Source organism: Aquirufa aurantiipilula (genome assembly GCF_019923745.1).
GTDB lineage: Bacteria > Bacteroidota > Bacteroidia > Cytophagales > Spirosomataceae > Aquirufa > Aquirufa aurantiipilula.
Genome location: NZ_JAANOG010000007.1, coordinates 57,672 through 115,342, shown reverse-complemented (window position 1 = coordinate 115,342; position 57,671 = coordinate 57,672). Strand labels below are relative to the sequence as shown.

Below are 57,671 nucleotides of genomic sequence, written 5' to 3'. Positions count from 1 at the left end.
AATTAAATAAACCAGAAGATACTCAAACTAAAAGCTTCACAGAAGATGTCAGAAAATTAATGAGCATTGATTTGCTTTCAGAAAAGGAACAAATAGGAGGTTTTCAAGATGATTGGAAATCTGGCCGTTTAGAAGCTGTTCTACATCCGTTTGATATTGACAAGAAGGCTGCAATGGATCAATTTCTTAATCTTATAAAATCAGTTGGAGTAGACTTAGATCAAGTTCGATATAAGCAGTATGATGAAGGCATAACTTTTATAAGTTTAATGGGGAATCGAGATGTGTTAAATATACTTGCTGGATTTAACCCATTGAGAACTATTCACCCTCTAAATATCAGAGATTTATCAAAAATTAATAGAGGTTATTTACAGAATGGAGCCCCAACACCTCCAGTATTTACAATTAAACCATTAGTTACTGTTGGAGTAATTGATGGTGGCTATACAGCAGGAAATCCAGCTTTAGATCCTTATGTAGATTATGAAGAGTGTGTAAGTGGTAATGAAGTTGATTATTTATGTGATCATGGAACTCAAGTAGCCAGTGCAGTATTATACGGCGCACTCAATAAATATAAGAATTCTGATCAACTACCAGAACCATCCGTTTCTGTAAAAGTATTTCGAGTACTATCAGTTGATTCAAAAGATGCAGACCTATATGATGTTATAGATGCTATTGAAAAAATTGTACCTTCAAATGACCATATAAAAGTTTATAATTTAAGCTTAGGACCTGAAGGTCAAATATTAGATGATCATATATCTCGATTTACATTTGCCTGCGATATTTTAATTCAAAAACATAATATTTTATTTTGTACAGCTGTCGGTAATGATGGCGAAATAATTGGATATAATAGAATTCAAGCACCTTCCGATATGATAAATGGATTGGCAATTGGAGCATATTCCAAATTTGATGATACTATATTTAGGGCCCCATATAGTTGTATTGGTCCAGGAAGAGAAGGGAATAAACTTAAACCAGACTTATCCGCATTCGGAGGATGCGATCAAAATCCAATTCAATTAATGAATAATATAGGTGGCTCTCGTGTTTTGACTCAGGGAACTAGTTTTTCTAGCCCGATTGCGAGTGCGACAACCAGCCAATTAATGGGATATAGTGATAATGTAATCAATGCTTTAATAGCACGAGCATTAATAATTCATGGTGTTTCGGAAAAATGTGTTGGTTACACAAATGAAATTGGACATGGAATTTTACTAGACGATATTCAACAATTTGCGACTTGTCCTGAAAAATCATATACTTTAATATATAATGGAGAAATAGAGTCTGGTAAATATATTGAATTACCAATTCCATGGTCTGAAGATATTCTTACCGGAAATATAATTTTTAGATGGACAGCTGCAGTTCTTACGAATGTTGATCCACAAAGCCCTGATGATTATTCAACTTCTTCCATTGTTACCTCGTTTTACCCTAACTCATCAAAATTTGCATTTAAAAAGGGAAATAAAATCAAACAAGTAGATATTAGCGTAGACCCAGCAAAAGTGCAGCAATTGGAAGCAGAAGGATGGGCAAAGCTATCTACATTCCCTGTAAGTGAGTCTGGGAAAACTCCTTTTCAAACTGAAAATGACCTACGATCTGATTTTAAATGGGATAGTTTAGAGTCAAAAAGAAAGAATAAAAGGGCTGAAAATATTAAAAAACCAATGTTTCATATACATGCACTTCAAAGAGGTAGAAGAAAAAATTCCAAAAAAGTAAAGTATGCATTAATATTAACAGTTATATCGCCAAAATCAAGCGTTGATTTGTACAGTAAAATTATCAATCAATATAATGCACTTGTTCCTGTAAAATTAGAAATAACTGCTAGAGCATCAGCATCAGCATCAGCATAATTCACGTCAAGGTGTATAAATCTTGGGAGTGAATTACTTTTATTTGCTAGATAACGACTTGATTTTCGACTAAGTCTTAATTGCTTAGAAGCGTAAGAACTCGCTTTAAAACCTAGTTTCACACCATTAAATATAATAATATACACTGGAAGCAAGATCGACCAGGAAACAAGCATCAGAGTGGGAGCCTGCTGACTGTATCGCCAAACGATCAACTTTCTTTCCTTAGTAATCACAGGTCTTTTTTTTAGAAGCTCTGATTTAAACTCTATTTCTAAAGCTTGTCTGGCGATGATTCTTTATAAACGTTAATTTTGTCCTTTTTGTCCAAAGAATAATGTTATTCTGATTAGATAAAACTTATTGCTTCAGTCAATCCGAATTACTTAAAATCTTTTAAATCTGCCTTTTAGGCAGTTTTGCCTATGTTTAAGTATTCAAAAAGTCCATAATAAGATTCTTTTTGAGAGCTTTCTGATACTATGAATTCTTTGATTGTTTTTTTTTCCAAGTAGAATTTCATTCCACTTTCCCATGATTTCCAAACAGTAGGATCAATTCTGCCTTTTGTGTACCAAAGATATTCTTCAGCACAAATATTTAAATAATCAATTACAATTGATTGTTCCATTTCTGATAAACGATATTCTGGATTATTCTGGGATTGATAGACAATATGATTTAAATGATTATTAAACTTCTCATCATATTTATCATTGTACATTACGAAAAGCTCTTTAAATATTTTATCATTTTCAATTTTGTATTGTCGTAAACCTATCGAAACTGAAATTGCTAAAGCAATAATTGTGATAGAAATTTCCATTTTCTCTTTAAAAATAAAGTATATGAAGGATGCCAAAATTACACTCAGAATAATTAAGTATATATCTAAGAATTTTAATAGGTGTTTTGTCATGGGGATTTTTAAAATTAAAGCAATTTATTCTGAATATTCGATCATTTTGTCCTAAAGTAAGCGCTGAAATGATGTATAGTCAAGGGATTGTTAAACTGTTGAGTTATTAAGTTTAAGTATAGTGATTTTTATTTCAAGTAAAGGAAGTGAATTTTACTAATTCCATTTTTCAAGTTGGAATGAGAATAAATCATTTACCAACTTATAGATTTTCGATTTGCTACATATTGTTATTAAATATGCTTATGATATTGGATAGCTAAAAATCTCTTTCAATTTGTTTCGATGTTATTATTTTTGAAAGCAAAACTTCAAACCTTACATTTTCATTGCTAAGCGTTTTTAAAATAGGGGTTATTTTATCAAATTCATTTTCCTTGTTGATGATTATGTATTCAATAGCACTTAAGTTTAACTTCATTCTATGCTTTTCATCTTTATTTTGCGGAATTGATTTTCTATTCGTGCTAAAGAGTGGCTCAACTAGCGAATTGTTCGGGATGTAGCGCCATTCTCTTTCATCATAGAATTTCTTTCGCTTCTCTTTTCCGTCTTTGTATTCTTGATTACCTATGAATTGCTTTAAATAAGGAAGTAAATGTTTCCTTTCGTATTCATTAAGTTCTTTGTTTTTAATAAGGGATTTTACCAGTTGGCTTTCACTGGTTACATACCAAACTGGTTTTACACCGAGTTCTCTTGCATATGTTCTTTTTATTCCAATACCATATCTACCATACCAATCAAAATGTTCTTTGATTAAACTCAACGGAATATCACAAAAGCAAGCCATCGCAACACGATAACCATTGTTTCTTAATGGCAATTTTTCAAAGGTATTACTACAATAAAAACCCTCTCTTAAATTATTGATTAGATAATCTAAACTCTCTGTAAAGTTGAATAAAGTGGTTGAACTGATCCTTGCCATTTTTAATTCGTTTGATTAAGTGAGGTAGTTGACCTGATTACAATTCTATATGCTGGTTTTCTTTCGGCAGAGACTGAAAAATCATTTATCGCATTTACTGAAAAGTCATTAAGTTTTGTATCTACACTTGGTAGATCAAGAGTTGCTTTGTTTCCAATGCTATACGGATAAAGTCCTACAGCTTCACGAATTTGTGCTGATGAATAATAAGTTGCCTCTTCTTTATTAGGATTAAATAAACAACAAGTAATTATCCGCCACGGTTGTGCAAGCTTTGGATGAAAGCTATGAAAACTAACGGGGCCTGCCAATGCTAACCTTTCTATATCATTTGTTTTTACTAATGAACAACCAAATTGGTCTTCATCAAATTTCCTTGAACAAATGTCTTTACCATTGAAAAGGTAATCAGCTAAGCCATTGTAAAGCAGATAGCGAACAACACACCCTGAAGCAGCTGAAAGACGATTCAATTTAGTCCATTGATACTCACGACCACTTCTTAAAGTAGCAATGTCATGATATGTGCCGTCAAGATTTAAAACCTTAGCTTGTAAAGCCCACCAAAGAAACTGACCAGTTGCGGTTTCGACAAAAATGTCCATGTCGTTTCCATGAGTTCTTTCATTTCTTGCCTCTAATGCCCAAACACCAATGTTAGGAAAGGATAAGCGATTGTCTTCGATTTCAGAAACAATATCAGATGTAAGACCAATTTCCCTTGCTTGATTGCCAGTTCGATGGTTCCTGATTATTTTGTTCCAAGTATCAGTTGAAATTGATTCGAACAGCTTACATCTATTTGATAATTGTACTAATAGCATCTTTTTAAATTTTAATTCACCTTCACCTGCCCATTCATCAGCATTGGCAAAAGCCAATCACGCAGTTCGATGAGTTTTTGGTTTTCGATTAAGTTATTACCAATTTTTTCATATAAAGGAGAAACTATTTCATTAAAAGATTCAATCATTCCATCTGGTGGAACTAAAATTTTAAAACCCTTTACAAGTCCACCATTGAGATTATTTATGTTAGTCCCTAAACATTCGTTTTTAATGGTCGTAAACATGAAATCTGATTGTGTGTATGAGTATAAATAAAATCTGAATTCCCCTTTTGCAACAATTTTTGCACAAAAGGCTCCGAATGATACTTCCTCTTCAAAATAGAAAAATCCATTCTTGCCAATATGTTCCTTGCTACCACTGGACATCGTAATTAATATATCGTACTTATTTAGAACCTGGCTAGAGGAAACATTCTCTTTAGGAACATATACCATATCATTTAAATCAATGACATTGCCAGAAACATTAGTTGCCCTTAATATTGGAATTACTCCAGTTTCGTTTTGACTCTTAATCTCACTTGAATCATAAGTTACACCACGAACAAGTTCTGCTATATCTCCAAGTTTTCCATCTTCCCATCCCTCAGGAATCTCTCTTTTCAACTCCTCATTCCAAAACATATTACCGCCACTCGTTTTGTATGGCTTTCCATTTTTATCAGGGAAATCAAACTGAACAAACCAATAATCGTAGATGGTTTTGGCCATGGATTCTAATTCACCATTGATGCGGTTGTTGAGTTCGATTTTGGAATAGTTATTCTTTACAAAAGCAACTATTGAGTCCTGTGTTTTTTTATCTGGAAGAGGTATTGGTATATCATACAAATCTCTTTGATATAAAGCAATTACAGTTGTTGTGCCGCTTTTACACCTATCAATGAATTTTCTCATTACTGGAATTTTAAGTAATGCATTAATGTAGGTGCTAGAAATTCCTTCATGATGTTTTATTCTAACCAACATGTGGTTAAACACCATGTTAAAGTTAAGATTGCCAATCACACAAGTCTTTCCAACTAATTCCTTACTATTTCTAACATTCAATAAAAAGTCGTCTTTGTGTAATCTGTACTTTTCTAATTCCTCTTTTGAAACAACTGTATATTCAATTCTATTCAAATGATAACCTCCATTATTATCGAGATTATTCATTTTTAAATAGGGGGTTCCTGATTCAGAAAGTTCTCGGTTAGATCTTATCAATCCTTGCTGATATTCTGTAATTAGGTCACCCCATTTATACCAAGACCAATTATCTGGAAGTATAAATGGAATATCATCTGATTTCAAAGTACTTTTTAAATTAAAACTCATACTTCAATCTATTTAATTGTTCATGAATTTCTATTTCCAATGTTCTAGATTCGGCAAAAAGGTTGTTTAAGTTGGCTTTAAAGCTATTCATTTTGGCTTCAAACTCGGCAGGTGTAATGTCTGTATATTCAATTTTCACCTCAAAATATTGCCCTGCACTAAAACTGTAGTTTTTTTCTTTTATCTGTTCGTAATTCACCACAATGGCAAAATCTTCCTTAGCTACATGCTTATTGAAGGTTTCTATAATTGTCAGCTCTTCAATATCAGATAGCACTGTTTTTTGACTCTTTCCTTCCTTTACTGTAGAACCTAATTTAGAAGCATCCATCAATACAATATCACCTTTTATATTGGCTTTGTCCAAAAACAAAATACTTACATTGGTGCCTGTGGTGGCAAAAATATTACTCGGCATACTAACCACACCACGTAACATTTTTTCCTCAACCAGACGTTCTCGTATTTTCTTTTCAATGCCGCTTTGTGCCGTAATAAAACCAGTAGGTACTACAATTGCAGCTTTTCCATTATCAGATAATGAAAACATGATATGCTGAATGAACAAAGGATAAATGGCCATTTTGTCTTTGTCCTTTTTCGGGATATTCGGAAAACCGGCAAAAAAGCGTTCGTTGTTTTGCTTGGTATCTAAATCGGCTACGTAATCACTAAAGTCTAACTTAAAGGGAGGATTTGATACTATATAATCAAATTTCATCAGCTTATCACCAACCTTGTGGTATGGGGTTTTAATGGTATTGCCCTGAATAATATTTTGAATGGAGTGAACCAAATTGTTCAATATCAAATTCAAACGCAACATACTTGATGACTTCTGAGAAATATCCTGTGAATAAATTGTACAGCGATCCTCGCCAATGGCATGAGCCAAATTCATTAATAAGGTTCCCGAACCTGCCGATGGGTCGTAACAAGTTACATTACTCACTGGCTTATCTACCAAGATAGAAGCCATGATTTTTGAAACCGCATGAGGAGTGTAATACTCCGCGTATTTACCTCCACCATCTTTGTTATAATCTTTAATGAGGTATTCAAAAATTGTAGAGAAGAAATCAAACTTTTGATTGAAGATTTTCTCGAAACTAAAATTCACTAATTGGTTGATAATAGCTTTGCAAAAATTATCACGCTGATTGCTGTCTGTAATGTAATTACTGATTTCATCAAACAATACAATTTTCGCACCTGAGCCTGTTTTTACCGAGAAAATATCGTTATTGAATATGGCGATATCACGTAGGGTATCATCAAAAAACTTAGCAAATTCTACAGTGTCTTGTCGGTTATAAAGGTTAGAGATAAAATGTTCCCGTTTTAGTTTGGCGCTGTCAGGGCTCATGCGTAGTAACAACATTTCATATTGGTTGTCGCTATATTGGGCAATTTCCTTTTCCCAGCTTTCGGCCAAAGCTAGTTTAGGTTCTAATTGTTTTACCTCATACCCAAATTTGTCGTTCATAAACTTATATAGAAACACCTGGGTTATAATTTTAAATTCATTACCATCGTTTCCTAATCCATATGAGGTACAAACACCCTTCAGGTTATCAATTAGTTCTTTTGTCTGTACTGTAAAATCTTGGGTTACCATGCTCTATTTCCTTGATATTCGTTCATATATTCTTTCACTAAACAAGTGTTGATGTGCTTGGCTGATTCGGGATCTAGGTCAATTTTGGTTTTTCCAAAACTGCCAATCACCATTTGTATGAGAAGTTTGTCAAAATAGCTTTCATTGTTCAACATTTGAGTATTGATCATAACCTTTTCATCAACTTGTTTTTTAATGTCCATTAGTGTTTCGCAAATTTCGCTTTCACGTTTTGAAATATTGCCATTTTCTAGAATCCGCTTGTGCATTCTTGCATACTTAGTATCGTTCTCATATTTTGCTTTAAGTAAATTATTTTTTCGGTTTAGCTCCGTTACTTTATCGTAAATCTTTTGTAGCGAAGCAATATTGTATTTCATTTCGTCTTGTGATATTTCATCAAGATTTTTCTTGTCAAATAATCGTTTTAACTCTTCATATAAATTTACAAACTGTGGGTCAACTTGGTCAAAATTGCCTCCTAATGCTTCACGGGTTTTGCGGAGCATATCTTTCAACTGGTCAGCTATGACCATTTCTTCTTCTGAAACCTTGTGGAACATGAAGAGCACATTTTCTAATGCCACATTAAGCAAATTTGTAGTATCTACATTGTTTTCAATGTTGGCTTTGAGGTTGAGCAAATCCAAATGGCGTGAAGCTTCATTGTATAGTTGGTTCAGTTTTTTAAAATCAACTTTTTCCAACAAATCGAAATGACCTTCTAAACGAATAAGGTTGTAAATGTTCTTGGCAATTTCTAATGCCTTCTTAATCGCTAATACTTGAGTTCGATCTTCAATTTGACTGATTTGCTGAGAGAATACTTCTGCATTTCGTAAGTCGTAATGAAACAACTTTTCTTTGATGCTCTTTATTTCTTCTTCAATCTCTTCTTTTGATTTAAAAAGGTTGGAATAGTTCTGAATTTCATCCCCCAACTCGGCTTGCAATTCGTCAAAATAAGCCTTATTGGTAGCATCAAACTCTTTGGTTATATCAGCAAAGTCAACCACATAACCATATCTGAATTTTTTATATGGACGGTTTACTCTTGTAAGCGTTTGTAATAAGTTGTGGTTCTTAATAATTCTGCCGATGTATAATTTTTTGAGACGTTTGGCATCAAATCCTGTGAGCAACATATTGTATACAAACAGGATATCAATTTTGCCATCCTTGAAACCCTCTACTTCATTTTTACGGTCGTCTTTTGAGCCAATGTCGTGAAGAATTAATGAAGCAACTAAGTTTTTATTTTGGTCAGCTAAATTCGTTCCATAATCTAAAACAGGTTCAGCAGTCATTAAGTAGGGTGGAACTTCTTCAACCGTTTTTTGTGTTGGATTGTACTTACTGATAAAAATTTCAAACAATTTTCGTGCTTGTTCGGCACTATCACAAACCACCATCGCACCAATAGATTCGTCTCCAAAGCGAACACGGCTTTTTAGAAAATCCTGAACAATATAATCCAACATAGGCTCTACAAACCTTGCATGAGCATAAATCACCCTTTTGTCTGCATCACCTTTTAAAATTTCCACTTCTTTCAGTGCTTCTTTCAACTGAAATTTGTAGGTAGTTTCAATGTCTTCACGGATGAGTTTTAAGGTATATCCATCAGCTATTGAGGCGTTGTAGTAATATTTGTGAATGTAATCACCAAATATTTGGCGTGACGTCCTGTCATTGCCAATTAATGGAGTTCCTGTTAAACCAATGATAATTGCATTTCTATCTGAATTTAAAAGGTTGGCTAAGAAACTACCGGTTGGGTTGTAACTGCGATGTACTTCATCTAAAAAGTAAACTCGCTGGGTGTTGATGTCATAATCATTCACTTTCAACACGTCCGTATCGTCTTTGAATTTTTGAATATTTACAACGGTTATTTCTCGCTTACCTGAAAGATTATGAATGGCTTGTCTTGCTTTGAAATTTCGAAGTAATTCGTCTTTTGAGTTTACCGTATGTACAATCAAACCACGACTTGTAAATTCCCTTTTGGCTTGATTCATCAAATCAATACGGTCAACAATAAAATAGAATTTTGGAACAACTCCCTTTTGCTGAAAATAGTCCGTCAGGTATTTTACATTGTAATACGAGAGCGCGGTTTTTCCGCTTCCTTGTGTATGCCAAATAATTCCTTTTTTAATTCCTTCATTTAGTTTCCGTTCAATGGCTTTAGTGGCAAACAACTGAGGATAACGCATTATGTGTTTTTCCAAGCCTTTTTCTTCGTTCACATACGCAATAGCGTATTTCAAAATAGTCGCAAAACGGTCTCGGCTAAAAAGTGAGGTCAGAATACGATTGGTAGGGGAATTTGGATCTTTGTTAGTAATAAACTCAGGCGAATGTTTGATAACAGAAAGGTTATTGTCTTTCAAAACCAAATTCTCTAAATCATCATCTTCCACTTTTAATAAAGTCGCTAAATCAAATTTATCCTCCTCTCTGAAACAATTAAAGTTGGCTGAATTATATGAGGTTGAAGCATAAAAAGCGCCTTGTATTGGTTCAATAGATTCAATATCGTACTCCATATTGTTTGAGAATACAAGTAGCTGGGAAATATTGATGAACTTTCGAAACTTCTTATTTTTAAACCGTACATTGATGCGGTCTCTTTCCTGCAAAACACCCTCTTGATTATTCGGTTTTTTAACCTCAATAAATGCCAGAGGCATTCCGTTGATCAATATGGTTATATCAGGTCTGAATTCATCGTCTCCGTTTTTATAGGTTAGCTCTGTTACAACATGATATGAGTTGATATTGAGATCTTTAAAGTCAATTAATTTCGTTCCTGAAGTTGATGTAAGCATATTGTAAAATGCTTCTCCCAAATCCTCATTGTCTAAAACTAGTGAAACGTCTTCAAGTAGTCTTTTTATATCAGCTTTATCAAGTTCAGGATTTATGCGATTAATGCTATCATGAAAAATATCGGTAAATATATTGGTCTCTAAATCCCATTTAGCTTTAGTTAGCGAAATGTATTTATAACCCAATCTGTTCAGATGCAGAATAGCAGGGATTTTTACCCTTGAATTTTCGTTAAAGGCCATATAGAACTATTTCAAATTTCTCATTACTCATTAAATTGATTCAGAAAATGGATCTATTTAAATAGTATCAACTTCTTAGAATTTGCTTGAAATTTGAGTTTTTCACTTTAAACTTTACAGTAGATATTTCGATTTAATCTAAATGCTAAATAAATTTTAAAAATGTTATTTTCATAAAGGATTTGAAATTATCGAATCCTTTTATTAAAAAACTAAAACTAAATATAATGAAAGTATATAAATTTCCTCTATCTAAAAGAGCCTTGTGTAATGTTTACTTATTAAAAGGTAAATATCAAAACAATCAAAATTCATTACAAATTATCAATAGGTCCAACGATGACCCATTGCTTACTGTATCTATTTGTGTACCTGGTTTAAATCTTAAAAATGATGAATTGGTAATTAAGAATTATTCTGAAAATGAAGGTATTCTTGAATTTCTTATTGAAAATGAAATAGCTGAACTCACAAATAGATATGTTCAAATTGGGTACATTGACGCTCCAATAGTTAAGCTTTTGGTCAGTGATAAGATATGAATTATTAGAATTTAAAAGGCAATAACTAAATTAAAAGGAATATTTAAGACACAAAACCTGTACCCATACCTGTACCATAAAAAGAAAAAAACCTGCAAATACTTGATTTACAGGTTTTTAATTTAACTAAAAGTGATCCCGCTGGGATTCGAACCCAGGACCCATACATTAAAAGTGTATTGCTCTACCAACTGAGCTACGGAATCATCAAGCTTACGCTTGTATATCAATTGACCCACTCTGGAGTCGAAAGGAAGTTTAGCCACTGGCCAACTTCAGTTTGCAAAAGCAGAACATTTTCCCCTTATTGCGGTGCAAAACTAGTACGGTTTTTCGAATTATGCAAGTCTACCATCTAAATAAAATTATATTTTTTGCACTTTTTTATTTCTGCTTTTGGCAACCTGCTTATAGCCAAATAGATAGAAATCAATTGACCCTAGCAGATTCTTTGTTTAAAAGCAATCGTTTACTAGAGGCAGAAAAAATTTATTTGCCATTCGTTGAATCCCAACGCAGCGAAAATGAAACAATCCGATTAAAATTAGGCTACATAGCTAAAGCCAAAAACGATTGGTTACAAGAATTATATTATTTATCTAGCTTACAAGCTGAGCAAGATCGACCGGCCATTGCCAAACGTCTCCAAGAAATAGGAGATAGGCAAGGACTTTCTGGTTTTCAAATCAATATCATGGACCAGTTTCTTTGGATTTATTTTACATATTTCCCATACCTAATGGGCTTTTTGTTTGCTTTGGCCTTTTATGTGGTGGGTATTTTAAGCTTCAAAAAAGTCAAAAAATTAAAAATCAAAGCCTACAGTTTGTATTATCTGGGATTCTATCTCTTATTTTTAACTTGGTTCGCCAATTTCCCAGCTTTACTACAATATGGCATTATCACCAAAGAAAAGGCCTATTTGAGAGATTATGCCTCATCTGCTGCACCCGTAAAACAAATGCTAAAAAAAGGAAATCGAATTATCCACTGGCAGAAAAAAGATATCTGGGTAAACTGCTATTTCGAAGGGCAATTGGGATATGTGAAAGCAGACGATTACTTACCCATCAACTAAAGATTAAAAATCTCGAAACTCAAATCGAGAATAATTTCTCGTTCTTTATCACTATTGCCCATTACACCTTTTACCCGTAAATCGGCATTTTTAATAGCTTCAATGATACGAACAACCTTTCCGATTGGGTAATTTCGCTTAGCCAAGGTATAATCCTTGACATAGTAAGGATTTACTCCAATAGCACTGGCCATCTCTCCATCCGAGATAGAACCTAAATCATGCACTTGTAACACCTTAGCAAAGAAATTAAACAACATGATCAACATGGGTGCCGCAGGGTTTTGCTTGGTATTCTCCGCAAAATAAAAGGCTATTTTCTGTCCTTTTTCTCCATTTCGTTGAATGATGGCTTTTTGAAATTCAAAATAATTGTACTCCCGACTTATACCAATGAATTTCTCTACCTCATCTAAGCCTATTTCCTTGCCTTGTGGGACGTTCACGATCAATTTATCAGCCTCGTGGGCCATTCTCTTTAAATCCGTCCCTACAAAGGAAACCATTAGTTCCTGAGCATTCGCTTGAATATGCAAAGCATGAGAACCTAAATAATCCTTTAACCAAACTCCTAAACGATCTTCACTGATTTTTTTAGAAGCTACCACAACACCTTTCTTATCCAAAGGTGCTAGAATTTTGGATTTATCCGTTAACAGCGTTTTTAGCGTAAAAACGAGAATGGTCGATTCCGTAGGTCTTTCACAATAATCTACCCATGCTTTCCAATCCGTATTCCCCTTATCTTTAGCATCTGTTTTGCCTTTAGCCATGGCTTCTAAAAAAACAGCTTCCTTCACAATAATCACTTGTTTGTCTGACATCATGGGAAACCTGCGGGAATAAGAAATCACTTCTCCCAAAGATTGATCTTTTCCGTACATGACAAACTGATTGAAACTTTGCTGATCCGGACTCAATACCTTATTTTCAAAAGCATCCACCAATTGGTCAATAAAAAATGGCTCATCCCCATGGATTAGGTAAATAGGTGCCAATTTTAGTTGTTTGATGTCTTTTAATACGTCTTGAGCACTTTTTTGCATGGAAATATTGGAATTTAAATCGAGATACAAAGCTAATCAAAAGCTCTTGATCCAAAAATATTAATCTTTGGCATCAAGCTTTACAAATTAATCCCGTAGGTTTGCTGCAAAATAGAACAATATGCAGATTAAACCGAACTCCGTTGTATTCATTTCTTACCAATTGTCTTTCCCCAATGAAGAAGGAGAGCCAGAGGTAGTTGAAATTGTCGACGAAAATGAACCCATGGTTTTTATCCATGGATTAAGTGGCTTACCGGAAGCTTTCGAAGCTAATTTAAATGGACTTTCCGTAAACGATACTTTCGATTTTACCATTCAAGCAGAAGATGCTTATGGCGTGGTGGATCCAAATGCTATCATAGATTTACCTAAATCCATCTTTCAAATTGAAGGACAAGACACGAGTGATATGTTAAAAGTGGGGAATTTTATTCCTATGACAGACGATCAAGGAAACCGTATGCAAGGTATGGTGGTTCAAGTGGGTCCAGAAACTGTCACCATGGATTTTAACCATCCTTTGGCTGAAAAAGACTTAATGTTTAGCGGAAAAGTTATTAAAGTACGTGAAGCAACTGCGGAAGAGATTGCTCATGGCCACGTGCATGGCGAGGGTGGGGTGCATCATCATTAATTGTCAACGAAGAATGTAGAATGAAGAATTAAGGATGTATATAGTTCCAAAAATTCATTCTACTTTCTACATTTTACATTCTTCATTCCTAAACCAACTCCAAATCAGCATAAGCCTTAACATCCACGCCAAATTTGCGTAAGAAGTCAACACCTTCATCGGAAGGAAGGCCTTTATAAGCTGCATAAGAGTTTAGGTATATTACTCGCTTAATTTTCATGCTATAAATGATTCTAGCGCAGGATATACAAGGGGAGAGGGTCACATAAATCGTGGAGCCTTCTACATCAGCGCCATTTTTAGAAGCATACAAAATCGCATTTTGTTCGGCATGTAATGCCAAAGAACAAGAACCCTTGGAATCTCTTGGGCAACCATCTTCTCCAAATTCATCATCGCAATTATGAGTACCTGCTGGTGGACCATTGTAACCGATGGAAATAATTCGTGTTTCTTTGGTAAGTACACATCCTACCTGCGCTCGGGTACAATGCGATCTCAAAGCTAAATTTTGAGCTAATTCCATGAAAATCGCATCGAATGGTGGTTTATTCATATAGGCTATCGAATCGGTGGGGTCAAATTTGATCACAAATATCCAATTTATTTTTCAATTGAATAGTGTAGGCTTTCTTTAAAATATTACCAGGTGACTTCGAGAACCTCAGTCACCTTTTAAAATTGATGAAGATTAGTTGCTAAAAGGTGACTGAGGCTCTCGAAACCAGCTGCAAAAAAAAAAGACAAATCTTTCGACTTGTCTTTCTAAAAGTAGCGGGGAGCAGAATCGAACTGCCGACCTTTGGGTTATGAATCCAACGCTCTAACCATCTGAGCTACCCCGCCAAATTGCGTTGCAAAGGTAGCAGAAAGCGTTTACAGTCACAAATAATTTCTTAATATTGATTAATTTTATGGCAGATTTGGGAATTAGCTTAGAAATAATACCTTTGCTAATAGCGGGTTAGAATCATGTGTGTAAAGCCTAATCCATTAATAGATAAATAATATGCCAGCAAACAATTTCGAGTTTGAATACGAGGTAAAAGCCTCACCAAAAGTACTTTACCCGTATTTAAGTACTGCTTCAGGACTTCAACAGTGGTTTGCAGATAAAGTCACAGTACCCAACGCCAGCACCTTTCACTTTTACTGGGATGATGAAAATCACCCTGCTGTTTTAGTGCAAAGTAAATTGAATAAATTTGTTCGTTTTGAATTTTTAAATCCTAAAGACGAGACTTCCAAAGGTTTTATCGAACTCAAATTGGAGGTTAGTGAACTTTCAAATACCACCTACCTAAAAGTAATAGATAGTGCATCAACTTTTAAATCAGACGATGATGCTGCCGAACTTTGGGATTATCTTTGCGATAAATTAAAAGAAATCGTCGGGAGCTAACATGCGTAAAATAGATAAACTAGTCCTCAATGCCTTTTGGGGGCCATTTGTTCTTACTTTCCTTATTGTCATTTTTATTTTCCTCTTACGATTGGTCCTTTTTTACTTTGCCGATCTATTTGGAAAAGACCTAGGAGCTACGGTTTACGTTGAACTATTCTTTTATTTTTCCCTAATTACTGTTCCTCTCGCCATGCCCTTATCCATTTTGTTATCATCCTTGATGACATTTGGCAAACTGGGAGAAAATTTTGAATTAACTGCCCTAAAAAGTGCTGGAATATCCATATTCCGCATCTTTAGACCCATATTTGTCACTACCATACTCATCAGTATTTTCATGTTTTGGTTTGTCAATGTGGCTTTACCCTGGGCCAATTTGAAAGGATGGAGTCTATTGTATGATATCAAAACCACCAAAACCACATTAAATATCAAGGAGGGTATATTTTACAATGACCTTCCGGGCTATTCCATTAAAGTGGCAAAAAAGTTCTCAGACAACAAAACACTGAAGTCGCTGATTATCTATGACCATACCGGTAATGACGGAAACCGACATGTCACCGTGGCTGATTCGGCCCAGATGTATACCATTTTAGATAGAAAATACTTAATTTTTGAACTCTTTAATGGCAAAGATTATATTGAAGATGCCGACCGTGGACCAGGAAATGATTTATCCGAGTTGGCAATTCATAGTTTCAAACGAAGTAAAATTGTGATGTCTTTGTCTGGATTTGATTTACAAAAAACAGAGGAAAATCAATTTGCTCATCACCAAATCATGCGAAACAACAATCAATTGGCCGACGATGCCGATTCCTTGTCCAGGAATATTCGCAATATGAGAAAAGGCTTTAGCTTAGCTTCCAGTGTTTATTACGTCTATTTTCGTAAACCTGTTGGTGCTTCCTTGCGAAGTATGAATCATCAAACGAAATGGATAGGGCCCAAAATTGCCGAAAAATTGAAAAGCGGTAAAGATTTCCGCCCCATGGAAGAACTGGCTAAACAAGAAGTCCAAAATTTAATTGCCTTCGGACAAACGAATGAAGTTAATTTAGGTGAGCGTGTTACCGAACTTAAAAAGACTGATTTGGAATGGCACCATAAATTCACCAATTCATTGGCCGTATTGGTTATGTTCCTCATCGGAGCACCCTTAGGAGCCATTATTAAAAAAGGAGGCTTTGGTATTCCCGTTGTCGTTGCAGTATCCTTCTTTATTTTGATGTATATTCTAACCCAACAAGGTGATAAAATGGCCAAAGAAGGGAAGGTGCTTGTCGAAATTGGTGCTTGGGTCTCCAATGGTATTCTCGCTTTGATAGGAGCCTATTTCCTCCGTATAGCCTTAAAAGACTCCCGACTTTTTGAATCAGATTTTTACAGAATTCTATGGGACCGTATAAAAACCTATTGGGAGAAACGGAAGAACAGGATTTCATCCAAGGCATAAGCTATATGATTTGGAATTTCTTATTAAAATTCCTACTTTTGCAAATTAATTTTTCACAATTTAAAAACTGGTAAAAGATGTATTTGTCACCCGAGAAAAAACAAGAAATTTTTGAATCTAAAGGGAAAGCAAAGTCAAAAATCGATACTGGTTCTGCTGAATCGCAAATTGCGTTATTTACATTCAGAATCAATCATTTGACGGAGCACCTTAAGAAAAACAAGAAAGATCACAGCACACGCTTAGGTCTTTTGAAATTAGTTGGTAAGCGTCGTCGTTTACTTGATTACTTAACTCGTACAGATATCACACGTTATCGTGCTATCATCGCTGAATTAGGTATTCGTAAATAAGATTAATTGCAGGGTTTCATGTCATGAAGCCCTGCTTTATTCATTGCGGTACAGTTTGAATCATCAAACAAACATCTTTATTCTACGCATAGGGCGTAGTAATTTATTCAAAAACGTATGTCATTTAACATTATTACGAAACATATTTCAATGCCTGACGGCAAGGAAATCCAAATCGAAACTGGCAAATTAGCCAAGCAAGCCGATGGAGCCGTGGTTGTCAAATCAGGAAATATGATGTTGTTAGCTACAGTAGTAGCCAACAAAGAGGCCAAAGAAGGAGTAGATTTCCTTCCATTATCTGTTGATTATCAAGAAAAATTTGCGTCCAATGGACGTATTCCTGGTTCTTTTCTTAAAAGAGAGGCTCGCCTTTCTGATTATGAAATTCTTATCTCTCGTTTGGTTGACCGCGCTTTGCGTCCAACTTTTCCAGATGACTATCATGCAGACGTACAAGTTTTAATCAACTTAATTTCTGCTGATTCAGAAGTACTACCAGATGCATTTGTTGGTTTAGCCGCAGCAGCTGCTTTAGCTGTTTCCGATATTCCATTCAATGGACCTATATCTGAAGTTCGCGTTGCTAAAATCAACGGTGAATATAAAGTGAACCCAAGCGTAAGCGAATTAGCTGGAGCTAGTTTAGAATTAATCGTTGCAGCAAACGCAAACGATATTTTAATGGTAGAAGGCGAAGGCGATGAAGTTTCTGAAATAGAAATGATCGAAGCTTTACGTATTGCACACGATGCCATTAAATTACAATGCCAAGCATTGAATGAATTAACTGTTGCTTGTGGCAAAACTGAAAAACGTACGTATTCTCATGAATCACACAACGAAGAGTTGCGTGCTGAATTGTGGAAAAACTATTACGAAAAATACTTAGAGGTAGCTAAACAAGCAAATCCAAAGAAAGACGAGCGTAAAGCTGCTTTCAAAGCGATTGTTGACGAATATATCGCCACATTGCCAGAGGATCATTTAGTGAACCTTTCTATGGCAAAAACCTATTTGCATGATATCGAGAAAGAAGCGGCACGTCAATTGGTATTGCAAGAGCGCTACCGTTTAGATGGTCGTAAATTGAACGAAATTCGTCAAATTACTTGTGAAGTAGATTATTTACCAACTCCCCACGGTTCTTCCGTATTTACTCGTGGAGAAACTCAATCGTTAACAACGGTTACTTTAGGAACAAAGATGGATGAGCAAATCATCGATCAACCTATGACTCAAGGTTACAATAAGTTCATGTTACATTACAACTTCCCAGGATTTTCTACCGGTGAAGTTAAGCCTAACCGCGGTGTAGGCCGTCGTGAGGTAGGACATGGAAATTTGGCCATGCGTGCTATCAAAAAGGTTCTTCCTAAAATGGAGGATTTCCCTTACACTTTACGTATTGTTTCAGATATTTTAGAATCCAATGGTTCTTCATCTATGGCAACCGTTTGTGCGGGTACTTTAGCCTTGATGGATGCTGGTGTTAAAATCAAAGCTCCCGTTTCTGGTATCGCTATGGGTTTAATCTCAGATCCTAAAACAGGTAAATATGCCGTGCTTTCTGACATCTTAGGTGATGAAGATCACTTAGGAGATATGGACTTTAAAGTTACAGGTACAGAAAATGGTATCACGGCTTGTCAAATGGACATTAAAGTTCAAGGACTTTCTTACGAAGTATTAGTTGAAGCTTTATCTCAAGCTAAAGAAGGTCGTTTACACATCTTAAATGAGATGAAAAAAGCGATTCCTCAAGTTAGAGAAGATTTCAAACCTCAAACTCCTCGTGCCACTGTTATCAAAATCATGAAAGACCAAATTGGTGCGGTAATCGGACCAGGTGGTAAAGTGGTTCAAGATATTCAAAAGCAATCAGGTGCTACAGTAACTATTGAAGAAAAAGAAGACGGTGGCTATGTTAGCGTATTCTCAGCCAATGGCGCTGCTATGGACCATGCCGTTCGAATGATCAAAGGTATCGTAACTATTCCTGAAGTAGGAGAGGTATATGAAGGTAAAGTGAAAAACATTCAAGCATTTGGTGCTTTTGTGGAATTTTTACCTGGTAAAGATGGTTTACTTCATATCTCTGAGATTTCTTGGGATCGCATCGAAACCATGGATGGCGTTTTCAAAGAAGGAGACAAAGTGAAAGTAAAATTGGTGGAAGTAGACAAGAAAACAGGAAAATTCCGTTTATCTGCTAAAGTGTTATTACCAAAACCAGAACGTAGCTCAGAAAATTCTGACAACTAATATGTTATTTCATGGGTTATATGTTTTGTATAACCCATTCATTCTTTTGTAAGCCCCTATGAGACAGCTAAAAATTAGCAAACAGATTACCAACAGGGAGAGTCAATCACTCGACAAATACCTACAAGAAATTGGCAAGGTGGATTTGTTGACCCCAGATGAGGAAGTAATCCTCGCTCAAAAAATTAGAGATGGGGACCAATTATCCTTAGAACGTCTCACGAAAGCCAATTTACGTTTCGTCGTTTCTGTAGCAAAACAATATCAAAATCAAGGTCTTAGCTTAGGTGATTTAATCAACGAAGGTAATTTAGGTTTGATCAAAGCAGCACAACGTTTCGATGAAACTCGTGGATTTAAATTTATTTCTTACGCTGTATGGTGGATTCGCCAATCGATCTTACAAGCTTTAGCCGAGCAATCAAGAATTGTACGTTTACCTTTGAACCGCGTTGGTTCATTGAATAAAATATCAAAAACTTTCTCTGAGTTAGAACAAAAATTCGAGCGTGAGCCTTCTCCGGAAGAACTAGCCGAAGTATTGGAAATATCTACCGGTGAAGTTGTTGATACCTTAAAGATTTCAGGTCGTCACGTATCCATGGATGCACCATTCGTACAAGGGGAAGAAAACTCTTTGCTGGACGTACTTGAAAATGATTCAGAAGATAAACCAGACTCTGGTTTGATCAATGATTCACTTCGTAGAGAAGTTCAACGTGCTCTTTCAACCTTAACTCAACGTGAAGCCGATGTGGTGACATTGTATTTTGGATTGAATGGAGAACATGCCATGACTTTAGAAGAAATTGGAGAAAAATTCAATTTAACGCGTGAACGTGTAAGACAAATCAAAGAAAAAGCAATTCGTCGCTTACGTCACACTTCGAGAAGTAAAGCACTGAAAACATATCTTGGATAATTTTAAAAAGCCTCTTACGAGGCTTTTTTTACCTATGGCCTTTCCCTCTGGACTTGTAGAACTGATTGATATACTAAGCCAACATGGTGTAGAACAGGCAGTTATATGCCCTGGATCTAGAAATGCGCCTATCATGCTGGCCATTAGTCGTAATACAGCTATTCAATCCTTTTCGATCAGCGACGAACGTTCCGCTGGATTTTTTGCCTTAGGTTTAGCGCTTCATTCCAAGAAACCGGTTATCCTCTGCTGCACTTCTGGATCTGCTGCTTTAAATATGGCTCCTGCCGTAGCAGAAGCCTATTTTCAAGAAGTTTCCCTAATTGTATTGACCGCAGACCGTCCTCAAGAATGGATTGGGCAATGGGATGGGCAAACCATTTATCAAGAGCGAATTTTTGGAGCTCATGCCAAACAATACTTTTCCTATTCTACGCAAGCTCATGAATCTTCAGATGAAATTTGGCACCGAAATAGAATAGCCAATGACGCGTTCTGGTCAGCTTTTTCTGCTCCTCAGGGTCCTGTGCAGATCAATATTCCAATAAAAGAACCATTTTACCCAGAAAAAGGAGCCGTTTTACCCGATTCAAAAGCAAGTAGAAAAATTCAGAAATGGATTACTCCAAAATCCTTAGATGTAGCCACAAAAACATTCATTCAACGACAAATTAGCGTTTCATCTAAAATAGTTATCACAGTCGGTCAGTTTCCCTTAAATACAGCTATACAAGCAGCTATAGCTACATTAATGAAAAAAGGAATACCTGTTTTGGCTGACTCCATAGCTAATTTATCTGGTCTTGCCTTTGATAGTCATGATTTGATACTAGCCAATACGCAATCTTGGGAAGCTCTCCAACCTGATCTTCACATACATTTGGGTAAAAGCTTTGTAACAAAAAGAATCAAGCAATTTTTACGTTCAAACGACAAGAAACAGGAGTGGCAAGTGAATCCTCATCCACAAGCGCTAATTTCTGATCCTTTCAAAGGGCTACAGCATGTGTTGGAAATAGATGAAGTTGACTTCTTGAATGAATTATCCCTGCTTAACTTTTCTGAAAAACAAGAAGCTTATTTTCAAACTTGGAAAATGGCAGATGAAATTGTGGCTACCAAAAGATCAACCAGTATAAACGATTGGAATGAATTGGGTATTTTCCAAAAAATAGCTCAAAAACTACCCTCATCCAATGCAGAAATACATGTAGCTAACTCACTATCTGTCAGATACTTAAATTGGATAAACTTTGTCTCAAAAGGTATTGAAGTATTTTCAAATCGAGGAACTTCAGGCATTGACGGTTGTTTAAGTACCGCCATTGGAGCCGCTCAAGACAATAGCAATCTAGTTATTTCCATCATTGGCGATGTGGCATTCCATTACGATAAAAATGCATTATGGAATTCCTATGTACCCAATAATGTTCGGATTATTGTCATGAATAATCACGGGGGAGGTATATTCAGAAACTTAGAAGGTGCCAAAGACTTGCCGGAATTGGAAGGATTCATGGAAACACAGCAAGTTTTTCATGCTGAAAACACCGCCAAAGATGCAGGAATCAATTACATTCTGGTAAAAAATAACCATGAACTGCTCCAATCTTTAGACCACTTTTTCCAAGAATCTGATAAAGCACAATTAATGGAAATAGAAACTAATTCTAACTTGAATGCAGCTGCACTTGCCGAATATATGGCTTTATTTAAGGGCTAATTCCTTATTAATTTTCTCTAAATTCTTTAAGAACAAGGCATTATTCGGTTCAATTTCCAAAGCTCGACGAACCCATTTCTCAGCTAATTTCCATTGCCTTCTTTCAATCTCCAAATAACCTAAGTTGTTGTAAATCAAATGCTTATATTTACCCTTAGTCAGGGCATGTTGAAATGCCTTTTCTGCTAAATCGAGTTCCCCCATGGTCTGTAGCACGACACCCTTATTGATTAATGCTTCTACCGAATTAGTATCCAATTGAATGGCCTTTTCATAAGATGCTAAAGCTTGATTATTGGATTCTTTTTCAAAAAATATATCGCCCTGCAAACGATGACAAGCTGATGAATCCGGAAAAAGCTTAACCAATTTTTGTGCTTCTATTTCTGCCTCATCCAAGCGTTTCATACTTTGAAGTAATTCCACCTTTTTAAATAGGGCAGGTCCAAATTTCGCATCCAATGTAACGGCTTCAGAAAAATCCGACAAAGCTTCCTCATTTTTTTCTAACTGCTCATAGATTAAACCCCGATTATAAAAGGCATCTGAAAAATCCTTTTTCTTTAAAATAGCCTCACTGTACCACTTTATTGCTTCAAAATATTCCTTTTCTTTGAATTTTTGATTTCCTCTCAAAAAGAACTGCGTCGCCTCCTTTTTCTCTTTTTCAGAATCGCAGGAAAAAAGCCCCATAAAAATTATCAGGCAAAAGAAAGAAACTAAGCGTTTTGTAGAATACATGAGGTGACTTTAGTTTAGGCAATTAAAAGAATTCAATTTAAATAATTCAAATTTCATTCGCATCTTTGTGCCTCAAAATTAAATGAAATTATGGCATACGCAGAAATGTTGACCGATAAAGGGTTAATGAAAATTAAATTTTATGATGAAGATGCTCCCATTCACGTGAAAAACTTCATTGATTTGTCCAATAAAGGATTTTATGATGGAGTAACATTTCACCGAGTTATTGCTGATTTTGTGATTCAAGGAGGAGATCCAACAGGTACAGGTGCTGGTGGGCCAGGTTATACCATTCCATGTGAGTTAACCGGAAACAACCAATTCCATGATCGTGGAGTATTATCTATGGCACACCGTGGTCCAAACACTGGTGGTTCTCAATTCTTCATTTGCCATTCGAGAAACAACACGGCTCATTTAGACCGTAAACATACTTGTTTTGGTAAAGTAGTGGAAGGTTTGGAAGTTATTGATTTAATCAGAGAAGGCGATAAAATCCAAAGTATCAAAATTGTAGAAGAGGCTTAGTATATGCATTTCATCAAAGAAATTCCCCACGATTCCATGCGAATTTCCTTGTTTGAATGGAATTCCAAATACATTGTAAAGTTTGAAGCCCCCAATTTAGAACAGAGCTATAAATTTTCGGTTTTGGACTTTTCCTCTCAAAAAGAAATAGAGGAGCTGGCATCCAGCTCCTCCTTTCAAACTTATGTCTTGAATAATTTTCATTCCATGTATGCCGAAATGGGCAAACATATTAATTAGTTGATTTTACCCAACCACTTCATTCTTAAAGTTTTCTGACTTTCTGTCAAATTACTCATGGAATTAATTTTATAGGCGGCCAAAGTGGATTTGCCAACTGGTATAGCCAAGGTTCTTTCTAAACCATCGCGACGAACCGTAAATAAAATCGTATCGCCAACATTTTTGTCTTTCAAGGTCTTTTCAATACTCTCAAAAGGATCTGCATTTACTTTCAATAGCTCATCACCAACATTTAATCCGTATTCATAACTGGAGCTTCCTTTTAAAACACTCGTTATTTTGCCTGATGTAACCGTAAATCCTAAAAAAGGAGTTGTTTTCCCTTGGTTGGCATCCGTCCACTCATAACCCACTTCGCGTAGTAAAGCGGCATAATCAGGAATTACTGTTCCATATACCAATTGCTGGAAAATTCCTTTGGCTGATGCTCCAGCTACAGTTGAAAAAGCATTTTCTAATTCCGCATCGGTAAATCCTCGTTGTTGTTTGATATAATAATTTTGGTATAAATACTTAAATACATCATCCAGATTCGATTTACCTTGACTTTGCTTGATTATCCAAAGATTCAATACTGTCCCTAAAACAGATCCTTTGGAATAATATGAAACAGTCGAATTACGGCTATTTTCATTAGGACGATAATATTTAATCCAAGCATCCCAGGAAGCCGAAGCCGCTGATTCTACTTTACTTCCAGGTGTATTTTCTACTGCCGTGATTTCATCAGCAACTCCTTTTAAATAAGCATCTGTCGTAGTTTGACCAGAACGTTGTAAAATCATTGCACCATAATAAGAGGTCATCCCTTCAGATAACCAAAGATTATGCGTATAATTTTCATTCTCGTAATCAAATGGCCCAAGTGCTTTTGGACGAATACGCTTGACATTCCATAAGTGGAAATACTCATGAGATAATAAACCGATTATGCCATGGTAGCCATTTTCGGTTTCATAAGCAGTCCGTGCAACTTGACAAGTCGTGGAATATAAATGCTCCAAACCTCCTGAACCTTTTTGTAAATTATGGATGATAAACAGGTAATGATCACATGGATGTTGGCCAATGACACGAGCCGCTTCCTCACACATTTTCTTAACATCTGATATGAATTTTGTGGTATCTACTTTAGCAGGGCCATAAAAAGCAATTTGATGAGGAATATTTCTTACTTTAAATTGAAATACTTGATGGTTACCAATCTCGATGGGAGAATCAATCAGTTCATCTAAGTTTTTCGCTTCAAAGGTTTGTGGAGCAGTTTGTTTTAATGCGGTTGAAATCCGTTGAAAAGTTTTATGTGGGTTTATTTGAACTGATTGGGCTTGTTGTGCTAACTCATTAACATATAATAAAACAGAAGCAGGATTAATATAACCATGTGTATCGTCCAAGAAAGAAGTACGAACAGATAACTCAAAAGCATATACGTCATAAGTTATGCTTACTTGCTTTTGACCTTTACTAAGATATACGCGCCAGGTGTTTTTATTGATTTTTTCCACAGGAACCATGGAACCATTTTTCATGGTCATCAAGGATTCAACATTTCGAGCAAATTCACGGATCAAATAGGAGCCAGGAGTCCAAGCTGCCATTTTAAAATCTACATAGGGCTTATTCCAATGAGCTTGGCTCAGTTCTACAGTTGTTTTTACTTGAAAGTAATGAGTGTGCGGTGCTGGCATACTGATTTCATGCCGAAGAACAGGGGAGGCACTAAAGCCTAATAGGTTGATTCCCAATAATAGTGTGACTAACACAAAGGAATTTAAGGTAAATTTTGTCATGAAAATGTAATTATCTAAGGTTGATTAGGTGTAGGATGTAAAGATAAGAAAATCGCCTTAATCAAACTAAAATTGGCCATTGTATAGCCAATTTAGCCTAAATAAATTGAAGCCTTGCTACAATTAATTGGAAGAAAAATCGTATTATTGTAGTAATTGAGAATGCTGTAATCTTCTACAAATGAGAAAACAAAATCGTACGCTTTGCTGGATTCCAGCTATTTTATTTTTCATGCTTTCTTGGTCAGGGGTGGCACAACAAACCCTGAGTTTTGGAGATCAAACGCTCCACTTTCGACAAGCCAAAGAATATTTTGATTCAAAAAATTATGTAGCGGCGAAAGAAGAGTTTTCAGCCTACTTAGCAAGTTTGGAACCCTTAAATAATGAGCAAGCGGGTCAACGAGTTTTGGCAGAATATTACATGACCATGTGTACGCTCTACATGAGTCAGCCTGAAGCTGAAATTGTGGCCGATCGTTTTGTAGCTAATTACCCAGAACATCCTCAAGCGGTTAAATTAATGCGTGGCATAGGAAGTTTCTTTTATGATAATGGCGACTATAAAAAAGCCATTAAATATTTAAGTAAATCATCAGATACCAATTTAGAAGCCAAGTTTAAATTAGCTGTTTCTTATTATCAATTAAAGGATCTAAGAGAGGCTTTGCCTTTGTTTAATGAAATTAAAGTAGAACCAGAAGAAGAATTCGCTTTTGCAGCGGCCTATTACGCTGGTGTTATCAATTTTGGAGAGAAAAGGTATGGGGAGGCCAATACCGACTTCAAAAAAGCCGAAGGTTCTAGTCGTTTTAGAAAGGATATTCCCAATTGGATTGCCATGTGTTATTTTCATGAAGGTAAATTCAATGAATTGTTAAACTATGCAGAACCCATATTAAAACAGAAAAAAGCGGGCTATAATTTAGATGAATTATCGCTCTTGGTGGCTGAAGTACAATTTAAACTAGGTTATTTTGAAAAAGCTGCTGTCAGTTATAGTTTGTACAAAAAATTAAATCCAACCAAAATCACTTCTGAAATTCAATACCGATTTGGTTATTCGCTGTATAAAAACAATAAATTCAATGAAGCTTCTGATGAATTAAAAGCACTAGCTAGTAAAAAAGATACCTTAGCTCAATATGCTGCCTTTACTTTAGGTTTGGCTCAATTGAAATCTGGAAACTTGGAAGCTACTTTGCAGGCATTTGGACAAGCTAAGGACTTGGCCTTTAATGCCCAAATTCAAGAAGAAGCCTTTTTTAATCATGCTAAGGTGTTATTAGATCTTGGGAAGGCGAGTGAAACCATATATGCTATTCAAGAATTCAATAAAAAATATCCAAAAAGTAAGTTTACAGAAGAATCCACCGAATTGGTGGCTGATGCCTTTATACATTCCAATAACATTCAAGCGGCCTTGGATTATTTAAAAGGTTTAGCAAATCGAAATGCAAAATTAAATGCCGCATACCAAACTTTGACTTACAATTTGGGGGTAAAAGCATATAATGAAAATAAGTTTGATCAAGCCTTAGATTTATTTCAAACTTCATCGGAAAACCCAGAAAGTGCTGATTTGAAGTTTCAAGCATTATATGGAAAAGGAGAGGCCTTATCTCAGCAAAAGAAATACGAGCAAGCCATTCAAGTTTATACTCCATTGTTAATTGGAACGCCTCCAGTAGCCAAACCAAACGATTTTTTACAAAAAGTACGTATCGGTTTAGCCTACGCCTATTTCAATACCAAAGATTTCAATAAGGCGAATGTATTATTTAAAGCCTATGTTGACCGTTTGAAATTAAGTCCTGACGCTAAAAACAACCCAACCATTTTAATTCGTTTGGCTGATACCTATTTAGTATCCAAAAAATACGATGAAGCTTTAACCTATTACAATCAAGCCATTGATTTGGCCAAAACAGAGAAGGATTATGCCTTATATCAAAAAGGGGTAACATTGACTTATTTGAATCGAGATACTGAAGCAAAAGCAAGTTTCAAACAGTTAAGAACATCTTTCCCGAATTCTAAATATGTAGATGATGCGGCATTCCAAGAAAATGTCATTTCCTTCAATACCAACAAGTACAAGGAAGCCATTGCTGGATTCACGGATTTAATTGAAACGAATTCTAAAAGCCCTTACTTCACGCAGGCTTTATTGAAACGAGCACAATCTTATGCCAATACCAATCAGCATGAATTATCCATTGCAGATTACAAACGAATCATTCAAGAATTTCCAACCGACAAAACGGCAAAAGATGCTTTAGTAGGACTTCAAGAAGAATTGAATGAAGTAGGCAGACCTGAAGATTTCGGACAATTATTAGGCAACTTCCAGAAAAGTAGTCCTGATGAAGCAGAAAATGTGGATTTAGAATACCGTGCTGCAAAAGGTATTTATTTAGGTGAAAAATACGACAAGGCCATCGCTCCTCTGAAAGCCTTCATTGAAAAATATCCAAACAATGAAAATTTAGTGGAAGCTACTTTCCTTATTGCTGATGCAGCCTATCGGACCAATAACAAATCGGATGCATTGGTTTATTACAAAAAGATGGTAGAACAAAATGTTCATCCTCAGATTAACAAAGCCATTCAGCGTAGTGCAGAAATTGAATTAGAAAATAAAAACTTTTCCGCATCTGCTAATTTGTTTCATTTATATAAATCCAAATACTCGGGCGCAAAAGACCAATTATTAGCGAATAATGGCTTATTAAACACTTTCCTAGCAGCCAATATGCTAGATTCAGCTGCTTATATTACGGATGAATTGATCCAACAAAAGGAAATCAGTGAAGAAGAAAAAGCAAAATTGGCTGAAAAAATGGCGAATATCTTTGAAGCTGGAGGTGATATCATCAATCAAAGAAATTGGTTAGGAATCACTACGAAATTGGATAAAAATGACATTGGTGCCTTAGCTCAATTGAAATTAGCAAGTCTTTTGTACAAAGAATCAAAATTCAAAGAGTCCAGCGACATGATACTGGATAAATTCAGAAATGTATTTTCTGAAGCCTCTGATGCCATTTTAGGAAAAGCATATATCTTATTGGCGGATAATTTTATTGCCTTAAAGAACATTCCACAAGCCAGGGCTACCTTAAAATCCATTGTGGATAATTCCAGCGATGCCGAGGTAATCCAGGCAGCCAAAACTAAATTAGAAAGCTTACCCTTAAAATAATATAAGATGAGATTCAATCGAACAGCTAAAAAAGTACTATTCACTGCTACATTCGGACTCTGCTTAGGCGCATTTGAGGGTTTTGCCCAAAAAAGGGAAGGATCCATTCAGGATGAAGCCATTGAAGTAGAAAAAACACGTAAGATCGAACTTCAGCCTCAAGTATCTCGTGGATTTGATCCATTGGAAGAAGCTCAAGATTTGCGGAAAGATCGTAAAATGAAATATGATTTGGTGGATAGAAAATGGGAGGGAACTTCTTTGCCCAAAATCAATAATTCCATCGTTGATCCGCGAGAAGGAGATGAATTAACGTCATCTTATGGGCCTAAGTTTAAAAACGTTTTCAAAGTGGGTGCTGGTAATTATGGCCATACCTTAATGAATGCCCATTTTGGATTTACTCCCAATGAAAATTCTTTTCATGGATTATACATCAATCACGATGCAAATCGGAGAGGACCTGTAGCCACAAGCTTCTCAGGGAGAAATGAAAATGAAATTAAAGTTTATAGCAAAACATTTACTCCAACTTATTTGCTCAATGGATCCATCGGGTATAAAAGGGTAGAGGCCAATTGGTATGGAAGACCTGAAGAGCAATTTAACAACATGGCCAACGGTACCTTTGGTGTTTATTATGATCGCTTCAACTATGTTGGTAGTATTTCTAGCGCTAAAAAAGATGCCAAATTTGATTACATTGCCACTTCCGGATTAACGATGATGTCCACTTCTCAAAATGAAAGAGAATGGATTTGGGATAGCAAGATTCAAACCGTTTTAACGATCAACGATAATTTATCAGCACATTTTTCTGGGGATATGACCATGAGCGAATACGCTAGCTTGGAAAATAATCGCAGAGAGCTATATCGAGTTAAACCAAGTTTCTTTTATAAAAACGATCGCGTATCCGTACATGCAGGTATCAATGTGGTAAATGAAAAGGATAAATTGAAAGGAATCAATACCACTAGTTTGTTTCCAGTAGTGAAACTAGATTACAAAGCAGCTAATTTTATACACTTTTTTGCGGGTTTAGGGGGTGATACCTATTTCAATACATTAAGTCAAATGGCGGCTCAGAATCCGTGGTTAAAAAATCAGATAGATTTAAGAAATACAGCCCAAACTGCCAATGTATTTGGTGGCTTTAAAGGATCCAATGAACGTAGTTTTGATTTTGAATTTAAATTCATGTACTCAGAATTTAGTAATTTATCCTTTTTTGTACCTAGTACAGCAGATAGCTCCAAATACACAGTTATTTATGCTGGTGATTTAAAAAAGGCGCAAGTCATGAATTTTTCAGGTCAATTTAACTACCAATTGAACGAAAGATTCTTATCCGTTTTGAAATACGACATCAACCAATATGAGAATTTGGGAAGTTTGGAAAAGGCATATCACCGTCCAGCAATGAACATTTCTTTTACTAATTCCATCACTTTCAAAGATAAAATCATCATCTCCCCAGATGTATTTTACATGAATGGCCTTTACGGATTAAATCCTAGAACTAATACGGCTGTAGCCATGAAGGATATCATAGATCTAAATTTAAAAGTGAATTATTTAATTACTAAAAAGTTTAATGCGGCAGTTAGCGCAAATAATTTACTTGGAAAAAATTACGAAAGGTATTTATTTTACCCTTCACAAGGCTTAAACTATACAGTAAGCGTAGCTTATTCATTCTAATATGACCATCAACAACTCCATAGTTCAATTAATTGAAACATTACTCTATGAGCATGACTGCATCATCATTCCTAATTTTGGAGGATTTGTAGTTAATGTAAAGGATTTTGAGTTCAATGCTAAGGAGGAAATAATTTACCCAAGAAAAAGATGGATTGCTTTCAATGAAAGACTTCGGTCAGATGATGGCACATTAGCTACTGCTTGGGCTAAAAAGGAGGGTATAAGCCATAAAGTAGCTTTTGACCAAATCAATCAATTCAGTAAATCCTTGAAAGAGGCATTGAAAAATGAGCAAACCTTGGTTTTAGCAAAATTGGGTACATTCAGTTTAACCACGGAATCCAAAATTTCATTCCTTCCAAATCCAGAGCAAAACTTTGATTTAAGTCAATTTGGTCTATTACCTGTAGGTTTACCTGTTACTTCAAAAATTTCTAAGCCTATTTTAATAGAAAATCCTATTGAAAAATCTTTGACCTTGCATGAAGAAATCAGCGAAGAAAGCCAAGAAGAAGAGGAAATTGTACCCAAAAGAATAAGTACTAAAGTCTATGTTTATGCCCTTGTAGCCTTTATATTAGGTGGGCTAAGCGCCTATTTTTTAACGGAACCGAACTCTCGCTATGTAAATAGCTCATTGAGTCCATTTACAATAAAAATCAAAAAAGAGAAAAGTGCTCAAGTTAATCAAGAAAGCAAGGTGGCAATTCCTGAAGAAAAAGCCATTGAAGCCGACTCAAGCATTTTACCCAATACCATTGAACCTAACAAAGAAGGCGTAAAAACTCCTGCAAGCCTTGATAATCAATCTGTATTCTTGGTGGCAGCCAGTTTTCAAACACAAGCTAAAGCAGAATTAGCCGTGAATGAATTAAAGGCCAAAGGATTTGATCAAGCTGTTATTTTACCCAAAGCTCAAGAAGAAATCCATTTTCGTGTAAGTATTGGCACAGAAACCAACATGGAAGCAGGTTATAAAAAGGCAGCTGAAATAAAAAGCCAAAAGAAATTAGACATTTGGGTGTATAAACCATAAGGATATGAATAGCGTTCTCGCACAAAAAGAACTAGAGAAAAAAAATCAGTTAAAGGCATTAGTGCTCACTATTTTAATCAATGGTGGGCTTTTGTTGATTTTCTGGACTTTGAATATTTGGTCAGGCGATGAAGTAAAAATGGAAATTCCAGCAGGTGGATTTGAAGTCAACTATGGTAATACTGATGAAGGGGGTGGAAATGTTCAAACCCATAATCAAGCTAATGATTTACCAGATGAAATTGAGTCAAAACCTGCCGATAAAAAAGTAGAACCTAAAAAGGAAATTGTAAAAACTACTCCAACGAAAGAGAGTCCACTATTAAGCTCTACGGTGAAAAGTTCGGTAAAAATTGCGGATAAGCCTGCCGAAAAAGTGACTGCTCAGCCTCCAAAGCCTGTAGTGGAAGAACAACCTAAAATTGACGAATCTGCTTTATTTAAAAAGAAGTCAAGCAGTAATGGTACACGAGGAAGCAGCGATGCACCAGGAGGTAATTCAAATGGAAACGATAAAGGTAAAATAGGTGATAAGGGGCAATTAGACGGAGATATCAATAATTCAGCTATTTATTCAGGACAAAAAGGAAAAGGCGGTGGTAGCGGTGGCGGTATAGGTGGAGGAAATGGCGTAGCTTTGAATATGACAGGTTGGGCATTGGCCTCTAGACCACAGGTAAATGATGATTCTGATGAATCAGGTATCATTCGTTTTTCTCTAAAAATTGATGAAAGTGGGAATATTATTTCCCTAAGGATCATTGAAAACACACTTTCGGCTTCTGTTGCTCAGAAATATAAAAGAGCAGTAGAAAAATTAAGTTTTAAGCCTACCTCAGGTGGTGAACGTCCGGAAGTTTCTACAGGGACCATTGTTTTCAAAATCAATTCGAAATAATTTTTACAACATCGAATGGATTATAAAGAAGTCATTGCTTTTTTATACAGCCAATTACCCGTTTTTCACCGGGAAGGTAAAAAAGCATTTAAACCTGGTCTGGGTAATATCCAACAATTATGTGACCGATTGGGGAATCCTCAAAATTCCTTCAAAGCATTACATATCGCAGGTACCAATGGAAAGGGAAGTTCTTCCCATTTTATGGCATCCATTTTACAAGAACACGGTTTTCGTGTAGGACTTTATACCTCTCCGCATCTTAAATCTTTCACGGAAAGAATTAAACTCAATGGAGAAAATGTAGCCGAAGAATGGGTGGTTCAATTTGTTGAGAAAAATTTACAGCTCATTCAAGATATCAAACCCTCCTTTTTTGAATGGACGGTTTTAATGGCCTTTTCTTATTTCAAAGAACAAGGAGTAGATTGGGCAGTTATTGAAACTGGTTTAGGTGGTCGATTGGATTCAACAAACATCATACATCCACAAGCTTGTTTGATTACCAACATCAGCTGGGATCATCAGGATATTTTGGGTGATACACTTGAACAAATTGCAGGTGAAAAAGCGGGTATTATCAAACAAGGAGTCCCAATTTGTATTTCAGAACGACAAAGTTTTTCGGAAGGTATTTTTCTCAAAAAGGCTGAGGAAATGCATGCACCTATTGTTTTTGCTGAGGATAAAATACAATGGACTTCACATGCTAATGTACAAGAGCAACTTTACCTACAAGGAAAAAATAGCCTGAATAACTATTTCGAAATATCATCTCCTTATGCAGGAGAATATCAAATTAAGAATATAGCAGGGATTTTAGCTTGGTGTGAACAAATCCAAGAACTGGATATCATCCCTTTACAATGGGATAAGATTTTAAAAGGAATTGAAAATTCGAAAACGAATACCCAATTACGAGGAAGATGGGAGATACTTCAAAAAAATCCTTGGATTGTAGCGGATACAGGACATAATGAAAGTGGTATAACTCAATTATTAGCCCAGGTTAAGCAACAAAACCATGGTCAGTTATGGATTATCTTAGGCATGGTAGCTGATAAAGATATTCATCTGGTATTAAAATTATTCCCAAAAGATGCCAAATATATCTTTTGCCAGGCTCAAAACCCAAGAGCACTTTCGGGAGAAACCTTGCAAAAAATGGCTCAGGAGCATGAATTGGAGGGTATTTGTGAATTAGATGTGAATAAGGCAATTAAAAAAGCTAAACAAAAAGCTAAGGAAAACGATTTTATTTTAATTACAGGCAGTACCTATTTGGTTGCTGAAATAAATGTGTAAGTTTTGAGTAGAAGAAAAGAATACAAATACGATTTAGCCATACGTTCCCCTTGGGTCATTCAATCAGGTAAGGATTTTTTCGAATCAAGTCGAGGTCAATGGAGAGAAAGCTATTTTCAGAATAAGCATCCAATCGTATTGGAACTAGGTTGCGGTCGGGGTGAATACAGCTTAGGTCTAGCTAAATTATTTCCGGATAAAAATTTTATTGGAATTGACATTAAAGGAGATCGACTAGCGGCAGGTGCTAGACAAGCCGAAGCAGAAGAATTAAAGAATGTCGTTTTTTTACGAATTCACATTCAGCATTTACCTGAGTTTTTTGCAGAAAATGAAGTAGATGAAATTTGGATCACGTTTCCTGATCCACGTCCGAAAGATCGTGATGAGAAGAAAAGGCTGACATTCCCATATTTTCTAAGTAAATACCAAACTGTATTGAAAAGCCAAGGTATTGTTCATTTAAAAACGGATTCTGATTCCTTATTTGAATATTCTTTGGAGCAACTCGTTAAAGAGCCTTGGCAATTGCTAATCCAGACTTGGGATTTATATCAATCGGAATGGAATCAAGATCATTATGGAATCAAAACCCGATTTGAGGAGATGTTTTTCCAAAAAGGATTTTCCATCAAATATTTACGAGCGATTAATAACAAATAAAAAAGGGAGGCTAGCCTCCCTTTTTTATTTATTATAAAGAAATATTATCCTACGCGAGCAATTAAATCTGCTGCACGAGAAGAATAACCATATTCATTATCATACCAACCAACTACTTTCACCAATGTTCCCATAGTTGAAGTCAATTTAGAATCAAAAATACATGAGTGAGAGTTTCCGATAATATCGATAGAAACGATTTCGTCTGTATTGTATTCCAAGATTCCTTTCATTGGACCTTCTGCTGCTTTTTTAACGGCTGCATTGATTTCATCAGCAGTAACTTCTTTCTTCAAGATAGCAGTAAATTCTGTTACGGAACCATCTGGAGTAGGAACACGCATAGAAGATCCATCCAATAAACCTTTCAAGTGAGGTAAAACTAAACCAACCGCTTTAGCAGCACCTGTAGAAGTAGGAATAATAGAATAAGCAGCTGCACGAGCACGACGTAAATCAGCGTGAGGAGCATCTTGCAAATTCTGATCAGCAGTATAAGCGTGGATAGTTGACATATATCCTTTTTCTAAACCAAACGCATCATCTAATACTTTAGCCATTGGAGCCAAGCAGTTCGTTGTACAAGATGCATTTGAAATGATTGTCATTTCATCTGTTAATGTATCTTCATTCACACCTAATACGACAGTAGGTACGTTTCCTTTAGCAGGAGCAGAGATAATTACTTTACGAGCACCAGCAGTTAAATGTTGGCCAGCACCAGCTTCATCAACGAAACGACCAGTAGATTCTAACACTACGTCTATTCCTAAAGCACCCCATGGTAATAATTTCGGATCACGCTCAGCTAATGCCTTGATAGATTTTCCATTGACAGTAATAGAATCAGCATCAGAAGTCACAGTTCCATTGAAACGACCGTGAACAGAATCATACTTCAACAAATGAGCCAGAGTGGCATTGTCTGTTAAATCATTGATCGCAACAACTTCGACATTTTCCTTTTCTAATAATCTACGAAAAGTAAGTCGACCAATACGACCAAATCCATTAATAGCTACTTTAATTTTTTTCATTGATACAAATAATTTGATTTCAGATTAAAATCAAAAATAGCCATTTTTCCTCAATTCTCAAAAATTGAACGATAAATATATGTTTAATCGCATAGGAGGCACTTTATACAAAAGTAAACAAGCTTAAAACTATTTATCCAAATTGCTAATTATATGAATTTGGTGAAAAAAATTGCTGGATACGTTTTTTATTCAAGCTTTTTTTGCATATTTACATAAGCCAATTGCCCAGCGTTCAAAGAAGGGTAGGGGCGTGACAGAATGTCACTTGTTCTTTTAGCTAAATTCGAGCATAATTTTCACCAAATATAATTTCGAGCAAATTATCAACTACTTGATAATCAATAACTTAACTTATTAAAGTTGAAGTTAAATTTTACTGAGTTTTTTCGGATATTTGTTAGCGCTTTCCATTATTCCTGTAGATAATTACTTTGTCATATTGATTATACAGGCAATTTCTCCGTTCTTTGTAGTAACAAAATTTGCATACATATTATATGAATTCATTAGAAAATATCATTCAATCTGCTTGGGACGATACTTCGTTGCGTCAAAACCCGGAAGTGATTCAAGCCATTGAAGAAGTTGTAGAAAAAGTCGACAAAGGAATCCTTCGTACAGCAGAACCTCTTGCAGATGGAAGCTGGCAAGTAAATGAATGGGTGAAAAAAGCTATTGTCATGTATTTCCCTATTCGTCAAATGTCAGTAAGTGAAGTGGGTATATTCGAATACCACGATAAAATGCGGTTAAAATCAAATTACAAAGAATTAGGAGTTCGTGTAGTTCCTCCTGCTGTAGCGCGTTATGGTGCCTATTTAGCGAAAGGAACTATCCTAATGCCATCCTATGTCAACATAGGTGCCTATGTAGACGAAGGAACCATGGTAGATACCTGGGCTACAGTAGGAAGCTGTGCTCAAATTGGTAAACACGTACATCTAAGTGGTGGTGTAGGAATTGGAGGAGTATTAGAACCGCCGCAAGCAGCGCCTGTCATCATTGAAGATGGAGCGTTTATTGGTTCCCGCTGTATTGTCGTGGAAGGAGCTCATATTGGTAAAAAAGCAGTATTAGGTGCCGGTGTTACTATAACTGGTAGTTCTAAGATCATTGATGTAAGCGGTCCAGAGCCTATAGAATACATTGGCTATGTACCTGAAAATTCAGTAGTTATCCCAGGCAGCATTCAAAAGACATTTGCCGCAGGTACTTATGGCGTTCCTTGTGCTTTAATCATTGGTAAAAGGAAAGAAAGTACAGATTTAAAAACATCTTTGAATCAAGCCTTGCGTGAAAACAATGTAGTCGTTTAACGTTAGAAAATTGAATACCTTTACACCCGGCTAAACACCGGGTTTTTTTATGGAAAATGAATTAAAAATTGGGGAATACAATCGACTAAGAATTGTCAAAGAGGTTCCCTTTGGATTGTATTTAGATGGTTATGAAGATGAAATCCTTCTACCTCTTCAGTATGTACCAGAAAGCTATGAAATCGATGGCTTTATTGATGTATTTATATACCGAGATTCAGAAGATCGGATTATTGCGACAACGCTAAATCCTCTGGCTACGATTAATCAGTTTGCCTTTTTAGAAGTTAAGCAAGTCACTCCTATAGGTGTTTTCCTTGAATGGGGTCTAATGAAAGATCTATTAGTTCCTTTTGGTCAACAATGGGAAAAGATGTCGGTCGGGAAGTCATATTTAGTCTATGTCTATTTGGATCCTCAAACTGATCGAATTGTTGCATCCGCCAGAATAGATAAATTCTTATCCTTATTGGATGATGTAGAGGAATTTACAATTGGACAAAAAGTTCAAGCTTTACCTTTTGAATACACCCATTTAGGAATCAAGTGTCTAGTAAACAATTGTAAATTAGGCCAATTATTCAAAAATGAAATATTTACAAATGTTAAACTTGGCGAAGCGATAGATGTTTACATTGATAACATCCGTGAAGATGGTAAGTTAGACTTGCGAATAGAACCCATTGGCATACAACGTATGGATTCACAAAGGGAAAAGATCATGGAAGCTATTGAGCAAAATGGTGGTACTTTAAACCTACATGACAAAAGCCCTGCTGAAGAAATATATGAACAATTAGGTATGTCAAAAAAGGATTTCAAAAAAGCTGTAGGTGGACTATACAAAAGTAAATTGATTATACTTGGTGACAATTGTATAATCAAATCGTAAACATTTGTAACGCAAATTTATTTTGCTTTTATCTTTTATAAATTTAACTTTGTAACCCCGAATGAATATTTACAAAGATGAATTTAAGTCAAAAGATAGAATTGTTAATTCAGAGAAAACAAATCAGTTCTTCTCAGTTTGCTGACAAGATAGGAATACCTCGTAGTAGCGTATCTCATATCTTGTCGGGCAGAAATAAGCCTAGCTTAGATGTTGTTCAAAAAATACTTAAAGCCTTTCCAGAGTTAACTGCGGAGGAATTATTATTTGATGATCGACTACTCTCCTTCAATTCTTCATCTACTGCTAAAATTGAAGTCAGTAGTAGTAGCCCATCACTTTTTGATGCTCCAGAGGCAAGCCCTTCAGAATCGGATAAAAATTCTTTAGCTGAGCCGACCATCGTACAGTCAAATCTCAGGCGGAATAGAGAAAGTACTAAAATCAATCAGTCAAATGCGAATTTGATGAATAACAATAGTATGGTTCCAAGTCTTCCCACCTCAGGTACCCATGTGACCAAAAAGATTGAACGAGTAATCATCTTTTATACAGATGGTTCATTCAGTGAAAGTAAACCAAGCGAATGATGCCACTAACAAGAAAATAATTTCCTGTTGTTCTAACATTCCTGTTGTTCTATATATTGAGCTAATTAACAATTAGTAACATATCTGTTGACTTATCCACGACTTATCCACATTCGTGCACAATTGTATTTTAGGCCCCTTGCATTTCCCATAAATCCTCCATGATTCTATGAAATCAGGATGATTTTTACCTTTCTAACTTTACTTGTCCACATGTTTTTGTGGATAAGTAGTGGAAATGTGTACAAAAGGAAACAAATCTTCATTTTGTCAGCACTATTTCAACAATGGAAATGAACATTTTCAAAATCAATTTGTGGAAAAAGCATCTATTCCGGGGATTTACTTTAACCAATTAATTGACTAATTTTAATCTATTAGATATACCATATGAAAAAAATAGATTCCTTAAATCAAGTTGCCTTATTTCATGAAACATTTGGCGCTCCAATTTTAGCTCAGCCCTGTATTCCCTCAGAGGACCGCTGTAAATTACGCGTGAGTTTATTGGCAGAAGAATTGGAGGAATTACAACAAGCCATTAAAGACCAAGATTTAGTAGAAATTGCTGATGCCTTGTGTGACTTACAATATGTACTTTCTGGGGCCGTTTTGGAATTTGGTTTAGGCGAAAAATTTGTTGATTTATTCAATGAAGTACAGCGATCCAATATGTCAAAAGCTTGTAAAAGCCTTGAAGAAGCTGAAAAAACAGTCGAATATTATTTCCTAAAAGATGGTACGGAAGCTGAAATCAAAGAAGAGCATGGATTGTGGAAAGTATACCGAAAATCCGACAATAAAGTATTAAAATCTATTGCCTATTCGCCGGCTAATTTAAAAGATATCCTTGGATGATACGAATCTTACTCATAGAAGATGAACCTAAAACGGTACAATCGCTGAAAAGAGGATTGGAAGAGAATAACTATGAGGTAGAAGTGGCCTACGATGGTCTCATGGGCAAACAATTAGCTATCCGAAATACTTACCAGCTTATTGTTTCAGACATCATCATTCCTGGAATCAATGGTATTGAGCTATGTAAAGAACTGAGAAGTTTGGGTATTCAAACACCCATACTAATGTTGACGGCATTGAGCACCACTGATGATAAACTAATTGGTTTTGAGGCTGGAGCCGATGATTACCTGGCTAAACCTTTTGATTTCAAGGAATTTATGGCACGAGTGAAAGCGCTTATTAAGCGATCAAATCAAACTCTCGTGGATTCTCAAGTGTTAAAGTTTGCTGACCTTGAATTGGATTTGACCAGTAAATTGGTGACTCGTTCAGGTCAAAAGATCAATCTAACAGCGAAAGAATTTCAATTATTGGAATACTTTCTAAAAAATCAAGAAAAGGTAATTTCTAAAGCTGAAATAGCTGAAAATATTTGGGAAGTTGAAGATGAAAATTCATCGAATCTCATTGAGGTTTATGTTAATTATCTTCGTAAGAAAGTGGATAAAAATTTTCCGAGTAAATTGATTCATACGCAATTTGGTATGGGGTATATCCTCCGACAAGAATAAGATAAGATGCAGATACGTTCCCGATTGACATATCAATTTACCTATTTGGTATCAGCGATATTATTCGTATCCTATCTGATTATCTATATTTTCTCCCAACAGAATTACAAAGAAAATTTCTATTCCCGTTTAAGGCAAAAGGCTAACACTGCGGCAGAACTCTTGGTGAATGTTAACCAAGTGGATTCTAAGTTGTTACGCATCATTGACCGTGCGAACCGGGATATTCTCTTTCGAGAAAATATCATGGCATATGATACTTGTAATGAGCGTATTTACCGCTCAAATGATACCATTTCTTTTCACATCGATGTCAATCGAGTGAAAGAGGTTCGACGAAAAAAAGAAGTCCGCTTTGCCCATGACGACATTGAAATCCTGGGTACAGTTTTTGCCACTCCAGAAGGTAGAATCGTAGTTTTTGCAGGGGCAGTAGACCAATATTCGGCTGAAAATGCCAAAGACCTCAAAAACATATTAATTGCCTTATTCTTACTGTTTGTGTTCATTGTAGTGATCTCAGGTTGGTTTTTTGCAGGAAGGGCAGTCAATCCCATTTCTGAAGTTATCAAACAGGTAGATCATCTTTCTCCCAAAAGATTGGAAGAGAGGCTGGAATCCTCTGATTCTGAGGACGAAATAGGGAAGATGGTATCCACTATCAACCGACTATTAGAACGCATTGAGAATGCCTTTAAACTACAAAAAACCTTTATTGCCAATGTTTCCCATGAATTAAAGAATCCTTTGACCAAGATTTCCTCTCAATTGGAGGTAAGTCTATTAAAAGAAAGAGCTGCAGAGGATTATAAAGAAACAATTGCCTCTGTACTAGAGGATACACAAGAATTGGCTGCCATCACTGAATCCTTATTGGAATTAAATAAAATTAGCGTATCGGATTACCAGGCTGGTTTTCAATTAATCCGCATTGATGAAATCATCTGGGAAGCAAGAAGTTTAACTCAAAAACTAAATATCCATTATAAAGTAAGCATCGATACATCATTCATGCCTGATGATGAAGAGGAATTGATGATTCGTGGTGACGAGAAACTGATTCTTACGGCGATTAAAAACTTAATGGAAAATGCCTGCAAATTCAGTCCTAAGCACTGTGCTTTTGTTGGATTACGCGTTTACCATAACACCATCAACATACGTGTAAAAAACGAAGGAAAAGGTATTCCTAAATCGGATCTTCCATATATTTTCCAACCATTTTTCCGTGGAGAAAATACCGCTTCTTCCAAAGGCTATGGTATTGGGCTTTCATTAGTAGAACGCATCATTCACTTACATAATGGAAGTATTCAAGTTCAATCCAATCCGAATGAATGGACAGAGTTTACAATGTCATTACCGCAAACAAAACCCTGAGAAAGAAATTATAGATTATAATTTATAAGTTATGAATCAATCAATAGCCGGATTGATTTTAAAGTTTCGTACAGCCATATCAATTTGTTATATAATTTATATTATGTTAAATAGATTATTAAATTAAGTCAATATGTATTCAACACAGATAATTAATCCCTCCTAATTGTTGATATGCCTTGGATTAAAATCCAAGGCTCATTTATAAGATTAATCTTACTAGGTCTTAAAACAAACGGGCCCAGGATTTAAATCCTGGGCCCGTCATGTTATAATATCGCTAAATCAGACTATTTATCCAATTCTGCCAATTTGCTTTCCATCTTAAGCTCGCGGTAAACTTGCTTTAAAATTTCCTTCAAATCTTCATCTTTCTTAGTTGAATACGCTTTCTCAAAGAATGGCAAAGCCTCATTGTATTTTGCAGAAATTTGAGCTTCTACCGCTTTCCCTTCCTTCTTGTAAGTCTCCATATCCATGGCATTTACCTTCTTCTTGATTTCAGCTGCTTCATTGTAGCGGAAAGCACCCATTTGGTATAATGCATCATAGTAATTCGCATCAATTGCTAAAGCTTTTGTATAAAAACCTGGCACTTCTGATTTTAATGCATCAGCTTTAGAAGTCAAATCAGCTAATTTAGCTGCGTTTTGCGCAACATCCCCTACTTCTGACTCAGCCTTAGCCAACTCCCCTTTCAACTCATCTAATTTACCATTTTGCTCCTTTACAGTTCCATCTAATTGAGCAATTTGCGCTGTAATAGCCGCTTTTTGCTTAGGTTGAGCTGTTTTTAATTTAGCTTTATTACGAGTAATCTCTTCAACGAAAGCTGTAACTTGCTCCTTTTGTGCAGCAATCTTACGTTTAGCTTCATCTACTTTAACAGTTTTATCAGAAATTTTACGAGCTTCTTCATTTAAACCATTGATTTTATTTTCATACAATAAACCAATGTTTAATAATGACATGGCATCTTTTGGATCAGCCGCTATTGTTTTCTTCAATTGCTCAATCGCTTGATCGATACGATTGAAAGAAATCAACATATTGAATTTCTCATTTTTCAAATCCTTGCTTGATGGATAAAGCGCAATTCCTTGATCGATTAAAGCTAATGCTTTATCTTCTTGCTTTTTGTTTTTATAGATTTGAGATAAACCATAAATGATGGCTACATCCTTCCCTCCTATTCCCATATAACGTTCATAAGCCGTTTGTGCCACATCATCATTTTGAGATAATTGTGCAACAACACCTGTGTACATCGCCGAGGTAGTATCTTTTGGAGTCAATTCTGATGCTTTAGACATGTATTTCAAGGAACTCTTGAAATCTTTCCCTTGGTATTTAATGACACCCATGTTCATCAAAGCACTGTAAATCTTCTTGTCTTCAATCAATTTCTCTGCTTCTTTTGCAACAGATCCTTTTTTACCATCTTTGGTATCTAACTTAACCGCTTCATTGATGTACTCAATGGCCTTAAATGCAGCGTCTGCATCCGTCAATGCAAATGTAGAATCTGGAAATGAAGCTACGTCAACATAAGCTAAAGCTCTATTTAACCATGATTTGGCCTTCGTAGGCGCTTTTTTTACCTCTTCATCTGATTTCTTAACAGACTCCAAGATCGATTTTTTCTGAGCCTCTACCAAAGCCTTATCCGCTTGAGCGAAGGTCGAGCCCATGGCCATAGCCACAGTAAACAGGGTTAAAACTAGTTTTTTCATGTGATTGATTAAATTAAAAAAAAGCCCGAATTTGACCTCGGGACGATAAAATTATTATTCTTCAGTTAAAGTTTCATCTTCAGCACCTAAATCTTCTCCTTCATTACCTGCTTCTGGCGTACCTGGAATCAATTGATCTTCCACAACTGTTGCAATTCCATCTACTACTTCAGCTTCTTCAATTTCCGGCTCCTTATCGATTTTGGTTACAGAAGAAATCTCATCCGACTCGTTCTTTAAACGAATCAACTTAACTCCCTGCGTATTTCTACCCATAACGCGTAGCTCAGCCACACTGGTACGGATTAAAATACCTGCCTTGGTAATGATCATTAAGTCATTATTGTCATTTACTTCTTTGATTGCAACCAAATTACCTGTCTTCTCCGTGATATTCAGCGCCTTAACACCTTTTCCACCACGGTTGGTCAATCGGTAATCCTCTACCTCAGAACGCTTACCAAATCCTTTTTCTGATACCACTAACAATTGTTGTACTTCTGGATCAGATACGCAGACCATACCAACAACTTTCTCTGTAGCAATATCTTCATCGATCCAAATACCCTTCACACCAGCTGCAGAACGACCCATTGGACGAACACGAGTTTCTTCAAATCGAACTGAACGACCCGTGTTTGTGGCTATCACAATTTGATTATTTCCATTGGTCAAAGCTACATCCAATAAACGGTCTCCTTCACGTATCGTGATGGCAATAATACCATTTTGACGAGGACGAGAATAGGCTTCTAGACTAGTTTTCTTGATCGTTCCATCTTCTGTACACATTACAATGAAATTATTATCAATGTAATCAGGGTCAGTAATCGATTTCACGTTGATTACAGCACGAATACTATCTCCATTCTCGATATTCATCAAGTTTTGAATCGGACGGCCTTTGGACACTTTAGATCCTTCAGGAACGGCATACACACGTAACCAGAAACATTTACCTCGCTCGGTAAAGAACAACAACCAATTGTGCATGGTTGCCGTAAATAAATGTTCTGTATAATCATCGTCCTTAGTAGCTACCGCACGGGAACCAACTCCTCCCCTTGTTTGAGCACGATATTCGGTGATTGGTGTACGTTTAATATAACCTTGTGCAGAAACAGTAATCAACATTTCCTCATCTGCAATCATATCTTCTACCGAAAACTCATCATCGGTCATATTGATTTGCGTTCTACGCTCATCGCCATAACGAGTTTTCATTTCGGTCAATTCATCCTTGATAATTTGTAATTGACGCTCTGGTTTCGCTAAAATATCTTCCAAATCTTCAATCAACTTCATGATCTCAGCATACTCATTCATGATTTTTTCACGCTCCATACCAGTAAGACGCTGTAAACGCATCTCCAATATGGCTTTTGATTGCAAATCAGATAAGTTGAACTTCGACATCAAGCCTTCTTGCGCTGAGTTCGGATCTTTGGACTCACGAATCAATTTAATCACCGCATCTAAATTATCTAATGCAATGATGAAACCTTCTAAGATATGTGCTCTTTTACGAGCCTCACGTAAATCGTATTTGGTACGACGTACAATAATTTCATTTCTGTGCTCAACAAAATGATGAATCAAATCCTTCAGATTGAGCATCATTGGGCGACCTTTAACCAAGGCCACATTGTTTACACTAAATGATGATTGTAAAGCTGTATGCTTGTATAAATTGTTTAAAACGACATTGGCTACAGCATCACGCTTTAAATCAAATACGATGCGCATACCCTGACGGTCTGACTCATCACGAATTTCAGATATACCTTCAATCTTTTTATCATTCACTAAATCAGCACATTGCTTGATCAAGGAAGCTTTATTGACCATGTAAGGAATCTCTGAAACGATGATTTGCTCCTTACCTGTTTTCGAAGTATCAAAAGTGGCATTTCCACGCACCACAATACGTCCACGACCCGTTTCAAAAGCATTTTTGATTCCTTGAACACCATAGATGGTTCCACCTGTTGGGAAATCTGGGGCTTTGATGTATTGCATCAACTCCATGATTGTTATATCACGGTTATCAATATAAGCAGCTATTCCATCTACAACCTCAGATAAATTATGAGGTGCCATATTGGTAGCCATACCTACCGCGATACCCGATGTACCATTCAACAATAAATTAGGGATCTTAGCCGGCAATACCGTTGGCTCCTCTAATGAATCATCAAAGTTGGGCTGAAAATCAACCGTTTCTTTATTTAAATCCGACAACATTTCGTCGGCAATACGCTTTAATCTAGCTTCCGTATAACGCATCGCTGCTGGAGAGTCTCCATCCACCGATCCAAAGTTACCTTGACCATCCACTAATGGATAACGCAACGACCAATCCTGGGCCATACGTACCATGGTATCATATACTGATGAGTCACCGTGTGGGTGATACTTACCTAATACCTCCCCGACAATACGAGCCGATTTCTTATACGATTTATTGTAACTAACTCCCAACTCCTCCATTCCAAATAACACCCTCCGGTGAACCGGCTTCAATCCATCACGTACATCGGGCAATGCACGAGACACAATTACTGACATTGAATAATCAATGTACGCCCCTTTCATTTCATCTTCGATGTTGATAGGGATAATATTAGTTGATACTGACATAAATTATGGTTTGATGCGTTGAACAACCTCAAGGAATCAACACAAAAAAATGATTGAATTACAGAGATTTCCAATAGCTACAAATATCATTAATTATGCCAATTTTTCCAAGATAAATCACAATAAATTGTCAATTTTTCCTAGGTAAAAAATATGGCTTTTTTAGCCTAATTTTCATCCCTTTACACACCCAAATTTTTTGAAAATTTTCCCATTTGTTAGAAAAAATATCTTCCAAATCCCAATATAAAATTCAAATCATTTTCATAAACTATTGATAATGAGAATGATTATCCAAAAACCTCTTTTTGACCATTTATTTCCCTCTTAATAAATCCCTCAGCTCTACTTTCTTCCGAACTCAAGCAAATAGTGATATATCATTTTTTCTTGTGTAGTTTTGTGATTATTTATACTCAGTCTAAATAATATGTTTTAAATTTAGAGGATAAAAATTGACATTGGGGATCTAAGTATTAAAATTTCCATCTCATTGACCAACAAGCGAATACAAAAACATAGGCTTTTGATTACCTTTATGAACTGTCTATACTTATGAACCTAAGAAAATCATCTTATAACGCCCATTTCCCATTTATTGGGTATGTCTGTTTACTATTATTTTTAGGTTTCTCTCCCATTGCGTTTGCTCAAAAAATCACTCGCTATCCTTACATTCAATTAGCCCAATCCAATTCTGTTTTAATTCGTTACCGAACAGATCAAGCCATTATTTCAGAAATCAGCTTAAGCACCGATGGTAAAAGTTATAATCCTAGTATAAAAAGTTCTAGTGCTCAATCTGATCATAGTCTTTCCCTCAATAACCTCCAACCAAGTACCAAATACTTTTACCGTGTTCATTTAAGCGAAAAAGAAATTTTGAGTGATTCCTCTTACTTTTTTAAAACAGCGCCAAGTATAGGATCCAAAGAAAAAATATCCATTTTTTCTGTTGGTGACATGGCTGCCGGAGATACCCAAAAAAAGGTATATAATGCTTATTTAAACTACCAAAAGAATAATTATACCAATATTTTTCTGAGTTTAGGAGACAATATATACTGCGGTGGAAGTGACGCTTGTTGGCAAGATGAGTTTTTTACTCCCTATCACGCTGGTCGTTTATTGCGTCAAACGGCTTTGTTTCCTTCTACTGGAAATCATGACTACGATAACCAACCTTTTCCATATCAACAAGATGAGCCTAAAATGGCTTATTTTCAAAATTTCACCTTACCTAGCCAAGGTGAATTAGGTGGTGTACCCTCCTCTTCTGAAGCCTATTATTCTTATGATTACGGGAATGTCCACTTTGTATGTTTAGATTCTTATGCCTGGGGGAAAGATAATTTCAGGATTTTCGACCAAGTCAATAATATCCAGTTAAACTGGTTAAAAGAAGACCTTAAAGCTACCAAACAAGATTGGAAAGTGGTTTATTTCCATTTTCCAGTCTATACCAAAGGCACCTATGATTCAGACGTCAATGCTGAAATTATCAAATTACGTGATTATTTGACTCGGGTATTTGACGAATACGGGGTTGATTTGGTAATGTCGGGCCATAGCCATGTTTATGAAAGATCGAAACCACTAAAAGGCCAATATGGCCTGTCTACCGAGTTCTCTCCGGAAAAAAACTGGCCTATCAATTCTTCTGGTAGATACGATGGAACAGATAAATCCTGTGCCTATGTTTTCAATTCTTCTGAACCTAGTAAAAAAGGAACAACCTATGTTGTCAATGGCTGTGGAGGTCAAACTGCCACCCATCGCTTTGATTGGCCGCATCCTGTGATGGAATTCTCTCTAGATAAACGAGGAGGTTCCATGGCCATTGACATTGAAAATAACCGACTAGATGCCAAGTTCATCGATGAAGATGGTGCCGTTTTAGATCAGTTTACCATATTTAAGGAAGTCAATAAAACCATCAAGCAAACCATCAATGCCTACGATGCTATTGAACTAAAAGCTTCTTGGCCTGCTCCTACTAACTCATACAATTGGTCTACTGGTGAAAAATCGCAAAAAATAAATCTAAGACCCTTAAAATCAAGCACCTACACAGTTACAGACACGCAGAAATGTCTACAAGATCAGTACGAAATAACCGTTAACCCTCCCCTTGGCACAACAAAATGGGAAGAATTGCGGAATCAACCTTATGACTCTTTAGAGATTTTCGACTTGTTGGGAAGAACTTGGAAATCCATTCAAAAAGAAGGAATAGTAGATCAACAAATTATGGAAGGTATTCCGACTGGCCAATATATTTTGGAATATCACTACAAAGGGAAAAGATTTACACTAAAATTATCCCATTAATTCAGTCTTGTTGAGGATTCTCTCACAACTAAATTCGTCTTCAATACCTCAATTTTAGGGATGGATTCACCCGTTTTATGTTCAATTTGAGCCAAAAGTAATTCGACTGAAATTCTACCTATTTCATCCAAAGGCTGGGATACTGAGGTAATCGTTGGAGAAATCACTTGACAAATAGGCTCATTATTAAAACTAACTATCTTAACATCTTTTGGAACACTGATTTTCAGTTCCTTTAATGCCGTTAACACGCCAATGGCTAGTCGGTCAGAAACCACTAAAATCCCATCTGGACGATTCTCGGATTGCATCAATAAATGCGTTTGAGACCTGGCTGTATCTTGATAATAATCGGAATGTAATATTAAACTTGGATCAACCGATAAACCTGCTTCTTCCAACGCATGAATATAGCCCAAACGGCGTTGATTACTCACAGAGACATTTTTAGGACCAGCTAAAAAAGCGATGCGTTTACACCCGTTTTCAATCAAATGTTTGACTGCTTCATAGGCAGATTGTTCATTATCCACCATTACTTTGGAAGCCTGAATATCCTCACAATTTCGATCAAAAAATACCAAAGGAATCCCTCTTCTTTGTAATCGGGTTAAATGCTCAAAATTGCTGGTTTCCCTAGAAAGAGATATAATGATACCATCCACTTGACCTCTTGAAAGGTTTTGAATATTGGTCAACTCACGTTCGTAAGATTCTTGGGTTTGTGTAATCAGTAAACTGTATCCAGCCTTAATTGCCGCTTCTTCAATATGTTTAATGACCGTAGAAAAGAAATAATAACCCAAATCGGGTACAATCAAACCAAGAGTCTTGGTTTTACTTTTCACTAAGCTAGTGGCTAATAAATTGGGTTGATAATCCCATTCTTTAGCTAAGTCCAAGACTAGTTTCTTGGTATCTGGGTGGATATCGGGTAAATCACGAAGCGCACGAGAAACAGTAGCCACAGAAACATTCAACTGCTTAGCAATATCTTTGATTGTTACTTGATGACGCATTCTATTTTACGTTTTGTTTCTAATGAATTGTAAACCAATCTCTTATTCAAAAATTTTATGCCAAATTATACAAGAATTACCCCTACTTTGTCCAAGCGGAGGGTTTTGTTTTCTTAAACTAATTTCCAATCCCTTAATATGTGGCCAACGATGCACGAGGGCCTTCCCTATTTTTTCAACAATAGTTTCTAATAAGTCAACAGGTTCTATCATGATTTCTTGACAAAGCTGATAAACCTGTCCATAATCTAAGGTTTGACCTAAATCATCCTGTATTTCATCGTCTAATTTGAGACTTATATTCACATCCAACTCATACCAATTACCTAGTATTCTCTCCTCAGGAAAATAGCCATGATAAGCATAAAAACGCAATCCTTGCCAGGCAATTTGGTAAAAATCCATATTAATTAATTTCTCCAATTTTCCCTTGTGGCGCAGAAGATTTCGCATAAGCTTCCAACACTTTATTCAAAGTAGGTAAACTATCATCTGGCGTTAACTGTGTAGGGTCTATCCCTTTCTTCTTGGTTGAAATAGACTTTTTTACTCCTTGAGTCTTCACAGGTTTTACCACAGGAATAGCGGCAGCTGCTTTAGGTTTCCTACCTCTTTTTGCAGGAACTTTATTGTCTGCCACAGGAGATTTTTTAGACTTTGGCCTACCAACTTTCCCTTTGGCTTTAGCTTTCAAAATCGGCTTTTTTGTCTTTTTAACCTGCTTGGGCGCAATTTTAGATGGAGTAACTGAAGATTTTTTTACAGTTGCAGGCACATTCTCCTGGGAATCAATCCGAGAAGATAAAGTTTCATTGGAAACCGACCATGTTTTAATTTGCTGTAAGGTCTTTTCTGAAATACCCATCAATTGCTCTGCTACTTCTTTCTGAGCTTCTTGAAGTCCACGCAATACACGTTCTTGTTCCTTGATGGTTTGATTAGATTCCAACAATATCTGTTTGGATTCACCTTCTGCCAGCAATTTAATTTTAGCCGCTTCCTTTTCTGCCTGTTCAATCAATTGGCTTGATTGTTTTTGCGCTTTTTGTAAAGCTAATTCAGCATCTTTCTCTGCTTTCAATTTCCAATTCAACTGTGCTTCTTCGGCCATTTGAACAGCCTTCAACATAGATGATTCTGCTTCGCGTAGTCGACTAAGCTCTTTCTCTAATGCATCTATCTTTGACTCCATTCGATCTCGAGATTGCTGAATGGATTGATGATACTCCTCTATTCGGAATAAATAATCATGTACATCTGAAACATCATATCCACGAAAGGATTTAGAAAAAGATGCTTCGGGTAGTTCGTATATATGCTCCATAATCTGCTAAAATAGAAAAAAAATTAATGAATCTTCCATACCGAGATATTTTTATCATCGGAGGCAGAAACCAACTGATCCTCAAATGGAGTCCAAATTAATTTATTAACTGAATTTTTATGTCCACCATATCGTGATGCATCAATTACCTTCAGCAAGGTTAAATTCTCCGCATCCCAAATCTTAATAGTCTTATCCATACTAGCACTGGCAAATAATGGCAGTTGAGGATGAAAAGCCAAATCATGTATCGCATACATGTGGGCAATCACTTCCGATGCTGCTTCAAACGGGACTACTATTTTAGTTATGTCCCACTTCTTAATTCGAGCATCTTTACCAACAGATATCAGTACTCCATCTTTTTCCCAATATTGTAGGCCAAAAACACTGCCATCATGGGCTTTCCACGCATTTTCCAATTCAAATTTTGAATTAAAAATCCGTATGTAACCATCGCTATAAGCCGCAGCAATTCGATTTTGGGGCAACAAACGTAGCGTTCGAACACTTTTATCACTTGACTTGATATGTTTAATAATTTGCTTCGAATCGGCATCTACAACAGTAATCAATCCATCTTGATGGGCTACCCAAACTTGATTTTGATTAAATAGGATATCAAAAATGGAATTTGCCCCTAAGCCAATAGAAAAAATACGTTCTTGATTGGACAATTGTATACCGTGAATCCCCTCAAAATTTTGACCAACCCACAATACCCCCATTTCATCATACTTCATGGCATAAACAGATCCACTGATTTGAGCAACCACTTTACCCAAATCTGGCTTTTGTAAATTCCATTGTACTACCCACCCATCAGAACCAGCTGAATAAAATTCATGTGCTTGCTCTCCAGATGCTAAAGAATAAATCGGTCCTCGATGCCCAGAAAAGGTATCTATCCGTTCTATTTGCATGATGTTTATATTTGAACACAAAAATGGTAATTTTACAAGCAAATACGCTTATATATGCCTCAAATTTTCCCACTTCGTGATTTAAACCTTCCTGGTACTTCTTGGATGATTTGGGAAATAAGAGAGAATGAAGCGTTTTTTGAAGACATTCCAAATTCTTGGAAAAGTACGCTTCCTCCCAATCATGCTTTGGACATCAAAAAGTTGGAATCCTTAGCAGCCCGTTTTTGTCTATGGCAATTAGTCCAAAGTCAGGTTGGCCAAGAATTAATTTTAGACAAGACGAGTAATAATCGACCCTATTTTCAGAATTCCGACTGGCAAATTAGTATCAGCCATTCCTTCCCCTACGTGGCAGCAGCCATCTGTTACCAACAAAACATTGGTCTAGATCTAGAAAAAAAAGCCAGAAATATACAGAAAGTAGCCCCTAGATTCCTTTCTGCTTCCGAAATGGAATGGTCTAAAATGGACGAAATAAAACTATTGGCAGCATGGACAAGTAAAGAAGCTATTTATAAAGCCCAACATCAAGCGGGTCTTGATTTCAGAAAGAGCATTCAATTAGACTGTCTATTTCCTATTCAAAAAGCTTGTGTTCAGTTTGACCAAGAATCAAATGATTTTGAACTATGGCATGAAGAATTTCCAGAATTTTGGATTAGCCTTGCTAAACGTATTTAATCCAAGGAATCGATAATTTGGCTTAATTCATTTTTATGCTCCTCATCGCCTGCTTTATCATAAGCCATAATCAAATTTCTCAGTACCCTTCGAATGATTTCTAGGTTTGAACAAGGATTATAGTAAATTTCATTGGGTGCTAAATTCAGCTGTGCCAAATAATTATCTATATCTACTCGATTGAATATCAAACCTTTATTAAACACATTGATATAAAACTGTACTCCCTTTTGCTTGTAGGTTAACACGAACAAATTGGGCAAATTGACTCCATACACGGGGAAACCTAATCGCTGTGCAATCCACATGTAAATGACACACAAGCTAATGGGATTACCCTTTCTGCTCTCCAATACCACATTAATGTAAGAATTATTAGCGGCATGAAAGTTTTTGGTATTGGCACCAAATTTCAATTGGTCAAAAATCACCCCATTTAAAACCTTGATTTGATCCATAGGATGCAAGTTTTCTCGGATTTGAGGCCAAACTTCATAATACAATTGGTCTAGCTCTGTCTTCAACTGAGAAAAGGAATAATCAGGAAAACGATACGTAGCTACAATCCACATGCCCTCCATGAGATCCATCCCCCCTGCTTCTTTCCAAATGGCTAAGCGATTCCGCATGGATTCCAATTGAAAATCATGTATTAAATTTTCTATTTTCTCCTGTAAAAACGGGTTTAAACTTAATTGCTCCCACTCAGACTCCAATACTGGAATGATGGATGGCCCTAAGGTTCGAATCTGTTGCTCCACCAATTGTACGACTTCAGAATCACTGTCGTCGAGCAATTGTATCATGGCTTTGATAGCTGGTTCCTTCATAAGGGTCTTAATTTATATCAAAAATAGGGACTAAGTGTCGAATTACAAACGAATTACATGGTAAGCCCTTACAATAATTGTTGAGCCCATAAATTTTTTTTCAAGAGAATATAAACCTAAATTTGCTAGCTCATTGAAGCATCAATTCAATTTATGAATATTTTAATAACTGGAGGAGCAGGTTTCATAGGCTCTCATACCTATGTAGTCTTAAAGGAAAACGGCTTCACTCCTATTATCGTAGATAATTTTGCCAATTCTTCTATTCAGGTCATCGACCGGTTAAAAACCATTACTCAGGAAGAAGTAATTTTTGTTGAAGGCGATGTCAATGATGCTTCGGTCTACGATCATTTATTTCAGCAGTATGCTATTGATGGAGTGATACATTTTGCTGCCGCTAAAGCAGTAGGAGAATCGGTCGATAATCCATTAAAATACTACCGAAATAATGTAGCGGCAACAGTCCTTTTATTAGAGAAAATGAATGAATATGGCGTTAAAAACCTTGTTTTTTCATCTTCTTGTACTGTTTACGGTCAACCAGAAAGCTTGCCTGTAACGGAATCTGCCCCTGTTCAGCCAGCGGTTTCTCCCTATGGTAACTCCAAGCAAATTTGTGAAGAAATCATTCGAGATACGGTACAATCAAAAAATGCCTTCTTAAAAGCTATATCATTGCGCTATTTTAATCCCATAGGGGCGCATGAGAGTGCATTAATCGGAGAATTACCACTTGGACCTCCAGCTAATTTAGTTCCTTTTTTAATGCAATCTGTAGCAGGCTTACGTGGTCCTTTACAAGTATTTGGAGATGATTATCCAACTCCAGATGGCACAGCCATTCGTGATTATATTCACGTTTGTGACTTAGCAGAGGCGCATGTTAAAGCATTAAGCTATTTATTGGATCAATCTCAGGCAACATATTATGATTATTTTAATATCGGAACAGGTACAGGAAGTTCCGTATTGGACGTCATTCATGCCTTTGAAAAAACTACTGGGAAAAAAGTACCTTACGAAATAAAACCTAGAAGATCAGGAGATATCACGGCAGTATATGCTGCTACAGATAAATCCAAAGAGGTCCTACATTGGTCTACAAAGAAAAGTTTAGAAGAAGCCCTTGCCGATTCTTGGAGATGGCAAGAAAAGCTCCTTAAATCATAATTGTATGAAAAAAATTGTCATTACCGGTGGTGCCGGTTTCATTGGTTCTCATGTGGTACGTTTGTTTGTTCAAAAATACCCTGAATACCAAATTTATAATTTAGACGCCTTGACTTATGCCGGTAATTTGGCCAACAATGAGGATATCGCTCATTTGCCAAATTATCATTTTATCAAAGCAGATATTACCGATGCTGACCATATAGACGCTTTATTCGCTGAACACCAATTTGATGGCGTTTTGCATTTAGCCGCAGAATCTCATGTGGATCGTTCCATTTCAGATCCCTTGGCCTTTGTTAAAACCAATGTCATTGGTACTGTAAATTTATTGCAAGCTGCCAAAAAACATTGGGCGAATCACATGGAAGGAAAGCGTTTTTACCATATCTCTACCGATGAGGTTTATGGTGAATTACACAATCCAGAAGAATTCTTTTTAGAAACTACTCCCTACGACCCTCGTTCTCCTTATTCTGCATCCAAAGCATCCTCTGACCATTTTGTAAGAGCGTTTCATGAGACCTATGGCTTACCAACGGTCATCACGAATTGTTCAAACAATTATGGCCCCAACCATTTCCCAGAGAAATTAATCCCTTTAATGATACATAATATCCTCAATAACAAACCTTTACCTGTATATGGCAAAGGAGAAAATGTAAGGGATTGGCTGTATGTAGTGGATCATGCAAGAGCCATAGACACCGTTTTCCATCAAGGAAAGATTGGAGATACTTACAATATTGGAGGTTTCAATGAATGGAAGAACATTGACTTGGTACATTTATTATGCCAAATTATGGATCAAAAATTGGGCCGTTCAGAAGGAACATCCAAACAATTGATAACTTATGTGACAGACCGTGCTGGGCATGATTTACGTTATGCTATCGACGCACATAAAATCATGAATGAGTTAGGTTGGGAACCCTCATTGCAATTTGCTGAAGGATTAGAAAAAACAGTAGATTGGTATCTAAGTAATGAAAAATGGCTAACAGATGTTACTTCGGGAGCCTACCAACAGTATTATCAAAACATGTATCAAGGAAGATAAAATGAAAGGAATTATTCTAGCTGGCGGTTCAGGAACTCGTCTACATCCATTGACTTTGGCAGTAAGTAAGCAATTAATGCCTGTTTACGACAAACCAATGATTTATTATCCCCTATCCATTTTAATGCTATCTGGGATACGTGAAATTTTAATTATCTCCACGCCTCATGATTTACCTCATTTCGAGAAATTATTAGGTAACGGTTCTCAAATTGGCTGTCATTTTGAATATGCCGTTCAACCAGAACCGAATGGACTTGCTCAGGCTTTTGTCATAGGCGAAAAATTCATTGGAAAAGACAAAGTTGCCTTAGTTTTAGGTGATAATATTTTTTACGGTTCTGGCTTAAGTAAATTGTTACAGGCCAACAATGACCCGGATGGCGGTGTGGTGTATGCTTATTCTGTAAATGACCCTGAGCGCTATGGAGTTGTAGAATTTGATGCTGAAAATAATGTGTTATCCATCGAAGAAAAACCGAGCCAGCCAAAATCAAATTACGCAGTTCCAGGTTTATATTTTTATGATAATGAGGTAGTTGAAATAGCCAAAAACATTGCTCCATCACCTCGTGGTGAATATGAAATCACGGATGTGAATAAAGAATACTTAAAACGAGGGAAGCTGAAAGTGGGTATTTTAAACCGAGGCACCGCATGGTTAGATACAGGTACTTTTGCGTCTTTGATGCAAGCAGGCCAATTTGTTCAAGTGATTGAGGAGCGCCAAGGCATGAAAATTGGTTGTATTGAAGAAGTAGCTTACCGTATGGGCTTTATAGGTGCTAAACAATTGGAAGCTATTGCCAAACCATTAGTAAAAAGTGGCTATGGTCAGTATTTATTAAATCTACTTCGTTAAGAAACGATAATACCCGCCAATAAAGCGATAACAAACAAGGCTATGGGTGGAAGCTTAGTCATTTGCGCCACTAAAAATGTCACAGTCACAATACCGAATCCAATGAGGTTCGCTTGTAAGATCATCGGATGAATGAAGGCATAAACGGCCACGATGGTTAAACCAACCGAAACTGATTGGATTCCTGGTAAAGATGCTCTAATAAAGCGATACTGCTTTAATTGACCCCAAATTCGATACACAAAGAAGATTAAAAAGGTGCCAGGTAAAAAAATGCCTAATGCCCCTATAACGCTACCTGCCAACTCACCTAGGATTCCATAATCTTTCATTAACAATACGCCTAGATAGGATGTTAAGGCAAAAACTGGCCCTGGTAAAGTCTGAGATAAAGTCATACCCGTCAAGAAATCATCTTCTCGAATGAGGTGCTTAAATTCCACAAATTCAGTAAATAAGACAGGGACTAAAACTTGTCCTCCGCCAAAAACCAAACTTCCATTTCGGTAAAAATTTTCAAATATTCGAATGGGATAATAATCAGTAAAATGGCCTAAAACAGCTAAAAAAACAGCAAAACCCCAGAATAAATGAAAATTAGCCCATGGAATAATCATTTTATGTTTATTCTGACGCGGAAAATCCTTGAAGTTAAGCGATGAAATCAAACCTCCAAGCAGCAATAAAACCGGAAAGATAAAAGGACTTTGCATGTACAAACCGATGCCAACGGTAAACAAAAATATCAACACGTACATGGGAGCTCGGAGGAATTTCTTGGCCATAATCCAACCAGCTTGCAGGATTAAACCAATACCTACAGGAGTGACAAATTGAATGATTTCCCGATTTCGCAGATAGGTCATACCAAATGCAGCCAAGGTCATTACAAAAACGGCAGGAGTAATCCATGCAATAAGCGTGAGATAGGCCATGTTGGCTCCTCCCCGTTTATATCCAATGGCTGTTACCATTTGCGTTGAGGTTGGCCCAGGTAAAAAAGAACAAAGGGCTTGAATTTCAAACAATTCATCCTCAGTCAAATAGCCCTTTTCCTTCACTAATTTTTTCAGAAAAAGGGCTATATGAACTTGTACGCCACCAAATGAAGTCATAGCCAACACTAACACATCCCAAAGGAATTCGACATGTTTGGGCTTTCTCCACATGGGCTTATTTTTTCAAACCTAATTCAATTAAGCGCTCTGTTAGAAACTCACCAGCACTCATATCCGTATACATTTTAGGATTTTCCACTGAAACGCAGGATTCTAAGCAAGTTAAATCCATTTCGGATCTAGGATGCATAAAGAAAGGAATGGAATAACGTGAGGTTCCCATCTTCTCTCTTGGAGGATTCACCACTCGGTGAATCGTCGATTTTAAGTGATGGTTCGTCAATCGATCCAGCATATCACCAACATTCACGACAACCTGGTCAGGTAAAGCAGTAATAGGAATCCATTTTCCATCCATACGTAATACTTCCAAACCTTCAGCAGAAGCACCCATCAAGAGAGTTATTAAATTTATGTCGCCATGGGCTGCTGCACGAACAGCACCTTCTGGTAAAGCATCGGGATTAGGAATTGGGAAATAATGAATGGCTCTCAAGATGGAATTACCATTTTTCACTTTATCCTCAAAATATTCCTCTGGCAATGCTAAATACAAAGCAATCGCCCTTAAAAGCGATTTGCCTGCATTTTCTAAAGTTTGATATGCTCCAACGGTATAAGTCTCAAAATCAGGGTACTCTTTTGGGAAAACATTTTCTGGATATTCACTCCACACTGAATCTCCATCGTCTTGATGTTTCTGACCCACATGGTAAAACTCCTTCAAATCTGGTACTTTGAAGCCTTTGGCTGTCTCCTTACCTTTTCCAACATATCCGCGCTGTCCTGCTATTCCTGGTACCTCATAAGCTTGTTTTAGCTCATCTGAAGATTGAAAAAATTGCTCTACTTCTTGATACAATTTTTTTGTAAAATCATCCGACAAGCCATGGCCTTTTACAGCAACGAAGCCAATCGTATTAAAGGCATTACCTAAATCTTGAACAAATTTGGCTTTCCTTACCGGATCCCCTGAATTAAATTCATTCAAATCTAAAGAAGGTATTTCTTCCAATAACATAGTTTATTTTTTTATTGATGAATATTGCTGAGATACAAAATCCC

The 57,671-nt window shown here is 36.3% G+C and carries 50 protein-coding genes and 2 tRNA genes (2 of these 52 cut by a window edge); 29 read left to right on the top strand and 23 right to left on the bottom strand.

Annotation, left to right across the window (positions count from 1 at the left end; translation table 11 throughout):
• A protein-coding gene (locus G9H60_RS09405; protein ID WP_223143799.1) for a S8 family peptidase crosses the window boundary here: on the top strand, positions 1-1,889 show its 3' portion. The gene continues 412 nt to the left of window position 1, outside the view; only the last 1,889 of its 2,301 coding nucleotides appear in the window; the start codon falls outside the window, past its left edge; its stop codon occupies positions 1,887-1,889.
• 409 nt (positions 1,890-2,298) lie between these two features.
• Here the strand turns inward: G9H60_RS09405 and G9H60_RS09400 are convergent, their stop codons facing one another.
• The 6 genes from G9H60_RS09400 to G9H60_RS09375 all read right to left on the bottom strand — a co-directional run bounded on the left by G9H60_RS09400 (position 2,299) and on the right by G9H60_RS09375 (position 10,604).
• Positions 2,299-2,808 carry a hypothetical protein gene (locus G9H60_RS09400; protein ID WP_223143798.1) on the bottom strand — a complete coding sequence of 170 codons (510 nt, stop codon included), beginning with the start codon at positions 2,806-2,808 and terminating at the stop codon, positions 2,299-2,301.
• 259 nt (positions 2,809-3,067) lie between these two features.
• Complete coding sequence (locus tag G9H60_RS09395; RefSeq protein WP_223143797.1) at positions 3,068-3,739, bottom strand: abortive infection system antitoxin AbiGi family protein; 672 nt, start codon at positions 3,737-3,739, stop codon at positions 3,068-3,070.
• A 2-nt stretch (positions 3,740-3,741) separates the two neighbouring features.
• The gene (locus G9H60_RS09390; RefSeq protein WP_223143796.1) at positions 3,742-4,620 is read right to left on the bottom strand and encodes a hypothetical protein; all 879 of its coding nucleotides are present in this window, start codon (positions 4,618-4,620) and stop codon (positions 3,742-3,744) included.
• A complete protein-coding gene (locus tag G9H60_RS09385; protein ID WP_223143795.1) occupies positions 4,575-5,909 on the bottom strand; it encodes a restriction endonuclease subunit S in 1,335 nt (444 codons plus the stop codon). The genes G9H60_RS09390 and G9H60_RS09385 overlap by 46 nt, the downstream gene beginning before the upstream one ends.
• Complete coding sequence (locus G9H60_RS09380) at positions 5,899-7,395, bottom strand: HsdM family class I SAM-dependent methyltransferase (RefSeq protein WP_262900002.1); 1,497 nt, start codon at positions 7,393-7,395, stop codon at positions 5,899-5,901. The genes G9H60_RS09385 and G9H60_RS09380 overlap by 11 nt, the downstream gene beginning before the upstream one ends.
• A 125-nt stretch (positions 7,396-7,520) precedes the next feature.
• Positions 7,521-10,604 carry a type I restriction endonuclease subunit R gene (locus G9H60_RS09375; RefSeq protein ID WP_223143793.1) on the bottom strand — a complete coding sequence of 1,028 codons (3,084 nt, stop codon included), beginning with the start codon at positions 10,602-10,604 and terminating at the stop codon, positions 7,521-7,523.
• A 227-nt stretch (positions 10,605-10,831) separates the two neighbouring features.
• On the opposite strand from G9H60_RS09375, the gene G9H60_RS09370 reads away from it, so the two are divergent.
• On the top strand, positions 10,832-11,146 hold the full coding sequence (locus G9H60_RS09370) for a hypothetical protein (protein ID WP_223143792.1): 315 nt from the start codon (positions 10,832-10,834) through the stop codon (positions 11,144-11,146).
• Between the two features lie 133 nt (positions 11,147-11,279).
• On the opposite strand, the gene G9H60_RS09365 is transcribed toward G9H60_RS09370, so the two are convergent.
• Positions 11,280-11,352: transfer RNA gene (locus G9H60_RS09365), tRNA-Lys, on the bottom strand.
• Positions 11,353-11,486: 134 nt separating this feature from the next.
• Between G9H60_RS09365 and G9H60_RS09360 the strand changes: the two genes are divergently transcribed.
• Complete coding sequence (locus G9H60_RS09360) at positions 11,487-12,224, top strand: hypothetical protein (protein ID WP_223143791.1); 738 nt, start codon at positions 11,487-11,489, stop codon at positions 12,222-12,224.
• Here G9H60_RS09360 and holA read toward each other — a convergent pair.
• Positions 12,221-13,270, bottom strand: a complete 1,050-nt coding sequence (gene holA, locus G9H60_RS09355) for a DNA polymerase III subunit delta (protein WP_223143790.1) — start codon at positions 13,268-13,270, stop codon at positions 12,221-12,223. The two genes, G9H60_RS09360 and holA, sit on opposite strands and share 4 nt — an antisense overlap.
• A gap of 121 nt (positions 13,271-13,391) precedes the next feature.
• Between holA and G9H60_RS09350 the strand changes: the two genes are divergently transcribed.
• Positions 13,392-13,907, top strand: a complete 516-nt coding sequence (locus tag G9H60_RS09350; RefSeq protein ID WP_223143789.1) for an FKBP-type peptidyl-prolyl cis-trans isomerase — start codon at positions 13,392-13,394, stop codon at positions 13,905-13,907.
• 88 nt (positions 13,908-13,995) lie between these two features.
• On the opposite strand, the gene G9H60_RS09345 is transcribed toward G9H60_RS09350, so the two are convergent.
• Together G9H60_RS09345 and G9H60_RS09340 are read right to left on the bottom strand one after the other, a co-directional pair.
• The gene (locus G9H60_RS09345) at positions 13,996-14,463 is read right to left on the bottom strand and encodes a deoxycytidylate deaminase (protein WP_223143788.1); all 468 of its coding nucleotides are present in this window, start codon (positions 14,461-14,463) and stop codon (positions 13,996-13,998) included.
• A gap of 216 nt (positions 14,464-14,679) precedes the next feature.
• A tRNA-Met gene (locus tag G9H60_RS09340) sits at positions 14,680-14,753 on the bottom strand.
• Between the two features lie 163 nt (positions 14,754-14,916).
• Here G9H60_RS09340 and G9H60_RS09335 point away from each other — a divergent pair.
• From G9H60_RS09335 to menD, 6 genes are all read left to right on the top strand, one after another.
• Positions 14,917-15,309, top strand: coding sequence for an START-like domain-containing protein (locus tag G9H60_RS09335; RefSeq protein WP_223143787.1), 393 nt, complete (start codon positions 14,917-14,919; stop codon positions 15,307-15,309).
• Between the two features lies 1 nt (position 15,310).
• Positions 15,311-16,771 (top strand): LptF/LptG family permease, encoded by a 1,461-nt coding sequence (locus G9H60_RS09330; RefSeq protein ID WP_223143786.1) that lies wholly within the window; start codon positions 15,311-15,313, stop codon positions 16,769-16,771.
• A gap of 77 nt (positions 16,772-16,848) precedes the next feature.
• Positions 16,849-17,124 (top strand): 30S ribosomal protein S15, encoded by a 276-nt coding sequence (gene rpsO, locus G9H60_RS09325; protein ID WP_109323137.1) that lies wholly within the window; start codon positions 16,849-16,851, stop codon positions 17,122-17,124.
• Between the two features lie 117 nt (positions 17,125-17,241).
• Positions 17,242-19,389, top strand: a complete 2,148-nt coding sequence (pnp, locus tag G9H60_RS09320; protein WP_223143785.1) for a polyribonucleotide nucleotidyltransferase — start codon at positions 17,242-17,244, stop codon at positions 19,387-19,389.
• A gap of 58 nt (positions 19,390-19,447) precedes the next feature.
• On the top strand, positions 19,448-20,311 hold the full coding sequence (locus G9H60_RS09315) for a sigma-70 family RNA polymerase sigma factor (RefSeq protein ID WP_109323139.1): 864 nt from the start codon (positions 19,448-19,450) through the stop codon (positions 20,309-20,311).
• Between the two features lie 34 nt (positions 20,312-20,345).
• A complete protein-coding gene (gene menD, locus G9H60_RS09310; RefSeq protein WP_223143784.1) occupies positions 20,346-22,034 on the top strand; it encodes a 2-succinyl-5-enolpyruvyl-6-hydroxy-3-cyclohexene-1-carboxylic-acid synthase in 1,689 nt (562 codons plus the stop codon).
• Here the strand turns inward: menD and G9H60_RS09305 are convergent.
• Entirely contained in the window at positions 22,020-22,727 is a 708-nt protein-coding gene (locus G9H60_RS09305; protein ID WP_223143783.1) for a tetratricopeptide repeat protein, read from the bottom strand. The two genes, menD and G9H60_RS09305, sit on opposite strands and share 15 nt — an antisense overlap.
• Positions 22,728-22,865: 138 nt before the next feature.
• On the opposite strand from G9H60_RS09305, the gene G9H60_RS09300 reads away from it, so the two are divergent.
• Both G9H60_RS09300 and G9H60_RS09295 read left to right on the top strand, forming a co-directional pair.
• A complete protein-coding gene (locus G9H60_RS09300) occupies positions 22,866-23,306 on the top strand; it encodes a peptidylprolyl isomerase (RefSeq protein WP_223143782.1) in 441 nt (146 codons plus the stop codon).
• 3 nt (positions 23,307-23,309) lie between these two features.
• Entirely contained in the window at positions 23,310-23,546 is a 237-nt protein-coding gene (locus tag G9H60_RS09295; protein WP_223143781.1) for a hypothetical protein, read from the top strand.
• Here G9H60_RS09295 and G9H60_RS09290 read toward each other — a convergent pair.
• Positions 23,543-25,342 (bottom strand): M61 family metallopeptidase, encoded by a 1,800-nt coding sequence (locus tag G9H60_RS09290; RefSeq protein WP_223143780.1) that lies wholly within the window; start codon positions 25,340-25,342, stop codon positions 23,543-23,545. The genes G9H60_RS09295 and G9H60_RS09290 overlap by 4 nt on opposite strands.
• Before the next feature lie 181 nt (positions 25,343-25,523).
• Between G9H60_RS09290 and G9H60_RS09285 the strand changes: the two genes are divergently transcribed.
• From G9H60_RS09285 to trmB, 6 genes are read left to right on the top strand one after another with little or no spacing between them, the layout of a single operon-like run.
• Entirely contained in the window at positions 25,524-28,547 is a 3,024-nt protein-coding gene (locus G9H60_RS09285; RefSeq protein ID WP_223143779.1) for a tetratricopeptide repeat protein, read from the top strand.
• A gap of 6 nt (positions 28,548-28,553) precedes the next feature.
• Complete coding sequence (locus G9H60_RS09280; RefSeq protein WP_223143778.1) at positions 28,554-30,251, top strand: TonB-dependent receptor; 1,698 nt, start codon at positions 28,554-28,556, stop codon at positions 30,249-30,251.
• A gap of 1 nt (position 30,252) precedes the next feature.
• The gene (locus G9H60_RS09275; RefSeq protein ID WP_223143777.1) at positions 30,253-31,290 is read left to right on the top strand and encodes an HU domain-containing protein; all 1,038 of its coding nucleotides are present in this window, start codon (positions 30,253-30,255) and stop codon (positions 31,288-31,290) included.
• A 4-nt stretch (positions 31,291-31,294) separates the two neighbouring features.
• Positions 31,295-32,188: an energy transducer TonB gene (locus G9H60_RS09270; RefSeq protein ID WP_223143776.1), complete on the top strand. Its 894-nt coding sequence runs from the start codon at positions 31,295-31,297 to the stop codon at positions 32,186-32,188.
• Positions 32,189-32,203: 15 nt separating this feature from the next.
• The gene (locus G9H60_RS09265; RefSeq protein ID WP_223143775.1) at positions 32,204-33,493 is read left to right on the top strand and encodes a bifunctional folylpolyglutamate synthase/dihydrofolate synthase; all 1,290 of its coding nucleotides are present in this window, start codon (positions 32,204-32,206) and stop codon (positions 33,491-33,493) included.
• 3 nt (positions 33,494-33,496) lie between these two features.
• On the top strand, positions 33,497-34,156 hold the full coding sequence (gene trmB, locus G9H60_RS09260; RefSeq protein WP_223143774.1) for a tRNA (guanosine(46)-N7)-methyltransferase TrmB: 660 nt from the start codon (positions 33,497-33,499) through the stop codon (positions 34,154-34,156).
• A gap of 44 nt (positions 34,157-34,200) precedes the next feature.
• On the opposite strand, the gene gap is transcribed toward trmB, so the two are convergent.
• A complete protein-coding gene (gene gap, locus G9H60_RS09255; RefSeq protein WP_223143773.1) occupies positions 34,201-35,193 on the bottom strand; it encodes a type I glyceraldehyde-3-phosphate dehydrogenase in 993 nt (330 codons plus the stop codon).
• A 500-nt stretch (positions 35,194-35,693) separates the two neighbouring features.
• Between gap and G9H60_RS09250 the strand changes: the two genes are divergently transcribed.
• From G9H60_RS09250 to G9H60_RS09225, 6 genes are all read left to right on the top strand, one after another.
• Positions 35,694-36,512 carry a 2,3,4,5-tetrahydropyridine-2,6-dicarboxylate N-succinyltransferase gene (locus G9H60_RS09250; RefSeq protein WP_223143772.1) on the top strand — a complete coding sequence of 273 codons (819 nt, stop codon included), beginning with the start codon at positions 35,694-35,696 and terminating at the stop codon, positions 36,510-36,512.
• 49 nt (positions 36,513-36,561) lie between these two features.
• Positions 36,562-37,404 carry a CvfB family protein gene (locus G9H60_RS09245; RefSeq protein WP_223143771.1) on the top strand — a complete coding sequence of 281 codons (843 nt, stop codon included), beginning with the start codon at positions 36,562-36,564 and terminating at the stop codon, positions 37,402-37,404.
• 77 nt (positions 37,405-37,481) lie between these two features.
• The gene (locus G9H60_RS09240; RefSeq protein WP_223143770.1) at positions 37,482-37,994 is read left to right on the top strand and encodes a helix-turn-helix transcriptional regulator; all 513 of its coding nucleotides are present in this window, start codon (positions 37,482-37,484) and stop codon (positions 37,992-37,994) included.
• 390 nt (positions 37,995-38,384) lie between these two features.
• Positions 38,385-38,852: a pyrophosphohydrolase domain-containing protein gene (locus G9H60_RS09235; RefSeq protein ID WP_223143769.1), complete on the top strand. Its 468-nt coding sequence runs from the start codon at positions 38,385-38,387 to the stop codon at positions 38,850-38,852.
• Positions 38,852-39,529: a response regulator transcription factor gene (locus tag G9H60_RS09230; RefSeq protein WP_223143860.1), complete on the top strand. Its 678-nt coding sequence runs from the start codon at positions 38,852-38,854 to the stop codon at positions 39,527-39,529. Before G9H60_RS09235 ends, G9H60_RS09230 begins: the two co-directional genes overlap by 1 nt.
• 6 nt (positions 39,530-39,535) lie before the next feature.
• Positions 39,536-40,909 carry a HAMP domain-containing sensor histidine kinase gene (locus G9H60_RS09225; RefSeq protein WP_223143768.1) on the top strand — a complete coding sequence of 458 codons (1,374 nt, stop codon included), beginning with the start codon at positions 39,536-39,538 and terminating at the stop codon, positions 40,907-40,909.
• 290 nt (positions 40,910-41,199) lie between these two features.
• Here G9H60_RS09225 and G9H60_RS09220 read toward each other — a convergent pair whose 3' ends face one another.
• Together G9H60_RS09220 and gyrA are read right to left on the bottom strand one after the other, a co-directional pair.
• Positions 41,200-42,642: a tetratricopeptide repeat protein gene (locus G9H60_RS09220; RefSeq protein WP_223143767.1), complete on the bottom strand. Its 1,443-nt coding sequence runs from the start codon at positions 42,640-42,642 to the stop codon at positions 41,200-41,202.
• A 54-nt stretch (positions 42,643-42,696) separates the two neighbouring features.
• A complete protein-coding gene (gene gyrA, locus G9H60_RS09215; protein ID WP_223143766.1) occupies positions 42,697-45,282 on the bottom strand; it encodes a DNA gyrase subunit A in 2,586 nt (861 codons plus the stop codon).
• A gap of 555 nt (positions 45,283-45,837) precedes the next feature.
• On the opposite strand from gyrA, the gene G9H60_RS09210 reads away from it, so the two are divergent.
• Positions 45,838-47,613, top strand: a complete 1,776-nt coding sequence (locus G9H60_RS09210) for a metallophosphoesterase (protein ID WP_223143765.1) — start codon at positions 45,838-45,840, stop codon at positions 47,611-47,613.
• Here the strand turns inward: G9H60_RS09210 and G9H60_RS09205 are convergent.
• From G9H60_RS09205 to G9H60_RS09190, 4 genes are read right to left on the bottom strand one after another with little or no spacing between them, the layout of a single operon-like run.
• Positions 47,610-48,632, bottom strand: coding sequence for a LacI family DNA-binding transcriptional regulator (locus tag G9H60_RS09205; RefSeq protein WP_223143764.1), 1,023 nt, complete (start codon positions 48,630-48,632; stop codon positions 47,610-47,612). The genes G9H60_RS09210 and G9H60_RS09205 overlap by 4 nt on opposite strands.
• A 42-nt stretch (positions 48,633-48,674) precedes the next feature.
• Entirely contained in the window at positions 48,675-49,037 is a 363-nt protein-coding gene (gene folB, locus G9H60_RS09200) for a dihydroneopterin aldolase (RefSeq protein ID WP_223143763.1), read from the bottom strand.
• A 1-nt stretch (position 49,038) separates the two neighbouring features.
• On the bottom strand, positions 49,039-49,956 hold the full coding sequence (locus G9H60_RS09195; protein WP_223143762.1) for a DivIVA domain-containing protein: 918 nt from the start codon (positions 49,954-49,956) through the stop codon (positions 49,039-49,041).
• Between the two features lie 23 nt (positions 49,957-49,979).
• Positions 49,980-50,879 (bottom strand): WD40 repeat domain-containing protein, encoded by a 900-nt coding sequence (locus tag G9H60_RS09190; RefSeq protein ID WP_223143859.1) that lies wholly within the window; start codon positions 50,877-50,879, stop codon positions 49,980-49,982.
• 54 nt (positions 50,880-50,933) lie between these two features.
• Here G9H60_RS09190 and G9H60_RS09185 point away from each other — a divergent pair, with 54 nt between their 5' ends.
• Positions 50,934-51,563, top strand: coding sequence for a 4'-phosphopantetheinyl transferase family protein (locus G9H60_RS09185; protein WP_223143761.1), 630 nt, complete (start codon positions 50,934-50,936; stop codon positions 51,561-51,563).
• On the opposite strand, the gene G9H60_RS09180 is transcribed toward G9H60_RS09185, so the two are convergent.
• The gene (locus G9H60_RS09180) at positions 51,560-52,393 is read right to left on the bottom strand and encodes a transglutaminase-like domain-containing protein (RefSeq protein ID WP_223143760.1); all 834 of its coding nucleotides are present in this window, start codon (positions 52,391-52,393) and stop codon (positions 51,560-51,562) included. The genes G9H60_RS09185 and G9H60_RS09180 overlap by 4 nt on opposite strands.
• A 153-nt stretch (positions 52,394-52,546) precedes the next feature.
• On the opposite strand from G9H60_RS09180, the gene galE reads away from it, so the two are divergent.
• From galE to rfbA, 3 genes are read left to right on the top strand one after another with little or no spacing between them, the layout of a single operon-like run.
• Positions 52,547-53,566, top strand: coding sequence for a UDP-glucose 4-epimerase GalE (gene galE / locus G9H60_RS09175; RefSeq protein WP_223143759.1), 1,020 nt, complete (start codon positions 52,547-52,549; stop codon positions 53,564-53,566).
• Between the two features lie 4 nt (positions 53,567-53,570).
• On the top strand, positions 53,571-54,626 hold the full coding sequence (gene rfbB, locus G9H60_RS09170) for a dTDP-glucose 4,6-dehydratase (RefSeq protein ID WP_223143758.1): 1,056 nt from the start codon (positions 53,571-53,573) through the stop codon (positions 54,624-54,626).
• Position 54,627: 1 nt separating this feature from the next.
• Positions 54,628-55,488 (top strand): glucose-1-phosphate thymidylyltransferase RfbA, encoded by an 861-nt coding sequence (rfbA, locus tag G9H60_RS09165; RefSeq protein WP_223143858.1) that lies wholly within the window; start codon positions 54,628-54,630, stop codon positions 55,486-55,488.
• On the opposite strand, the gene G9H60_RS09160 is transcribed toward rfbA, so the two are convergent.
• The 3 genes in view from G9H60_RS09160 to G9H60_RS09150 are tightly spaced (at most 4 nt apart) and all read right to left on the bottom strand, a layout consistent with a single transcriptional unit that may run on beyond the window.
• Positions 55,485-56,657 (bottom strand): chromate transporter, encoded by a 1,173-nt coding sequence (locus G9H60_RS09160; RefSeq protein ID WP_223143757.1) that lies wholly within the window; start codon positions 56,655-56,657, stop codon positions 55,485-55,487. The genes rfbA and G9H60_RS09160 overlap by 4 nt on opposite strands.
• A gap of 4 nt (positions 56,658-56,661) precedes the next feature.
• Entirely contained in the window at positions 56,662-57,627 is a 966-nt protein-coding gene (locus tag G9H60_RS09155; RefSeq protein WP_223143756.1) for an isopenicillin N synthase family dioxygenase, read from the bottom strand.
• A gap of 3 nt (positions 57,628-57,630) precedes the next feature.
• On the bottom strand, positions 57,631-57,671 hold the final stretch of the coding sequence (locus G9H60_RS09150; RefSeq protein ID WP_394369778.1) for a superoxide dismutase. The gene runs 667 nt beyond the window's last position; only the last 41 of its 708 coding nucleotides appear in the window; the start codon falls outside the window, past its right edge — the gene reads right to left on this strand; it ends in the stop codon at positions 57,631-57,633.

Coding starts and splice junctions, on each gene's coding strand:
- G9H60_RS09400 (WP_223143798.1), bottom strand. CDS start 2,808: ATGACAAAACACCTATTAAAATTCTTAGATATATACTTAATTATTCTG.
- G9H60_RS09395 (WP_223143797.1), bottom strand. CDS start 3,739: ATGGCAAGGATCAGTTCAACCACTTTATTCAACTTTACAGAGAGTTTA.
- G9H60_RS09385 (WP_223143795.1), bottom strand. CDS start 5,909: ATGAGTTTTAATTTAAAAAGTACTTTGAAATCAGATGATATTCCATTT.
- G9H60_RS09380 (WP_262900002.1), bottom strand. CDS start 7,395: ATGAACGACAAATTTGGGTATGAGGTAAAACAATTAGAACCTAAACTA.
- G9H60_RS09375 (WP_223143793.1), bottom strand. CDS start 10,604: ATGGCCTTTAACGAAAATTCAAGGGTAAAAATCCCTGCTATTCTGCAT.
- G9H60_RS09370 (WP_223143792.1), top strand. CDS start 10,832: ATGAAAGTATATAAATTTCCTCTATCTAAAAGAGCCTTGTGTAATGTT.
- G9H60_RS09360 (WP_223143791.1), top strand. CDS start 11,487: ATGCAAGTCTACCATCTAAATAAAATTATATTTTTTGCACTTTTTTAT.
- holA (WP_223143790.1), bottom strand. CDS start 13,270: ATGCAAAAAAGTGCTCAAGACGTATTAAAAGACATCAAACAACTAAAA.
- G9H60_RS09350 (WP_223143789.1), top strand. CDS start 13,392: ATGCAGATTAAACCGAACTCCGTTGTATTCATTTCTTACCAATTGTCT.
- G9H60_RS09345 (WP_223143788.1), bottom strand. CDS start 14,463: ATGAATAAACCACCATTCGATGCGATTTTCATGGAATTAGCTCAAAAT.
- G9H60_RS09335 (WP_223143787.1), top strand. CDS start 14,917: ATGCCAGCAAACAATTTCGAGTTTGAATACGAGGTAAAAGCCTCACCA.
- G9H60_RS09330 (WP_223143786.1), top strand. CDS start 15,311: ATGCGTAAAATAGATAAACTAGTCCTCAATGCCTTTTGGGGGCCATTT.
- rpsO (WP_109323137.1), top strand. CDS start 16,849: ATGTATTTGTCACCCGAGAAAAAACAAGAAATTTTTGAATCTAAAGGG.
- pnp (WP_223143785.1), top strand. CDS start 17,242: ATGTCATTTAACATTATTACGAAACATATTTCAATGCCTGACGGCAAG.
- G9H60_RS09315 (WP_109323139.1), top strand. CDS start 19,448: ATGAGACAGCTAAAAATTAGCAAACAGATTACCAACAGGGAGAGTCAA.
- menD (WP_223143784.1), top strand. CDS start 20,346: ATGGCCTTTCCCTCTGGACTTGTAGAACTGATTGATATACTAAGCCAA.
- G9H60_RS09305 (WP_223143783.1), bottom strand. CDS start 22,727: ATGGGGCTTTTTTCCTGCGATTCTGAAAAAGAGAAAAAGGAGGCGACG.
- G9H60_RS09300 (WP_223143782.1), top strand. CDS start 22,866: ATGGCATACGCAGAAATGTTGACCGATAAAGGGTTAATGAAAATTAAA.
- G9H60_RS09295 (WP_223143781.1), top strand. CDS start 23,310: ATGCATTTCATCAAAGAAATTCCCCACGATTCCATGCGAATTTCCTTG.
- G9H60_RS09290 (WP_223143780.1), bottom strand. CDS start 25,342: ATGACAAAATTTACCTTAAATTCCTTTGTGTTAGTCACACTATTATTG.
- G9H60_RS09285 (WP_223143779.1), top strand. CDS start 25,524: ATGAGAAAACAAAATCGTACGCTTTGCTGGATTCCAGCTATTTTATTT.
- G9H60_RS09280 (WP_223143778.1), top strand. CDS start 28,554: ATGAGATTCAATCGAACAGCTAAAAAAGTACTATTCACTGCTACATTC.
- G9H60_RS09275 (WP_223143777.1), top strand. CDS start 30,253: ATGACCATCAACAACTCCATAGTTCAATTAATTGAAACATTACTCTAT.
- G9H60_RS09270 (WP_223143776.1), top strand. CDS start 31,295: ATGAATAGCGTTCTCGCACAAAAAGAACTAGAGAAAAAAAATCAGTTA.
- G9H60_RS09265 (WP_223143775.1), top strand. CDS start 32,204: ATGGATTATAAAGAAGTCATTGCTTTTTTATACAGCCAATTACCCGTT.
- gap (WP_223143773.1), bottom strand. CDS start 35,193: ATGAAAAAAATTAAAGTAGCTATTAATGGATTTGGTCGTATTGGTCGA.
- G9H60_RS09250 (WP_223143772.1), top strand. CDS start 35,694: ATGAATTCATTAGAAAATATCATTCAATCTGCTTGGGACGATACTTCG.
- G9H60_RS09245 (WP_223143771.1), top strand. CDS start 36,562: ATGGAAAATGAATTAAAAATTGGGGAATACAATCGACTAAGAATTGTC.
- G9H60_RS09240 (WP_223143770.1), top strand. CDS start 37,482: ATGAATTTAAGTCAAAAGATAGAATTGTTAATTCAGAGAAAACAAATC.
- G9H60_RS09235 (WP_223143769.1), top strand. CDS start 38,385: ATGAAAAAAATAGATTCCTTAAATCAAGTTGCCTTATTTCATGAAACA.
- G9H60_RS09225 (WP_223143768.1), top strand. CDS start 39,536: ATGCAGATACGTTCCCGATTGACATATCAATTTACCTATTTGGTATCA.
- G9H60_RS09220 (WP_223143767.1), bottom strand. CDS start 42,642: ATGAAAAAACTAGTTTTAACCCTGTTTACTGTGGCTATGGCCATGGGC.
- gyrA (WP_223143766.1), bottom strand. CDS start 45,282: ATGTCAGTATCAACTAATATTATCCCTATCAACATCGAAGATGAAATG.
- G9H60_RS09210 (WP_223143765.1), top strand. CDS start 45,838: ATGAACCTAAGAAAATCATCTTATAACGCCCATTTCCCATTTATTGGG.
- G9H60_RS09205 (WP_223143764.1), bottom strand. CDS start 48,632: ATGCGTCATCAAGTAACAATCAAAGATATTGCTAAGCAGTTGAATGTT.
- folB (WP_223143763.1), bottom strand. CDS start 49,037: ATGGATTTTTACCAAATTGCCTGGCAAGGATTGCGTTTTTATGCTTAT.
- G9H60_RS09195 (WP_223143762.1), bottom strand. CDS start 49,956: ATGGAGCATATATACGAACTACCCGAAGCATCTTTTTCTAAATCCTTT.
- G9H60_RS09190 (WP_223143859.1), bottom strand. CDS start 50,879: ATGCAAATAGAACGGATAGATACCTTTTCTGGGCATCGAGGACCGATT.
- G9H60_RS09185 (WP_223143761.1), top strand. CDS start 50,934: ATGCCTCAAATTTTCCCACTTCGTGATTTAAACCTTCCTGGTACTTCT.
- G9H60_RS09180 (WP_223143760.1), bottom strand. CDS start 52,393: ATGAAGGAACCAGCTATCAAAGCCATGATACAATTGCTCGACGACAGT.
- galE (WP_223143759.1), top strand. CDS start 52,547: ATGAATATTTTAATAACTGGAGGAGCAGGTTTCATAGGCTCTCATACC.
- rfbB (WP_223143758.1), top strand. CDS start 53,571: ATGAAAAAAATTGTCATTACCGGTGGTGCCGGTTTCATTGGTTCTCAT.
- rfbA (WP_223143858.1), top strand. CDS start 54,628: ATGAAAGGAATTATTCTAGCTGGCGGTTCAGGAACTCGTCTACATCCA.
- G9H60_RS09160 (WP_223143757.1), bottom strand. CDS start 56,657: ATGTGGAGAAAGCCCAAACATGTCGAATTCCTTTGGGATGTGTTAGTG.
- G9H60_RS09155 (WP_223143756.1), bottom strand. CDS start 57,627: ATGTTATTGGAAGAAATACCTTCTTTAGATTTGAATGAATTTAATTCA.